This window comes from Pseudomonas sp. NPDC087814, assembly GCF_044742865.1.
GTDB lineage: Bacteria > Pseudomonadota > Gammaproteobacteria > Pseudomonadales > Pseudomonadaceae > Aquipseudomonas.
Genome location: NZ_JBIUVK010000042.1, coordinates 1 through 56,760 on the forward strand (window position 1 = coordinate 1; position 56,760 = coordinate 56,760).

At 63.3% G+C, this 56,760-nt stretch carries 50 protein-coding genes (1 of these 50 only partly in view); 20 read left to right on the forward strand and 30 right to left on the reverse strand.

All coding sequences use genetic code 11. The features are described 5' to 3' along the window. Positions 1-224 precede the first annotated feature (224 nt). A complete protein-coding gene (locus ACIOMR_RS23770; protein ID WP_401196708.1) occupies positions 225-6,506 on the reverse strand; it encodes an amino acid adenylation domain-containing protein in 6,282 nt (2,093 codons plus the stop codon). Between the two features lie 486 nt (positions 6,507-6,992). Here ACIOMR_RS23770 and ACIOMR_RS23775 point away from each other — a divergent pair, with 486 nt between their 5' ends. Continuing rightward, positions 6,993-7,787, forward strand: coding sequence for a helix-turn-helix transcriptional regulator (locus ACIOMR_RS23775; RefSeq protein ID WP_008430236.1), 795 nt, complete (start codon positions 6,993-6,995; stop codon positions 7,785-7,787). After that, a complete protein-coding gene (locus tag ACIOMR_RS23780) occupies positions 7,787-9,175 on the forward strand; it encodes an efflux transporter outer membrane subunit (protein ID WP_401196711.1) in 1,389 nt (462 codons plus the stop codon). Before ACIOMR_RS23775 ends, ACIOMR_RS23780 begins: the two co-directional genes overlap by 1 nt. Positions 9,176-9,461: 286 nt before the next feature. Here ACIOMR_RS23780 and ACIOMR_RS23785 read toward each other — a convergent pair whose 3' ends face one another. From ACIOMR_RS23785 to ACIOMR_RS23810, 6 genes are all read right to left on the reverse strand, one after another. After that, positions 9,462-10,802, reverse strand: coding sequence for a sorbosone dehydrogenase family protein (locus ACIOMR_RS23785; protein ID WP_087692536.1), 1,341 nt, complete (start codon positions 10,800-10,802; stop codon positions 9,462-9,464). A gap of 133 nt (positions 10,803-10,935) precedes the next feature. Further along, on the reverse strand, positions 10,936-11,901 hold the full coding sequence (locus ACIOMR_RS23790) for a pyridoxamine 5'-phosphate oxidase family protein (RefSeq protein ID WP_401196714.1): 966 nt from the start codon (positions 11,899-11,901) through the stop codon (positions 10,936-10,938). 2 nt (positions 11,902-11,903) lie between these two features. Further along, positions 11,904-12,803: a LysR family transcriptional regulator gene (locus tag ACIOMR_RS23795; RefSeq protein ID WP_134326959.1), complete on the reverse strand. Its 900-nt coding sequence runs from the start codon at positions 12,801-12,803 to the stop codon at positions 11,904-11,906. Next, complete coding sequence (locus tag ACIOMR_RS23800) at positions 12,803-13,720, reverse strand: LysR family transcriptional regulator (protein WP_003208270.1); 918 nt, start codon at positions 13,718-13,720, stop codon at positions 12,803-12,805. The genes ACIOMR_RS23795 and ACIOMR_RS23800 overlap by 1 nt, the downstream gene beginning before the upstream one ends. Before the next feature lie 166 nt (positions 13,721-13,886). Next, a complete protein-coding gene (locus ACIOMR_RS23805; RefSeq protein ID WP_401196718.1) occupies positions 13,887-14,507 on the reverse strand; it encodes a glutathione S-transferase family protein in 621 nt (206 codons plus the stop codon). A 125-nt stretch (positions 14,508-14,632) separates the two neighbouring features. Next, the gene (locus ACIOMR_RS23810; protein ID WP_401196721.1) at positions 14,633-15,505 is read right to left on the reverse strand and encodes a LysR family transcriptional regulator; all 873 of its coding nucleotides are present in this window, start codon (positions 15,503-15,505) and stop codon (positions 14,633-14,635) included. 191 nt (positions 15,506-15,696) lie between these two features. Between ACIOMR_RS23810 and ACIOMR_RS23815 the strand changes: the two genes are divergently transcribed. Together ACIOMR_RS23815 and ACIOMR_RS23820 are read left to right on the forward strand one after the other, a co-directional pair. Continuing rightward, positions 15,697-16,470 carry a glucose 1-dehydrogenase gene (locus ACIOMR_RS23815; RefSeq protein WP_401196723.1) on the forward strand — a complete coding sequence of 258 codons (774 nt, stop codon included), beginning with the start codon at positions 15,697-15,699 and terminating at the stop codon, positions 16,468-16,470. Between the two features lie 13 nt (positions 16,471-16,483). Next, positions 16,484-17,530, forward strand: a complete 1,047-nt coding sequence (locus ACIOMR_RS23820) for an L-idonate 5-dehydrogenase (RefSeq protein WP_401196726.1) — start codon at positions 16,484-16,486, stop codon at positions 17,528-17,530. A gap of 61 nt (positions 17,531-17,591) precedes the next feature. Here ACIOMR_RS23820 and ACIOMR_RS23825 read toward each other — a convergent pair whose 3' ends face one another. From ACIOMR_RS23825 to ACIOMR_RS23835, 3 genes are all read right to left on the reverse strand, one after another. Further along, the gene (locus tag ACIOMR_RS23825; RefSeq protein ID WP_134326962.1) at positions 17,592-18,386 is read right to left on the reverse strand and encodes an ABC transporter permease; all 795 of its coding nucleotides are present in this window, start codon (positions 18,384-18,386) and stop codon (positions 17,592-17,594) included. Beyond that, positions 18,383-19,060 (reverse strand): ATP-binding cassette domain-containing protein, encoded by a 678-nt coding sequence (locus ACIOMR_RS23830; protein ID WP_003208280.1) that lies wholly within the window; start codon positions 19,058-19,060, stop codon positions 18,383-18,385. The genes ACIOMR_RS23825 and ACIOMR_RS23830 overlap by 4 nt, the downstream gene beginning before the upstream one ends. 130 nt (positions 19,061-19,190) lie before the next feature. Further along, positions 19,191-19,655: a metallophosphoesterase family protein gene (locus tag ACIOMR_RS23835; protein ID WP_102369478.1), complete on the reverse strand. Its 465-nt coding sequence runs from the start codon at positions 19,653-19,655 to the stop codon at positions 19,191-19,193. Positions 19,656-19,848: 193 nt separating this feature from the next. On the opposite strand from ACIOMR_RS23835, the gene ACIOMR_RS23840 reads away from it, so the two are divergent. The 14 genes from ACIOMR_RS23840 to ACIOMR_RS23905 all read left to right on the forward strand — a co-directional run bounded on the left by ACIOMR_RS23840 (position 19,849) and on the right by ACIOMR_RS23905 (position 37,108). Then, the gene (locus tag ACIOMR_RS23840) at positions 19,849-21,054 is read left to right on the forward strand and encodes a DUF1835 domain-containing protein (protein ID WP_401196729.1); all 1,206 of its coding nucleotides are present in this window, start codon (positions 19,849-19,851) and stop codon (positions 21,052-21,054) included. 59 nt (positions 21,055-21,113) lie between these two features. After that, positions 21,114-22,040 (forward strand): LysR family transcriptional regulator, encoded by a 927-nt coding sequence (locus ACIOMR_RS23845; protein WP_003208286.1) that lies wholly within the window; start codon positions 21,114-21,116, stop codon positions 22,038-22,040. A 111-nt stretch (positions 22,041-22,151) separates the two neighbouring features. Continuing rightward, positions 22,152-23,435, forward strand: coding sequence for an NAD(P)/FAD-dependent oxidoreductase (locus ACIOMR_RS23850; protein ID WP_177070335.1), 1,284 nt, complete (start codon positions 22,152-22,154; stop codon positions 23,433-23,435). Positions 23,436-23,448: 13 nt separating this feature from the next. Beyond that, complete coding sequence (locus ACIOMR_RS23855; RefSeq protein ID WP_003208289.1) at positions 23,449-24,162, forward strand: SDR family NAD(P)-dependent oxidoreductase; 714 nt, start codon at positions 23,449-23,451, stop codon at positions 24,160-24,162. A 91-nt stretch (positions 24,163-24,253) separates the two neighbouring features. Beyond that, complete coding sequence (locus tag ACIOMR_RS23860) at positions 24,254-25,603, forward strand: MFS transporter (protein ID WP_008433139.1); 1,350 nt, start codon at positions 24,254-24,256, stop codon at positions 25,601-25,603. A gap of 8 nt (positions 25,604-25,611) precedes the next feature. Next, on the forward strand, positions 25,612-26,004 hold the full coding sequence (locus ACIOMR_RS23865) for a Rid family hydrolase (RefSeq protein WP_003208292.1): 393 nt from the start codon (positions 25,612-25,614) through the stop codon (positions 26,002-26,004). Between the two features lie 147 nt (positions 26,005-26,151). Then, on the forward strand, positions 26,152-27,072 hold the full coding sequence (locus ACIOMR_RS23870) for an ABC transporter substrate-binding protein (RefSeq protein ID WP_102369481.1): 921 nt from the start codon (positions 26,152-26,154) through the stop codon (positions 27,070-27,072). Beyond that, positions 27,069-28,187, forward strand: coding sequence for a phosphotransferase (locus tag ACIOMR_RS23875; protein WP_134326964.1), 1,119 nt, complete (start codon positions 27,069-27,071; stop codon positions 28,185-28,187). The genes ACIOMR_RS23870 and ACIOMR_RS23875 overlap by 4 nt, the downstream gene beginning before the upstream one ends. Beyond that, positions 28,184-29,056 (forward strand): sulfurtransferase, encoded by an 873-nt coding sequence (locus ACIOMR_RS23880; RefSeq protein WP_177036597.1) that lies wholly within the window; start codon positions 28,184-28,186, stop codon positions 29,054-29,056. The genes ACIOMR_RS23875 and ACIOMR_RS23880 overlap by 4 nt, the downstream gene beginning before the upstream one ends. Before the next feature lie 126 nt (positions 29,057-29,182). After that, a complete protein-coding gene (locus tag ACIOMR_RS23885) occupies positions 29,183-31,330 on the forward strand; it encodes a TonB-dependent siderophore receptor (RefSeq protein ID WP_102369484.1) in 2,148 nt (715 codons plus the stop codon). A gap of 12 nt (positions 31,331-31,342) precedes the next feature. Next, positions 31,343-32,179 (forward strand): 5'-nucleotidase, lipoprotein e(P4) family, encoded by an 837-nt coding sequence (locus tag ACIOMR_RS23890; protein ID WP_401196737.1) that lies wholly within the window; start codon positions 31,343-31,345, stop codon positions 32,177-32,179. Positions 32,180-32,194: 15 nt separating this feature from the next. Beyond that, complete coding sequence (gene pnuC, locus ACIOMR_RS23895) at positions 32,195-32,761, forward strand: nicotinamide riboside transporter PnuC (RefSeq protein ID WP_177028589.1); 567 nt, start codon at positions 32,195-32,197, stop codon at positions 32,759-32,761. A gap of 38 nt (positions 32,762-32,799) precedes the next feature. After that, a complete protein-coding gene (locus ACIOMR_RS23900) occupies positions 32,800-33,531 on the forward strand; it encodes a UTRA domain-containing protein (RefSeq protein ID WP_177042377.1) in 732 nt (243 codons plus the stop codon). Between the two features lie 106 nt (positions 33,532-33,637). Next, on the forward strand, positions 33,638-37,108 hold the full coding sequence (locus ACIOMR_RS23905) for a hypothetical protein (protein WP_134326969.1): 3,471 nt from the start codon (positions 33,638-33,640) through the stop codon (positions 37,106-37,108). 146 nt (positions 37,109-37,254) lie between these two features. On the opposite strand, the gene ACIOMR_RS23910 is transcribed toward ACIOMR_RS23905, so the two are convergent. From ACIOMR_RS23910 to ACIOMR_RS23970, 13 genes are all read right to left on the reverse strand, one after another. After that, positions 37,255-38,301: an EscU/YscU/HrcU family type III secretion system export apparatus switch protein gene (locus ACIOMR_RS23910; protein ID WP_401196741.1), complete on the reverse strand. Its 1,047-nt coding sequence runs from the start codon at positions 38,299-38,301 to the stop codon at positions 37,255-37,257. Positions 38,302-38,304: 3 nt separating this feature from the next. Continuing rightward, the gene (sctT, locus tag ACIOMR_RS23915) at positions 38,305-39,117 is read right to left on the reverse strand and encodes a type III secretion system export apparatus subunit SctT (RefSeq protein ID WP_003208312.1); all 813 of its coding nucleotides are present in this window, start codon (positions 39,115-39,117) and stop codon (positions 38,305-38,307) included. A 6-nt stretch (positions 39,118-39,123) separates the two neighbouring features. After that, positions 39,124-39,393 (reverse strand): type III secretion system export apparatus subunit SctS, encoded by a 270-nt coding sequence (sctS, locus tag ACIOMR_RS23920; protein WP_003208314.1) that lies wholly within the window; start codon positions 39,391-39,393, stop codon positions 39,124-39,126. Between the two features lie 10 nt (positions 39,394-39,403). Then, positions 39,404-40,057, reverse strand: a complete 654-nt coding sequence (gene sctR, locus ACIOMR_RS23925; protein WP_003208316.1) for a type III secretion system export apparatus subunit SctR — start codon at positions 40,055-40,057, stop codon at positions 39,404-39,406. After that, a complete protein-coding gene (gene sctQ / locus ACIOMR_RS23930; RefSeq protein WP_401196746.1) occupies positions 40,054-41,055 on the reverse strand; it encodes a type III secretion system cytoplasmic ring protein SctQ in 1,002 nt (333 codons plus the stop codon). The genes sctR and sctQ overlap by 4 nt, the downstream gene beginning before the upstream one ends. Then, complete coding sequence (locus ACIOMR_RS23935; RefSeq protein ID WP_003208319.1) at positions 41,052-41,501, reverse strand: hypothetical protein; 450 nt, start codon at positions 41,499-41,501, stop codon at positions 41,052-41,054. Before ACIOMR_RS23935 ends, sctQ begins: the two co-directional genes overlap by 4 nt. Before the next feature lie 192 nt (positions 41,502-41,693). Then, the gene (locus tag ACIOMR_RS23940) at positions 41,694-43,016 is read right to left on the reverse strand and encodes a FliI/YscN family ATPase (protein WP_008433161.1); all 1,323 of its coding nucleotides are present in this window, start codon (positions 43,014-43,016) and stop codon (positions 41,694-41,696) included. Beyond that, complete coding sequence (locus tag ACIOMR_RS23945) at positions 43,013-43,591, reverse strand: FliH/SctL family protein (RefSeq protein WP_401196750.1); 579 nt, start codon at positions 43,589-43,591, stop codon at positions 43,013-43,015. The genes ACIOMR_RS23940 and ACIOMR_RS23945 overlap by 4 nt, the downstream gene beginning before the upstream one ends. Next, positions 43,584-44,201, reverse strand: coding sequence for a hypothetical protein (locus ACIOMR_RS23950; protein ID WP_003208324.1), 618 nt, complete (start codon positions 44,199-44,201; stop codon positions 43,584-43,586). The genes ACIOMR_RS23945 and ACIOMR_RS23950 overlap by 8 nt, the downstream gene beginning before the upstream one ends. Further along, the gene (gene sctJ, locus ACIOMR_RS23955) at positions 44,198-44,980 is read right to left on the reverse strand and encodes a type III secretion system inner membrane ring lipoprotein SctJ (RefSeq protein WP_003208326.1); all 783 of its coding nucleotides are present in this window, start codon (positions 44,978-44,980) and stop codon (positions 44,198-44,200) included. Before sctJ ends, ACIOMR_RS23950 begins: the two co-directional genes overlap by 4 nt. A gap of 4 nt (positions 44,981-44,984) precedes the next feature. Further along, positions 44,985-45,422, reverse strand: a complete 438-nt coding sequence (locus ACIOMR_RS23960; RefSeq protein ID WP_003208328.1) for a hypothetical protein — start codon at positions 45,420-45,422, stop codon at positions 44,985-44,987. A gap of 9 nt (positions 45,423-45,431) precedes the next feature. Further along, positions 45,432-45,662 (reverse strand): hypothetical protein, encoded by a 231-nt coding sequence (locus tag ACIOMR_RS23965; RefSeq protein WP_003208330.1) that lies wholly within the window; start codon positions 45,660-45,662, stop codon positions 45,432-45,434. Positions 45,663-45,693: 31 nt separating this feature from the next. Continuing rightward, on the reverse strand, positions 45,694-46,260 hold the full coding sequence (locus ACIOMR_RS23970; protein ID WP_401196755.1) for a type III secretion protein: 567 nt from the start codon (positions 46,258-46,260) through the stop codon (positions 45,694-45,696). Between the two features lie 48 nt (positions 46,261-46,308). On the opposite strand from ACIOMR_RS23970, the gene ACIOMR_RS23975 reads away from it, so the two are divergent. Next, a complete protein-coding gene (locus tag ACIOMR_RS23975; RefSeq protein WP_134326973.1) occupies positions 46,309-47,073 on the forward strand; it encodes a tetratricopeptide repeat protein in 765 nt (254 codons plus the stop codon). 473 nt (positions 47,074-47,546) lie between these two features. Here ACIOMR_RS23975 and ACIOMR_RS23980 read toward each other — a convergent pair whose 3' ends face one another. The 7 genes from ACIOMR_RS23980 to ACIOMR_RS24010 form a co-directional block, all read right to left on the reverse strand. Beyond that, positions 47,547-47,927 carry a hypothetical protein gene (locus ACIOMR_RS23980; RefSeq protein ID WP_401196758.1) on the reverse strand — a complete coding sequence of 127 codons (381 nt, stop codon included), beginning with the start codon at positions 47,925-47,927 and terminating at the stop codon, positions 47,547-47,549. A 14-nt stretch (positions 47,928-47,941) separates the two neighbouring features. Continuing rightward, on the reverse strand, positions 47,942-49,222 hold the full coding sequence (locus ACIOMR_RS23985) for a type II and III secretion system protein family protein (protein ID WP_008433173.1): 1,281 nt from the start codon (positions 49,220-49,222) through the stop codon (positions 47,942-47,944). Then, positions 49,219-51,357: a type III secretion system export apparatus subunit SctV gene (gene sctV, locus ACIOMR_RS23990; RefSeq protein ID WP_401196760.1), complete on the reverse strand. Its 2,139-nt coding sequence runs from the start codon at positions 51,355-51,357 to the stop codon at positions 49,219-49,221. The genes ACIOMR_RS23985 and sctV overlap by 4 nt, the downstream gene beginning before the upstream one ends. Next, entirely contained in the window at positions 51,354-51,689 is a 336-nt protein-coding gene (locus ACIOMR_RS23995; protein ID WP_003207267.1) for a lipopolysaccharide assembly protein LapB, read from the reverse strand. The genes sctV and ACIOMR_RS23995 overlap by 4 nt, the downstream gene beginning before the upstream one ends. Continuing rightward, positions 51,689-52,045, reverse strand: a complete 357-nt coding sequence (locus ACIOMR_RS24000; protein WP_003207269.1) for a hypothetical protein — start codon at positions 52,043-52,045, stop codon at positions 51,689-51,691. Before ACIOMR_RS24000 ends, ACIOMR_RS23995 begins: the two co-directional genes overlap by 1 nt. 28 nt (positions 52,046-52,073) lie before the next feature. After that, positions 52,074-52,967 carry an FHA domain-containing protein gene (locus ACIOMR_RS24005; protein ID WP_102606208.1) on the reverse strand — a complete coding sequence of 298 codons (894 nt, stop codon included), beginning with the start codon at positions 52,965-52,967 and terminating at the stop codon, positions 52,074-52,076. A gap of 115 nt (positions 52,968-53,082) precedes the next feature. Beyond that, positions 53,083-53,244: a hypothetical protein gene (locus tag ACIOMR_RS24010; protein ID WP_003207273.1), complete on the reverse strand. Its 162-nt coding sequence runs from the start codon at positions 53,242-53,244 to the stop codon at positions 53,083-53,085. 563 nt (positions 53,245-53,807) lie between these two features. Between ACIOMR_RS24010 and ACIOMR_RS24015 the strand changes: the two genes are divergently transcribed. Further along, positions 53,808-56,760, forward strand: the 5' portion of a protein-coding gene (locus tag ACIOMR_RS24015) for a type III effector HrpK domain-containing protein (RefSeq protein WP_401196764.1). The gene runs 266 nt beyond the window's last position; only the first 2,953 of its 3,219 coding nucleotides appear in the window; it begins with the start codon at positions 53,808-53,810; its stop codon lies beyond the right edge, outside the window.

Consider the following 56,760-nt stretch of genomic DNA (forward strand, 5'->3'; position numbering starts at 1 on the left):
GTAAACCGGCAGGACGCCGGTTTAGCCGCGCCGGGCCATGGATGGCCCGTCGCGGCGGCCCGCGGAGCAATGCCGGAGTGAGGGAACGCCGAGCCCCAGCGAGGCGCCGACAGGCGGGGCAGAGCCCTTTGCTTACTTTGGGGCTTTTCCAAAGTGAGCCGCTGTAAGAGCGGAACCATAGGTGGCCGTTACCTAAATAACGGATATACACACCACACCACCACTCAAATCCTGCGTCTACGCCCCAACTGCGGAATCCCCAAAGCAGGCACCACCTCCACCCGCTCCACCCGCCTCCCAACCACCCCCGCCAACCCCACCACCGTCGGCTGACTGAACAACGAGCGCGCATCCACCTCCAACCCCGCCTTACGCATCCGCGCCACCACCCCCACGGCCAACAACGAATGCCCTCCCAACTCAAAAAAGTGATCCTGACGCCCCACCCGGTCCAGCTTCAACACCTCAGCCCAAACCCCCGCAATCACCGCCTCCACCTCCCCCCGAGGCGGTTCATAGGCGCGACTCAACACCGCCTCCACCCCAGGCTCCGGCAACCCCTTGCGATCCAGCTTCCCCGCCGGATTAAGCGGCCACACCGCCACCCGCACAAACGCCGAAGGCACCATGTACTCAGGCAACCCCTCCACCATGTAACTGCGCAACGCCTCAAGCCCCGGCACCGCATCACGAACAGTGAAATACGCCACCAACCGCTCATCCCGAATCAACACCGCCACCTCGCGCAATGCAGGATGCGCCGCCAACCGCGCCTCAACCTCCCCCAGCTCCAGCCGCACCCCACGCAGCTTCACCTGAAAGTCATTGCGCCCCAGAAACTCCAGGTTCCCGTCCGGCAAATACCGCACCAGATCCCCCGTGCGATACAACCGATCCCCCGCCACAAACGGGCTATCGATAAACCGCTCCGCCGTCATCTGCTCCAACCCCAGATACCCGCGAGCCACGCCCACCCCGCCGATATGCAACTGCCCACTGCACCCCAGCGGCACCGGCCGATCATGCTCATCCAATACGTAAAGCCGGGTATTACTGATGGCCCGCCCAATCGGCAACTGCAACCCCGGCACCGGCGCACCCGGCTCCAGCGTCCAGGCACTGCTGTCCACCGTCGCCTCGGTCGGTCCGTAGACGTTATGCAAGCGCACCTTGGGCAATCGCGCCTGAACCCCACGGGCCAAGGCCTCTGTCAGCTCCCCACCACCGCATAAAACGTCGGTAAGGCTGGTACAAAGCGCAGACTCCTCCAGCTCCAGAAACTGCTGCAACATCGCCGGCACAAACTTGATCACGCTGACCTGTTGCTCACGAATCACCTGCGCCAGGTACGCCGGTTCACGGTGCCCATCGGGACGCGCCAGGACCAGGCGCATGCCATTGGTCAGCGGCCAGAACAGCTCCCACACCGAACCGTCAAAACTGAACGGCGCCCGCTGCAACAACGCGCCACCCTCGGCATTCGGGCACAGTTGCGAGCCCCAGTGCATCAGGTTGCCCAGGCCCCGATGCTCGATCATCACGCCCTTGGGCGTGCCGGTGGAGCCGGAGGTGTACATCACGTACGCCAGGTTGCGTACGCTCAGCCCCGGCACTCGCGGGTTGCCTTCAGGCGCCTGCTGCCAGGCGCCGTGGTCGAGGTCGATCACCGGTATCGACACCGCCCCCGGCAAATCCCGGGTCGCGCCGTGTACCAGCAAGGCGACCGGCGCGCTGTCTTGCAGCATGTAGGCGAGACGCTCGCGAGGGTAGCCCGGGTCCAACGGTACATAGGCGCCCCCCGCCTTGAGGATGGCCAGCAAGCCCACCACCAGGTCCAACCCGCGCTCGACACACAAGGCGACCCGCGAATCCGGCTGCACGCCGCGCTCGCGCAGGTGATAGGCCAGGCGGTTGGCGCGCTCGTTGAGCTGGCGGTAAGTCAGTTGCTGCTCACCGGCCTGCACCGCCACCGCGTGAGGTGTGTGCCGGGCATGGGCTTCGAACAGGGCGTGGACGGTCTGGTCCACGGGGTAGTCGGTTTCGCTGGCGTTGAAGTCCACCAGTTGCTGTTGCAGTTCGGTCGCGGGCAGCACCTGCACATCGAACAGCGGCGCCTCGGGCGTCTCCACCAATCCCGCCAGCACCGTGCCAAGGTAGTCCAGCAGGCGCTGGGCACCGACCTTGCGGGGCGCCTTGGCCTTGAGCCGGAAACCGCTGGCCAGGTCGTCCACCGTCAGCATCAGTGGGTAGCTGAGGATGTCTTCGCTGCTGAGCAATTCGATGCCGGGCTGCAGCACCTCGAGTGCCTCGACCGAGACATGCCGGTAATTCAGCAGGCTGTTGAACAGCGGTGTGACGCCGCTGCAACGCTGGGCCAACGCCAGGGACGCTTGCTCGTGGGCGAGCAAGGCGCTGAGTTGCTGCTGCGTCTGCCTGATCGCCTCGCGCACCGTCACCCCGGCCAGGCGTACCCGCAGTGGCAAGGTGTTGATGAACATGCCCAGGGCACGGTCCGCGCCCTCACCGGCCTGCAGGCGTCCCAGCAGAACCGTACCGAACACCACATCGTCACGGCCCGAGACGCGACCCAGTACCTGGGCCCACGCCAGATGAAACAGGCTCGCCGCGCTGACACCCAAGGTGCGGGCCTGCTCGCGCAACAACTGGCCGAGTGCGTCGGGAAGCAGCACGTCGGCTTCCTCGGTGTCACGGCGATCCGCCTGGCGTTCCTGTAAACCGAAGGCCAGGGTCGGCTCGTCGACATCCGCCAGCCGCTCGCGAAAGAACGCTTCGTGCCCGGCCTGGCGTTCCGCCGACCGGGCCTGGGCGACCACGTTGCGATAGGGCACCGGCGCCGGCAATTGCTGTTGCTGGCCAAGCAGATGAGCCTGGATTTCCGCCATCAGTACTTGCGTGGAAGTGGCGTCGTTCACCAGATGATGGAAACGCAGCATGCCCACCCAACGGCGGTTCTGCCGGTCTTCGGCGTAATCCAGGGCCATCAGCGGCGCCTTGCGCAAGTCCAGTGGCCGCTGGCGTTCGCGCAGTTGTTCGAGAATTGAGTCCCCCTGGAGGGCCACCGGTTGCACGTCCAGAATCGCCTTGCGCCACACCACTTGCATCGGTTGTTCGAGGGCATCCCACGCCAGGCTGGTGCGCAGGATGTCATGGCGGTCAATCACCTGTTGCAGCGCCTGGGCGAACGCTTCCAGCTGTTCACGGCGGGCAAAGCTGAACATCGCGTGTTGCTGGTACGGATCGCGCTCGTCGGTGATGTGGTGATACAGCAGGCCTTCCTGCAACGGCGCCAGCGGGTAGATCTCCTGCACATTGGCGGCGCCGCCGGGGATCGCGGCGACGATGCGTTCTATCGTCGGCGGGTCCAGTTCGGCCAGCGCCAGCAGGTCCGGAGTAATCAATTGGCAACCTGCCGGAACACGGTTGGCCGGCACCTCAAGCTCGGTGCCCTGGCCGACCGCTGCCGCCAGTGCGGCCAGGGTCGGCTGGCCGAACAGCACCTGCACGTCGGCCTGCAACCCGACCTGGCGCATGTGCTGCACCAACTGGACCGCCAACAGCGAATGGCCGCCCAACTCGAAGAAATGGTCATGCCGCCCCACCCGCTCGACGTGCAGCACATCGGCCCAGATCTGCGCCAGGGCGATTTCCGTAGGCCCTTCGGGGGCTTCGTAAATTCGACTGATAAATGCATCGGCACCGGGTGCCGGCAAGGCCTTGCGGTCGAGTTTGCCGTTGGCCGTCAGGGGCAGCGCGTCCAGCTTTACGTAGGCCTGCGGCACCATGTAATCCGGCAAGCGTGATTTAAGATGGGCGCGAAGCGCTTCAATCGCTACCGGCGCATGCTCGGTGAACCAGGCCAATAGCTGCCCCTCGCGTACCAGCACCACCGCTTCGGTGACCCCTTCATAACCCGCCAGGGCGGACTCGATTTCCCCCGGCTCGATACGCACGCCGCGAATTTTTACCTGGTCGTCGTTGCGGCCCAAATATTCAATATTCCCATCCGGCAGCCAACGCGCCAGGTCGCCGGTTCGGTACATGCGGCCTGGGTTGAATGGGTCATCAAGGAAGCGCTCTGCGGTCATGTCCGGGCGGTTCAAATAGCCCCGCGCCACGCCTTTCCCGCCGACGTACAACTCGCCTGCAGTACCGATGGGCACCGGCCGCTGTTGCTCATCCAGCAGGTAGACCGCGGCATTCGCGATGGGTTTGCCGATGTGCAGCGCCTGCCCGGCCTCAACGAGGCCCGAGGTGGCAACCACGGTGGCTTCAGTGGGACCGTAGTTGTTGATCACCGCGAAACTGCGCGCCTGGTTGAACTGGCGCAGGCGGTCGCCACCAATCAGCAGCGTGCGCAAAGTCGGGTGTTCGATATTCTGGCTGAACGCATACTCGGCCACCGGCGTGGGCAGGAAGCATACGTCCAGTGGTTGCGCGCGCCACCAGGCCAGCAGCGCGTCGATGTCTTCGGCGCCGTCCTGGGCCGGCGGCAAGTGCAAGGTCGCGCCCACGCACAGCGCTGGCCAGACCTCCCAGGCCATGGCGTCAAACCCGAAACCGGCAACGCTGGCGGTATGGCTGCCCGCGTGCAAATCGAAGGCCTGGCAATGCCAGTCCACCAGGTTGGCCACGGTGTGGTGCTCCACCATCACGCCCTTGGGCAGGCCGGTGGAGCCCGACGTGTAGATCACATAAGCGAGGTTGGCGGGTGTCATCGCCACTTGCGGGTTGCGCGCCAACTGCGCCGTGGCGTGATCCAGATTGATGACCGGCACGCTCAATACCGGTAGACGCTCGAGCAAATCCGTCTGCGTCAGCACCGCCACCGGCGCGCTGTCATCGAGCAGGTAGTGCAGGCGCTCGGCAGGATGGGCCGGGTCCACCGGAACGTAACAGGCGCCGGACTTGAGAATCCCCAGCAAGCCCACCAGCGTCTCCAGGCCGCGCCGGGCGACTATCGCCACACGGTCGTCGGGCTTTACTCCGAGCACCAATAGCTGCCGCGCCAGGGCATTGGCCCGTTGATTCAATTGGTCATACGTCAATCGCTGCCCCTGATACACCGCCGCCACCGCATGCGGGGTCACCGCGGCCTGGGCCTCGACGCGCCCATGCAGGGTTTGCGCTGCGGGATAGGCCTGGGCGGTGGCGTTCCAGCGTTGCAACTGCGCGGTTTCCTCGGGCGTTATCAGCGAGAAGTCAGCCAGGGGCAGCGCGGTGTTTTCCAGCCCCTGCTCCAGCACATACACCAGGCGATCGGCCAGGGCCTGCACCTCGTGTGCCTGGAAGTACGCCTCGTTGTAGACGCAGTGCAGGCACGCCGTGTCGTGGTAGCGATTGCTGCGCAAGTGAATCGCCAGCGGCAACGGCTCATGGTGGTTGGACACCTTGATCGCCCGGGCCGATGCCTGGCCGTAGCGAAATTCATGGTCGTCCTGCTCATAGGACACCGACAGGTCGAACAGTTGGCCGCGGTCGGCGCGCAGCAAACCCAGCTCGCGATTCATCTCGCTCAGCGGGAAACGTTGATGCCGGAAATCCTGCTGGAGCTGGTCGCGCACGCCACGCACCAGGGCGCTGAAAGGCAGGTCGTCGCTGAACTGCAAGCGCACGGCACTGACCTGGGTGAACAGCCCCAGGGTCGAACGAAAGCGTGCATTGGAACGGTTGAGTATCGGTAGCCCCACCACCCACTCCTGGCGCTGGCCGGTGCGGCTGAAGTACAGGTACATCGCCGCCAATAACACATGGAACGCCGACGCCTGGTAATGGTTCGCCGCCCGCGCCATGCGATTGAGCAGCGCCGCCGGAAACGGTGCTACCAGGGTGTTGCTCGGCGCATCGCCCTTGGCCTGGTAACGGCGCGTCAGCAGCGGCTCTGGCAGCGCCTGGTATTTGTCCAGCCAGTAGCTGCGGTCCCGGGCGTAACGGGCCGACTCGCGATAGCGTTCATCGTTGTCGATGAAGTCGATATAGGACGGCGCCGACAGGTCCGGTAGTCGGCCCTGCTCCAGGGCGCTGTAGATCCCGGCAAGAGATTGCAGCATCTGGCCAAAGCCCCAGCCATCGAGAATCAGGTGGTGAGCCTGGGTGCCGAGGCGGTAATGCTGGTCATCGAGCTTGACCAGGAAGAAGCGGAACAACGGCTCGTCGACCAGCGCATAGGTTCGCGCCATCTGCGCCTGCAACAAGGCCTCGGCGGCCGCGCGGGGATCCGGCTGGCGCGAGACGTCATGCTGCGGCACCGATACCGCCATGGCCTCGGCAAACGCCTGCCGTGGCAAGCCATCGGCCGCCACTTGCAACACCGTACGCAATGCGTCGTGCTTGGCCACCAGGTGCTCGATGGCTCGCTGGATCAATGCGGGATTCACGGTGCCCGTGAGTTCGATATAACCCCCGATGTTGTACAGCGGCGAGTCACCGAGGCGCAGTTGGTCGAGCCAGATATCCCGCTGGGCGGCGGTCAGGGGGAAATACGTCATAAGATCCTTCTCATGTGAGGTGTCGATAAGGCGCACAACGCCCCATTGAGGCGAAATCAACGGGATTTAAGCATCGCCCCGGAGGGCCGTATGTCACCCGAAACCCGGACAGCCAGGGTACCGCGCCGGGGTTGGCTGATGGTTCAGTGCTGAAACGATTAAATGGATGTAGGAGATTGGCTACATCTGGCCGATGCCATATAGCCGGGCATGTCGAGAAAATTGAGTAAATATGTTTTATATCAACTAGTTAACAAACTCTAAAATCCTTTTACCCTGCAGCTTCAGCCTATATCCCTGTCGGAAATGACGAAATAATGGCGCGCTTTTTATGGCAGGTTGTGTCCCTCGTTTCCGCTACATACGTAGGACAAATCCACGTGGCTAAATGAAGCCTCGAGCACCGACCCAGGTTCAAGGAGAACGGGAGGCCTGCACACGTAAGGGCAACCGTTGACGGTTTTCGACATCAAGGATGAGATGGCTATGAGTCTGACCAGCAGTATTCGGAATATGGAAAATCCGCATTTTTATTTCGAGTTGGGAGAGTTGATTTCAAGCACCGGCACTGAACACTTCGCAGCGAACATGCTGCAACTGGTCAACAAGCTGGTACCGGTTCACTTGGTGGACCTCAGTGAATGGACCCTCGACGAGCACCAGGCCTGCGTGCTCGATATCAAGTTACTTGGCAGCGACGGGTTGAAGCAGGACCTGCCGCCACCGCGCACCCTGCATCACCGCGACGATCATCCGCTGCTGAAAAAAATGCTCGGCATGAACGACCCGCTGTTGATCCAGATGAATGCCAAGGCCGACAGCACCCACACCCGCGGCACCTCCCATCAGTGCAACCTGGTATCGCGCCAGGCCAATCGGCGCTGCGTGATTTCGTTCTACCGGCCCCACACCCAACGCGCCTTTTCCCTGGCGCAGTTGTCGTTTCTCAAGAGCCTTTCGGAAACTTTGCTGCCGTTGATCGAGCGCCACGCGCAGATCAATCGACAGGCCCCGCCGGTAGCGCCCGAGCCCTCTAAAACTCCGTTGGAGCAGTCGCAATTGCAGCGCGAATTCTATAAACGCCTGTCACTCAGTGACATCACCTTATCGGCGCGGGAACAGGAGGTTTGCCTGGGGTTGTTGACCGGCGGAACCGTACCGCAGATGGCCGAGAAACTCAGCGTGAAAAACAGCTCCATCGAAACCTACCTCAAGCGCGCGGCGGCCAAACTGGGCGTGAGTGGCCGGCATGGCCTGGCCAAATGGATGGTTGGCGCGTGATGAAAAAACTGATGCTCGGCGTGGCGTGTGTGCTTGGCGGGTGTTCGTTGATCCCGGACTATCAGCGGCCCGAGGCACCGACCCCGGCGCACTTCCCGGTGTATAACGCGGACCGGGTGGGGCCATCGGCCTCCGGGCCTGACTGGCAACAGTTGTTCCGTGACCCGGTGATGCGGCAGTTGATTGGCCAGGCCCTGGTGAATAACCGTGACCTGCGGGTGGCGGCGCTGAATGTCGAAGCGTTCCAGGCGCAGTACCGCATCCAGCGTGCCGACCTGTTCCCGGCGGTGTCTGCCACGGGTGCCGAAAACCGCCAGAAAGTCCCGCGGCGCGCCACTACCACCGGCAAGTCTGCGATCACCTCTACCTATTCGGCGACATTGGGCGTCAGCGCCTACGAGCTGGATTTTTTCGGCCGTGTACGCAGCCTCAGTGAGCAGGCGATGCTGCAATACCTGGCCACTGAAGAAGCTCGGCGCAGCGCGCAACTGAGCCTGGTGGCCAACGTCGCCAACGCTTACCTGACCTGGCGCGCCGACCAGGAACTGCTGGCCCTGGCCCGGCAGACGCTGGCCTCGGACGAGCACAGCCTGCGTCTGACGTCGCGCAGTAAAACGGCGGGCAAGGCGACGTCGATTGATGTGATCCAGGCCCAGACCAGCGTCGAAAGTACCCGGGCAAGCATTGCGCGCTACCAGCGGCAGGTGGCCCAGGACCTCAACAGCCTGGCGTTGCTGGTGGGTGGGCCGGTGCCGGATTCTTTGCCGGCACAGCCGCTGTCCGACGACCTGGTAGCCCGGGTGCCGGCCGGGTTGCCGTCGGACCTGCTGCAACGGCGGCCGGATATTGTGCAGGCCGAGTATCAGCTTCAGGCGGCCAACGCGAATATTGGCGCGGCGCGGGCGGCGTTTTTTCCTTCGGTTACGCTGACGGCCAACGCTGGCACCTCGAGTAAGGATCTGTCGGGATTGTTCCAGGGGGGCTCGGGGAGTTGGGGGTTCCAGCCGCAGATCAATCTGCCGATCTTCAACGCGGGCAGCCTGCGGGCCAGCCTGGATTACGCGAAGATTCAGAAGAACATTTATGTCGCGCAGTATGAGAAGTCGATTCAGACAGCGTTCCAGGAAGTCTCGGATGGGCTGGCGGCGCGGCAAACGTATAACGAGCAACTGGCGGCGCAGCGGGATTTTGTTCGGGCCAACCAGACGTATTACGACCTGGCTCAGCACCGGTATCGCAGTGGGGTGGACAGTAATCTGGTGTTTCTGGATGCGCAGCGGTCGTTGTTCAGTTCGCAGCAGGCGTTGATTGTTGATCGGTTGGCGCAGTTGGTGGCGGAGGTGAATTTGTATACGGCGTTGGGTGGGGGGTGGGGGGTGGGGGGGTGATTCTGCTGGGGGTGGGGGTGGGGGCATATCCGTTTCTTCGGTCACGGCGGCTTATGGTTCCGCTCTTACAGCGGCTCACTTTGGAAAAGCCCCAAAGTAAGCAAAAGCAAGAGCACGGCGGCCTGAAAGCCGACCTGAGTGTTAAAAGCAAAAGCAAAGCCGCTTTGCTGTAGGAGCTGGCTTGCCGGCGATGCAGACACCTCGGTGCATCAGGTACACCCAGTTGATGCCATCGCCGGCAAGCCAGCTCCTACAGTGGACCGTGAGCCGCTGTAAGAGCAAAACCCTAAGGCCTTACCCGCGCCACCCGCCACACCTTGTTCCCCACATCATCCGCCACCAGCAACGCGCCCTGCCCGTCCAACGCTACACCCACCGGACGCCCCTGAGCCTCTCCATCACCATTTAAAAACCCAGTCAGGAAATCAACAGGCACACCCGACGGCTTTCCGTCCCGGAACGGAATAAACACCACCTTGTACCCCGCCTGCGGATTACGGTTCCAGGATCCATGCTCCCCCACAAACACCCCATCGGCAAACACCGCTGGCATCCCCCGCGCATCGGAAAAAGTCAGGCCCAACGGCGCAACGTGAGTCCCCAGCGCGTAGTCCGGTGCAATCGCCTGGGCGACCTTGTCCGGACGCGGCGGCTGCACCCGGCTGTCAACGTGAGCCCCGTAATAACTCCACGGCCAACCGTAGAAAGCGCCGTCCCGCACCGACGTCAGGTAATCCGGCACCAGATCGCTGCCGATCTCGTCGCGCTCGTTGACCACCGTCCACAACTGCGTAGAGCCGGGTTTCCACGCCAGCCCATTGGGATTGCGCAACCCACTGGCGAACAGACGCTTCTGCCCACTGGCAAGATCCAACTCCCAGATCGCAGCACGCCCTTCCTCGGCGTCAAGCCCGTTCTCACCCACATTGCTGTTGGACCCGACGGTCACATAAAGCTTGGTACCCTCAGGATTGGCCAGGACGTTTTTGGTCCAGTGATGATTGATCCCGGCCGGCAGATCAGTGACCTTCACCGGCACGGCATCGATGTGAGTCTGGCCCCGAACATAAGGCACCTTGACCACCGCATCGGCATTGCCGATATACAACTCATCCCCCACCAACGCCATGCCAAACGGCGACGTCAGCCCACCGAGAAACTCACTCTTCACCTCGGCACGCCCATCACCGTCGGCGTCCCGCAGCAGCGTGATCCGGTCGGCGCTCGGCGTATCGGCACCGACCCGCCCCATCACAAACCCCATCGCGGTACGACGCGCCCAGGCGAGCAAACCCGTGCCGCCGTCCGTGGCACCTTCAGGCATGGGCGGATGGTTACTCTCGGCTACCAGCACGTCGCCATTGGGCAAGGTGTACACCCAGCGCGGATGGTCAAGGTCCGCGGCCAACGCCGTTACCGTGAACCCATCGGGCGCCGTTGGCTGGGCATTACCGGGCCAGCCGACAGCCTTGGAAACCTTGAGTGTCGGGATCAGTGATGCAGTGGGTTCGGGCAGTTGCGGGCTTGGCCCCACACCGGCCTGAAACGGCAGTTTGGAGGAATCGCCACAGGCGCTGAGGGCAGCCGTGGCGGTGATCAGCAGCGCAAGGCGGCTTGGTGCATTCATTGGGAAACCTCGGGACAGCCCTTTATTGGGCAGGCAAAAACCCGACGGAGTATCGCGTCATTCCCCGACACCAAACACCGCCTACCGCGCAATTGAGTTTTAACTCAGTCGCACGAGTGGCTCGGCAGCACTCTCAGGCTTTCCACGGCCCCAACGCCAGGCTGTAGGGAGAAAACCCCTCGAACTGCCAACGCAGCGCCAGCGCCGCATCCCTTCGGACCACGTGTTCCACGGTCACCTTCCACAACCGCTCAGCCCCCTCGAACGTGGCCAGTTCATCTCCTTCAAGAATCACCTCGGCCCGCCCGGCCATCTGCAACACATCACCCGTAGCAAAATCCACAAACAGCAAGCCCGCAACCGGGTTGACCTGCACATTGCCCAAGGTGTTGAAAAACGAGTTGCCGGTAAAATCGGGAATCGTCAGCACCTCTCCCTCCACGCGCACAAACCCACTGTTGCCGCCTCGGTGTGAAACGTCCACCGAACGCTTGGCCGCATCCCCTTCCAGGTCCACATAGCTGGCGACGAAAAACGTATCAGCGCTGCGAATCAACGCCCGGTCAGCGTCATCGAGCGAGTTCGCGCGCCGCACAATACCTCCCGCAGCGCGCTGCCCCCGGGCCCCCGGGTGCACCGCACGCAACTGGATGTACTTCGGGCAATTTCCAAACGTGTGCACCACCGCCACGGTAAATCCGTCGACGCCGGCAGCCCCAATAACCCCATTCATGCGATTACGCCGCCGCGTATTCAGGTCAATGCCCAACAGCCCGACCGACGCGCCTTGTTTCAGCCCGCTCCCGGCGGGGTCACTCTCCGCAGGCAGGCTGTCGATACGCAAGCTGTAGGGGTCCGGCGAATACGCAAACCCCGGCGTGCCCTCCAGCAGCGTGGCCCAGGGCAGCCCCTGCTCATCCACGGCCCCCACGACCAGATAGGGCAACAACTCATAAAAAGCCCGATGCTGCTCCGGCAAGTGATCCCGTATCACCTTCGCGCCGATCACCTCCATGCGCCCGGCCACGCCGGCACTTTGCTGCAACTGCCGCTCGCCGGCATGCCATGGCGAAACGGGGGACGCGTCCTGGTGATTCATGATCAAGCCCTCGGTGAATGAAACGCCGGATGTTCACGCAATGCCGCCACGCTGAAATCGACAAAACTGCGCACCCGCATCGAAGCGTTGCGCCCTTCGCGGTAGACCACATGCACCGGCAGCGGCGGCGGTTCATAGGCCTGCAATACTCGACACAGTTGCCCGCTCGCCAGGTGCTCGTGCACCGGGTAGCTCAAGCACCGGATCAACCCTGCGCCCTGCACCGCCGCATTGATCGCGCCCTGCACCGTGGTGCAACCGAGACGCGCCCGGGCCTTGATGCTGGCGCCCTGGAAATCCCACTGCACCCAATTCGAATACGCCTGGCTGGCGACCAGCCGATGCTCCTTGAGCGCCTCCGGTTGCACCGGTTCGCCATGGCTTTGCAGATAGCCGGGGCTGGCGCAGACGATGTTGCGCACATGGCCCACGGGCCGGGCAATCAGGGATGAACCGGGCAGTTCTCCCACCAGGACTGCCACGTCCAGGCCGTCTTCATTCAGGTTCGGATAATGATCGTGGTAATGGGCAAACAGGCGGACTCCGGGATAGCGCTCCAGGTAGCCGGCCAACAGCGGCGCCATCACATAACGGCTGAACAGCAACGGAAAAAACACCCGCAGGTTTCCCTCGGCCTGCGCGTGCGCACCCTGGGCAGACGCTTCGGCGGCGCTCACGCCGTCAAGGATCCGCGAACAGTCGGCCATGAACGTCGCCCCGGCTTCGGTGAGGCGAATGCCCCGGGTGCTGCGCTGTACCAATGGCACCCGCAAGCGCGTCTCCAGCCGGTCAATCGCGCGGATCACAGTGGGCCCCGAGATGCCCAGGCAACGGGCAGCCGCGGACAGGCTCGGCTGCCGGGACAGCGCCTGGAAGATCTGCATGTCGCGATAACGGTCCATCAGGCCGGCCGCTGCATCGATGGGTTGAGCGCAGCATCCTGCCCCAGCCGGCTGACCAGAAAATCCACGAACGTGTTGACCTTCGCCGGTACCCGGGCGTTGTTCTGGAACACCACATGGATCGGCAAGGCCGGCGGTTCGAAGTCTTGCAGGATGATCTCCAGTGCGCCTGCACGCACATCGCTGGCCACCTGATAAGACAACACCCGTGTGACGCCCCAGCCCAGGCGCGCGAGGTTGATCGCCGCGTTGTTGGCGGTGACCACCAGGCGCGGCTCAACGGCCACGCTCAACGGCTGGCCGCCTTCCCTGAACTGCCATTCGCTGACCAACTGGCTGGAAGACGACGTGACAATCTTCGCCTCACGCAGTTGCCCGGGGTGCAGTGGCCGGTGCCGCTCAAGGTAAGCCGGCGCCGCGCACACTACGCGACGCACCTCGCCGACCTTGATCGCCTGCTGGCCGGGTTCCTGCAAATGCCCGATGCGCACGGCCACATCGACGCCTTCATCGGTCATGTTGACCACACGGTCCACCAGCAAGGCGTTGATGCTGACCTGGGCAAACAGGTCCAGGTACTCCCCCAGGATTGGCGCGACGAACAACTCGCCGAACAACACCGGCGCGGTGACCGTCAGGTGCCCCCACGGGATCGAGAAGCTGCCTGCTGCCGCTTCTTCGGCCTCAGTCAACTCCGCGAGGATACGCCGGCAATCGTCGAGGTAACGCTGGCCGGCCTCGCTCAGGTGCAGGCTGCGGGTGGTGCGCGAAAGCAACTGGGTGCCAATACGCGCCTCCATCGCGGCAATCGCGCGGGTCACGCTGGGGGGCGAGATGTTCAGGCGCCGGGCCGCCGCGGCAAAGCCCTGTTCTTCGGCGACGGCGAGGAAAATCTGCATTTCCTGGAAACGGTCCATGAGTCCCCTTAATCGAATGTGGTCCACCGAACCAGTGGCTTGGGAGCGGTTGTGGCGAGGGAGCTTGCTCCCGCTGGGCAGCGTAGCGGCCCCAAAATCCTGGGAGCGCTGCGCACTGGAGCGCCAGCCCGGTCCAGCGGGAGCAAGCTCCCTCGCCACAAAATCTTCAAACCTTCGCCAGGCCCACAGCGGTGCGTTGCATACCCACAAACCCCTGCAGCGCTTCGATACTGCCCAGCCAGGCGCGAACCTGCGGATAGTCGTCCAGCGCGACATTCCCCTCCGGCGCATGGGCGATGTAGGTGTAGTGCGCGATATCGGCAATCGTCGGCAGGTCACCGGTGAGAAAACGGCTCTGCTCCAACTGGTGCTCTACCACTTTGAGGAATGCGTGGGAGCGGCTGATGGTCGCCTCGGCATCCAGCGCGGCACCGAACACAGTGATCAATCGCGCCGCAGCCGGCCCGGTGTGCAGCGGCCCTGCCGCAGCCGAGAGCCAACGCTGCACACGGGCCTGGGCCAAAGGCTCGGTCGGCAGCCACTGGGCGGTGCCATATTGGCCGGCGAGGTACACCAGGATCGCGTTGGAGTCCGCCAGCACCACGCCGTTATCATCGATCACCGGCACCTGGCCGGAGCTGTTGAGGGTGGCCAGGAACTCAGGGGTTTTGTGCGCGCCTTGCTTCAGATCGACGTGCACCCGCTCAGCGGGCACGCCCAGCAGCGACAGCATCAACTCAACCCGGTGGGAATGGCCAGACAAGGGGTAACGGTACAGTTTGATCATGACGGGCTCCGCGATGTGCCAGGGACTCGACCCGGTGATCGGGTCGATGACGCTTATGTTCCACCGCTACGGCACACAGCAGAATAGCCAGTTTTTACAATCCAGCATTTCACCGGATGAAACAATCAATCGCCAAACAACCCGTCGATCAGGTTGAACAGGGTGGTTTTCACCGGGCTGTCGAGTTCGGTCCACGCCAGGCCGGTCCTGGCCCGGAACGCCCCCAACGCCAGGTGCCTGGACACGCAATTGGCCGGCAGCGCCCGGGCCGCCTGCAGCGGCAACACACCCACACCCAGCCCGGCCGAGACCAGCGCCAGCATGGTGGTGAACTCGCCGAGTTCGGAGGCGATCTCCAGCGGCACGCCCATCGCCTGCACGAATTCATCGTAGAAACCCGGTGCATAACGCCGGGCCAGGATGAACACCGGCACCTTGAGCAAGTCCGTCGGCTGAATGGTTTCCTGGGTCGCCAACGGATGCTCGCCGGGCAAGGCGACCACGAAGCTTTCCTGCAGCACCTCAAGGGTCTGCACGCCGGGATAGGCCGCCGGCAAACGCATCAGGCCGAAATCCAGCTGGCCGTTTTTCAACGCAGCCGCCTGATCCGGGCCGGGCATGTCCTTGAGCTCCAGTTCAATTCGCGGGTAGCGCTGGTGCACCGCACGAATCAACCCGGGCAGCAATTGCGGCAATACCGACGAGACAAACCCCAGGCGCACCCGGCCGATCTCCCCGCGGTTCGAAGCCCGGGCGGCATCGGCGGCGCGGGCAGCCTGGTGCAGGGTGGCGAGGGCTTCCGGCAGAAACACCCGCCCGGCTTCCGTCAGTGTGACCGAGTGCCGGTTGCGGTCGAGCAGGCGCACGCCCAGGCCGCTTTCGAGCAGTTTGATCTGCATGCTCAGCGCCGGTTGAACGATCGACAGCTGCGCGGCCGCCCGGCCGAAATGCAGTTCCTGGGCGAGCACGACAAAGGCACGCAGGTGCTTGAGTTCCATCAGGTTGGCTCCGGTTATCACGGTTATTGATCACCCCATCACAAATGAAAATTGGACGCCGGGCCCGGGCTGCGCTGAAGTAAGGCCCGTGATGCACGATATGACAGGGTTTGACGTATAACAATGAGAGCGGCGCCCCGCACTCGGATTGATAGTGTTGATCACCTGTCTCAGTCTTCGGAGATCGCCCCATGCAGCGTGTTTTAGACAGTTTCCGCCTCGATGGCCACCTGGCCTTGATCACCGGCTCCAGCGCCGGCATCGGCCTGGCCATCGCCCGTGGCCTGGCCCAGGCTGGCGCACGGGTAGTGCTCAACGGGCGCAACCGCAGCACCTTGCGTGACAGTGCCGCGTTGCTGGCGGCGGAAGGCCTGGAGGTGCACACCCAGGCGTTCGATGTCACCGACGGCGCGGCGGTGTTGGCCGCCGTGGCGGAGATCGAAGAGCGCCTGGGCCCGCTGGACATCCTCGTCAACAACGCGGGCATGCAACGTCGCGGGCCGCTGGAGGACTACAGCGAAACCCACTGGCGCGAGTTGATGAGCACCAACCTGGACAGCGCCTTCCTGGTCGGCCAGGCCGTAGCCAGGGCGATGATCCCGCGCAAGCGGGGGCGCATCATCAATATCTGCTCGGTGCAAAGCGAACTGGGGCGCCCGGGCATCGCCCCGTATGCCGCCAGCAAAGGCGCGCTGAAAATGCTCACCAAAGGCATGGCCATCGACTGGGGCCCCCACGGGCTGACGGTGAATGGCATCGGCCCCGGCTATTTCAAGACCGAACTGAACGCCAACCTGGTGGCCAACCCCGAATTCAGCGACTGGCTGGTGCAGCGCACACCGAGCCGGCGCTGGGGTGACGTCGCCGAACTGGCGGGCGCTGCGGTATTCCTTGCCAGCGACGCGGCAAGTTTCGTCAACGGTCATATCCTGTACGTGGACGGTGGCATCACCGCCTCGCTGTAACCTGGAGAATTTCATGCACGCGATTGTCTGCCATGCCTCGAAAGACCTGCGGGTAGAACCGCAAACCGAACCCCAGGCACTGACGCCCGACCAACTGCGGGTGCGCATTTCCCGGGGCGGGATCTGCGGCTCGGACCTGCATTACTACCAGCACGGCGGCTTCGGCACCGTGCGGTTGCGCGAGCCGATGGTGCTGGGCCACGAAGTGTCGGCGGTGATCGAGGCGGTGGGCCGTGAAGACGGGCCGTTCAAGATTGGCCAACGCTTGTCGGTCTCGCCGTCGCGGCCTTGCGGGGGTTGCCGTTATTGCCATCAAGGGCTGCCGAACCATTGCCTGAACATGCGTTTCTACGGCAGCGCGATGCCCTTTCCTCACGTGCAGGGTGCATTTCAACAAAGCCTGGTGATCGAAACGCACCAGGCGCACCCGCTGGCCGATCATGTGAGCCTTGCCGAGGGTGCAATGGCTGAACCGTTGTCTGTGGGTTTGCATGCCATCCAACGTGCCGGGGTGGTGTTCGGCAAACGGGTATTGGTCACCGGGTGCGGGCCCATCGGCAACCTGTTGATCGGTAGCCTGCGGGCAGCGGGCGCGGGGGAAATTGTTGCGGTGGACCTGTCCGCCGGGCCCTTGGCCTGCGCCGAAAAAATGGGCGCCAGCCGTACTCATAACCTGGCGGAAGACGCCGACGCGTTGAAGCGGTATACCGCCGAAAAAGGCTACTTCGACGTGATGTTCGAAGTCTCCGGCAGCGCCCAGGCCCTGCGCAACGGCCTGGAGTGCATGGCCCCGCGCAGCGTGCTGGTGACGGTCGGTCTGGGTGGCGAGGTCTCGCTGCCGTTGAATATGCTGGTGAGCAGGGAGATCGACTTGCGGGGCACCTTCCGCTTCCATTCGGAGTTTGCCCAGGCGGTGGATTTGCTCAATCGCCAGGTGATTGATGTGCGTCCGGTGATCTCCCACACCGTGCCGTTCAGCGAGGCGGTGCAGGCGTTTGAACTGGCGGCGGACAAGAGCCAGGCGATGAAGGTGTTGCTGGATTTTGGTGTGGGTGATTGAACCGGATCTCGACAGCTCCCACAGTGTTGCGGTGCATTTTGGGGATCCGATAGCGCCTGCGCTACACCCGCTCTTCGAGCCTGAACCGCAGGAAACGATGGCTGGCTGAAAACAGTCGACGGTAGGTCAGCAACACCGCACCTACCGTGCCCAACGCCGACGACGCAGCGATCAAAAACATAATCACAATCTGATAACGCACCGCGTCCACCGGACTTTCCCCGGCCAGCACCTGGCCAGTCATCATCCCCGGCAAGCTCACAATCCCCACCACCGTCATCTGGTTCAGCGTCGGAATCATCCCGGCCCGCACAGCCTGGCGAATCGCATCCTGCGCCGCCTCCCAGCGTGAACCACCGAGGGCCAGAATCATCTCGATGGTATTGCGGCCGGAGGTCAGCTCCTGAGTCATACGCTCAATCCCCAGAGACACCCCGGTAAGCGTATTACCCAGAATCATCCCAAGGATCGGAATCGCATACTGCGGCTCGTACCACGGGTGAATCCGGATAATCGCGAACAGGCCAACAGCCGTCACCAACCAGGAACTGCCCCACACCGACACAATGCTGTCGGCCCGCTGCCCCGCATAGGTCCGCTTCCCACGCCCGGCAGCCGAGAGCCCGGCGATCAGAGTCATCAGGCACATCAGCGGCAGCACCACATACCAGTAGGCAAATTCAAAGACCCAGCCCAGCAGGTAACCGATCGCCAACAACTGCACCACCGTGCGCACAGCCGCCCAGAACAGCTGACGCTCCAGCCCCAGCCGCAACAACAGCGACAGCGCACCGTTGATCAGGATCAGCGAGGCGGCGATGGCCATGTCCATTGCCGTGAGGTCGTGATAATTCATGGCTGCACGGCCCCCGTCAGCACGCCGGCGTCCATATGCAAATGGGTGGTGCTCATGCGTTGCGCCTGCTCAAGGTCGTGGGACACCCAGATATAGGCGTGAGCGCTATCCGCTTCGGCCCAGGCACTGATCAACGCCTCGACCTCCCCGGACGATGCCGGGTCGAGAGCGGCGGTAGGTTCGTCCAGCAACAGCACATCGGGATTGAGTTGCAGGGTACGGATCAGTGACACCACCTGGGACTCACCACCGGATAAATCCCCGGCATTTTTTGCCAGAAAGCCCGACTCCTTGCCCGCGTGGGCCAGCAGCGCCTTGACCGCCTGCGGGTCGAAACTCAGGTGATGCAAGGCCTTGAGGCTGTAGGGGAAACGCAAGTTGTCTTCCACCGTGCCTTCGATCAGCGCCGGGCGTTGGGAGAGGTAGCTGATGCGGCTGCGATACTGCGGGACTTGCGCGTTGGCGATGGGCTGCCCGTTCCAGAGGATATCCCCTGAGGTCGGCGCGTCGAGCAAGGCGAGTGCCCGAAGGAATACACTTTTGCCGGAGCCGGATGAACCGGTGATGGATAGGCGGTCGGCGCGGTGCAGCTGGAAGTTCGTGGGCTGCAGCAGTTGCAGCTGGCGGCGCTCGTCCATCCGCGTGAGCGCCCGGGTTTCGACTAATACGCTCATGGCGTTGATGATCCTTGTTCCTGATTCAGACGCAAATGGTAAGACAGGGCACGTCCCCCGTGGCGAGGGAGCTTGCTCCCTCACCACAGCAGCTCCCTCACCACAACAAGCCCCCTCGCCTCAGCGTTCTTCAGCGCTTGGGTTCCAGCGACACCAGGCGCGGCTTGATGGATTTCTCGCGCACCTCAAGCAACGCCAGGGTCACCGGCAACTTGAAACGTCGCCGCCCTGCACTGCCAGGGTTGAGAAACAGCCGCTCGCCGTGCCACTCGATCAATGGTTTGTGAGAGTGGCCAGTGATCACCAGCCGGATGCCCGGATCAAGCTCCTTCGGCACCTCGGCAATGTCATGCACCAGCAACGCCCGCCAGCCGTTCAAGTCAAAATCCAGCCGGTCAGCCAAATGCTCTGCCCACGCGGCGTCGAGGTCGTTATTGCCGCGCACCACATGCAATGGCGCAATCGAGGCCAGCAACTCAAGGATCTCCGGGCTACCGATGTCCCCGGCGTGAACAATCTGCTCGCACCCTTCCAGGGCCGCCAGGGCCTCGGCACGGAGCAAGCCGTGGGTATCGGAAATCACACCAACTTTCATGAACGTCTCCTGTGCAAAACCCCGGCGCTATCCACCGGGCGGCTTGCAATCAATCATTGCACTGCCTATATTTCCCGCCTGGCGCCATCTACGCCACCATCCGCGGAAAGGGCTGCGCCCAAGACCTTGACTGAATATCACATTTCTACGACTCCCAACCTTAATGCGGACAAGGTTTGTACAAGGAGATCGTATGTCGCAATCATTCTCGTCCACTAACGGCCGTATCAACCTTGAGCAGCAACGCAAGCGCGCCAAGGAACTTTTGCAGCGCCTGAAAAGCGCCGATGCCGCCGCAACCCCTACCTTATCCGATGCCCAATGGTCGATCGCCAAGGAACTCGGTTTTCCCAGCTGGCCCAAGCTCAAGGCCCACGTCGATGCGGTGGATTTTGCCGCCCGCCATCCAGGTTTCGACGCCAGCGATGAAGCCCGCACCACCCACTGGCGCTGCGGCAATGATATCGCCCACAGCCTGGGCGTGGCGGGGTTCAAGGGCCGCTTCCGGATGCTGATTGACCCATTGTGCATGGGCCCGGTGCAGGACCTGCCTGCCGAGCAATACCAGGCCGTTCGCAGCCGCTATATCAGCCAGGTGTTTGCCATGGATGAGGCCGAAGTGGCGCGCCGGCATGCGGACGAATATCACCATCTTGAACAACTGGGCAGCGCCGGCCACAGCGTGTTGTGGTGTGAGGCGGATGCGTACGATCAGTTGTTCCTGATTCGCGCGCTGGCTGGGCTTGAGCATCTGCCTGAAAAACTGGAGTTGATCGAAGTCGATCGTATCCCCGGCGTGCAGCGTTTTATCGGCATCGGCCAACTAGCGCCTGAAGTATTGGCGTGGTTGTGGCCGCAGCGCCGACAGGTCGACGAGGACATGCTGCAACTGGCGCGACAGGCCTGGCTGGCGTATTGCGCCAGCTCGCCGATCAAGCTGGCGGAACTGGCCCGGAGTAGCTCCACCTCCCTGCCCTTCCTGGCCCCGGCATTGCGCCGACAGTTGCAGGAGTTACCGGGTGTGCGGGACGGTTTGTCCCTGACCGAGCGCCTGTCCCTGCAATACGTGGATGAAGCCGGGCCGGTGCCGTTTGGCCGGGTGTTCGCCGAGCTCATGGGCAAGCGTGAACCGCTGCCGTACCTGGGAGACATGATGTTTCATGCGCTGATGCGGCCGTTGATCGATGGCGAGAATCCCCTGTTGATCGAGTCCGGGGCCCAGTTGCCATGGCCACAGCGGGTGTTGGCGCTGACTGCGCTGGGTCGCCAGGTTCTGAACGGCGCAGCCTACTGGCCGGATCATGCAACGGAAGAACGCTGGGTAGGTGGCGTCTGCCTGCGACCTCGCCACCCGCACTGGACAATTGACGAACATGGCATGCCCGTGTGGCGTGATTGATTCTTCGCGACAGCTTTGATCTGTGTCATGTTGAGCCAAACAGGTAACGGTTCAGCGCGATGACCTTACAACAGCTCAACTACTTTCTCGCCGCCATCGAGCACGGTACGTTCTCCAAGGCGGCGGAAAGCCTGCATATTTCCCAACCCTCATTGTCCGAGCAGATCCTGCGGCTGGAGGAGCACCTGGGTACCCACGTGTTCATCCGCACCAATCGCCGACTGATGCTCACCGAAGCCGGACGCCGCCTGCAGCCATTTGCACAAGGCATGGTGACGTCAGCACGCCAGGGCTATGAAGCGGTGCAGGCTGTGCGTGAACTGTCCGGTGGCGTGGCCAGTTTTGGCACCTTCGGCACCGCCCACCACTATTTCCTCACGGACCTGATCGAGCAGTTCCGCACCCAGCACCCGGATATGCGGATCAAGATCGTCGGCTACAACTCCTCGGAAATCGCCGAGCTGGTGAGCCAGGGCGAAATTGAAGCGGGGCTGGTGATGCTGCCGATCAAGCAGCAGAACCTGACCGTCAGCGAGCCGGTCTGGTCGGCCCAGGTCGGCTATATCAGTGCCGACCCGGAGCGACTCAAGGGCCCGAAAACCATCAGCGACCTGGCGGTGGCACCGTTGATTCTCACCGAGGCGCGCTGGCGCACCGCCGACCCGATTCGCCGGTTGTTGGGGCAATTGGCGTCCAAGGGCGGCGAGGTGCTGGACCCGATCATCGAAGTGGAGCACCAGATCACCGGCTTCGAGCTGGCTGCGCGCGGACTCGGCGATGTGATTGCCACGCGCCCGATCCTGCATCAGCTGGGCTTCAATGATCGCTTGGGCTGGGTGCCGATCAGCCCGGCGATCTTCGAGGTATTCGGCTTTATCCATCGCCACGACACGCCTATTTCGCCGCCCACCCGGGTGCTGATCAACCTGATGCGCAGCCACTTGAGCCGCATCCAGAACCTGTATGCGCACCTGGAGACGCTCTAGCCATAGGGATCACCTATAGGAAACACATGACTTAGCCCATTCATCCACCTCTTGCCGAGCGGGATACTCCAGCCACCGACGCCACAACAGGCGCTTGAATGGGGAGCCAGCATGTCCAATCACTACTGCATCATTGGTGCCGGGGCCGCAGGGCTGGCGGCGCTGAAGACCATGACCGATGCCGGTTTCGAGGTGGACTGCTTCGAAAAGTCCGCGAACATCGGCGGTCACTGGAACAGCGACTACGATGCCTTGCACCTGATCACCCCCAAGAGCAGTTCCTTCTTTGACGGGTTCCCGATGCCCGCTGACTATCCGGTGTACCCGAGCCGCGATCAGGTCAAGGCGTACATGAACGCCTACACCGACACCTTCGGCCTGCGCGAAAAGATCACCTTCAACACCGAAGTGCGCAGCCTGAAGCCCCTGGACGAGAACGGCGAAGCGGGCTGGCAGGTGACCCTGGCAGACGGCACCCACAAACACTACAGCGGCGTGCTGGTGGCCAACGGTCACCTGTGGGATTGCAAGATCCCGCAAGTAAGCAAGGGGTTCACCGGCGTGTCGATTCACTCCGGCGAATACCGCAACGTGCAGCAGGTGCAAGGCAAGGTGCTGGTGGTGGGGTTTGGCAACTCCGGATGCGACCTCGCAGTGGATGCCGCCCAGGCTCGCCTGGACACCACCATTGCGATCCGACGCGGCCAGCTGTTCCAGCCCAAGACCCTGTTCGGCCTGCCCCGGGGCGAGCTGCCGCTGCTGGGGCAATTGCCGCCAGAACAGCAGAACATGCTCATGAACATGCTGATCATGGCCAGCGTCGGCACCCACAAGAATTACCCCGGGCTACCGGCACCGGATACCTACGACCTGGATGCGCAACCGCCGGTGGTCAACACCTTGCTGCTGTACTGGATCCAGCACGGCCGAATCAAGGTCGCACCGGGTATCGAGAGCATCCAGGACAAGACTGTCACGTTCACCGATGGCAGCCAAGTCGATTACGACACCATCGTCTGGGCTACCGGTTTCAACACGCGCCTGCCGTTCCTCGATGAACGCCTGCTGCAATGGCGCGACGGTGTTCCGCTGCGGACCGCCGCGATGACCTTGCCGACCAACCTGGAAGGCCTGTTCTACATCGGCCTGGGCGCCCCACGTGGCCCGCAATGGCCGGTGTATTGCGAGCAGACCCGGCTAGTGATGCGCTTTCTCACCCTGCGCGAGCGTGGCATGCAAAGCCTGGCGGCGAAGTTTGCCCAGTTGCAGCCGGCCGACTCACGCATCGATATCGTCAAGCGCGAATGGCTGAGCAACTACCAGGACACCCAGCGCCAACTGGATGTGCTGGAACTGGCTCTGCAACCCGGCACCCCTCTTCCTCAATACGCCTGATCGGATAGCCCTTATGAACACTGCACCGCACTCCAGCGTTATCGTTACCGGGACTTCCTCGGGCATGGGCCAGGCCGTCGCACAGCGCTTTCAGGCTGAAGGCTGGCACGTCGTCGCTGTGGACGTAACACCCAGCACACAGCCGGCGAGCCCCTTGTTTTCGCCAGTGGTCGGCGACATCACCCAGGAGGCCACACTGGCCCGTACCCTCGATGCCGCCCTGGACGGCAAGGCACCGCTGCGAGCCGTAGTGAATGCGGCGGGGATCTTTCCCACGTCATCCCTGGATAGCTTCAGCGAAGCGCTGTACCGCAAGATATTCGACATCAACGTGCTGGGCTCACTGAACATCGCACGTATCGGCACCCGTCACCTGAAAGCCGCCGGCGGAGGCGCTATCGTGTTCTTCGCCTCGGTGGATGCGTTCACCGTGTCGAAAAACCAGTTGCTCTACAGCGCCTCCAAGGCTGCTGTGGTGTCGATGACCCGCTCCCTGGCCATCGAACTGGCCGGCGACAATATTGTGGTCAACGCACTGGCCCCGGGCTGGGTGGACACCGAAGGCACCCGTGCCGGCGGGCGCATCGAGGCCGCCATCGAATCGATCCCCTTGAAACGCGCCGCGCGGGTCGAAGAAATCGCCGACTGGGTCTGGCAACTGAGCGCCAAACCCTCCTACATAACAGGCGAATCATTGTGCATCGCCGGGGGCGTGTATATGCGATGACCCCAGCCTCCGCAGGCCCCGCGCATCAGACGTGGGCCTGCCACTCCCTATTGACTGCTGCCTCACTACAATTATTCCAGAGGGCAATATCATGGGCGAAGTTCACGCTTCCTCGATTCATCAAGGGTTTCCCGCCGACCGTGCATCGGCTGAACCCTCACGCAAACGGCTGACCAAAGCGGTCGTCGGCGTGACACTGGGCAATATGGTCGAATGGTTCGACTTTGCGCTCTACTCCTCTCTCGCCGGCATCATCGGCAAGACGTTCTTCCACAACGACAACCCGACCACCCAGTTGATGGCGATCTACGCCACCTTCGCGGCGGGCTTCCTGATTCGGCCACTGGGCAGCCTGGTGTTCGGTCCCATCGGCGACAAGTTTGGCCGGCGCACGGCGCTGTCGCTGAGCATCACGCTGATGGCCGTCGCAACCTTCGCCATTGCCTTGATCCCGAGTTACGCGAGCATCGGCCTGTTTGCGCCCGTCCTGTTGATTCTCATGCGTCTGCTCCAGGGCCTGTCGGCGGGTGGCGAGTACGGCGGCTCCTGCACGTTCATCGCCGAGCATTCGCCGGACGAGCGACGCAGCTTTTTCACCAGTTGGCTGGAATTCGGCAATATCTCCGGGTTCCTGCTGGGCGGTGCAGTGGTCAGCCTGTTTACCCTGGGCCTGGGCGAACAAGCCATGCAGGACTGGGGCTGGCGCGTGCCCTTTGCGATTGGCGGCCTGCTCGGCCTGATCGCCCTCTACTTGCGCCTTGGCCTGGAAGAAACACCAGTGTTCAAGGAAATCCAGGCCAACGAAAAACTGCGAAAGGCGACGGGCGCCGAACCCAGCCTGTTCAGCTTACTGGTCAACGAATGGCCGAAAATCCTGCAATGCATGGGCCTGGTCACCGTGTTCAACGTGACCTACTACATCATCCTCGGGTACATCCCGGGTTATCTGGAAAACGTACTCGGGTACAGCAATACGTTCGCCAGGAACCTGGGGATGGCCGCGACGCTGTTCATGCTGGTGTTGATCCCGGTTTCAGGCTTGCTGGCCGACCGACTGGGCCGGAACCGGATGATCATTACCGGCTGCGTGCTGCTGATCGTCATGGCGTTCCCCTGCTTCATGCTGCTGCATACCCAGAGTGTCGGGTTGCTGCTGGCCGCCCTGCTGATCCTGACCCTCGCCCAGTTGTTTTTTGAAGGAGCGATGCCGGCCACCATGACTTCGCTGTTCAAGGCCCGCGTGCGCTACAGCGCCCTCGCCTTGAGCTACAACGTCGCGGTCTCGCTGTTCGGAGGCACGGCCCCGCTGATCAATACCTGGCTGATATCGATCACCGGCAACCAGATGATTCCCGCCTGGTACCTGATCGGCGGTGCCGTGGTCGGCCTGATTTCGATCCTGTTCGTCAAGGACTCCACCGGTAAACCCCTCCCAACATGAGAACCACCATGACCAGTAAAACCACAGCGCGGCAAACTATTTCCTCGGGCGGTCAGTACGAAAACGTGTTCGGTTATTCCCGCGCCGTTCGCGTGGGCAACCACCTGCACATCTCCGGCACCTGCGCCTCACCCGATTACGAACACAGCAATGCTTACGAACAGGCCCAGGCCATTCTCGTCACCGTCAACAAGGTGTTGGCCGAGGCGGGCATGGGCCCTGAAGACGTAGTGCGCACCGTGGTCTACCTGCGGGATATCAACGATGCCGCCTCCGTCGCCAAGGCACACAGCGAGGTGTTCGACGCCATTCGCCCGGCCAGCAGCCTGATTCAGGTGGATTCGATGCTGCGCCCCTGGCAGAAAGTCGAAATCGAAACGTACGCCATCGTTGCCGATTGACCCAGGCGATGAGTAAAAAACCGCGGCTTGGGCCGCGGTTTTTTTTGGTCCCGGTTATATCCATAGCAATAAACGATATTGGTATATACCAGATTGCTCCCTTATAAATCGCCCCCATCAAAAGACTGCAGGCTGGAGAAGCAAGCGATGGTGTCGGTAAAGGTAATGCTGGAGTACTTTCATCCCTGGCCGAATTCGGCGGGTTTGTACCTGGCGCGGGAACGCGGCTGGTACGCCGAGCTGGGCCTGGATGTGGAGTTGGTGGTGCACGACCCCTACCGTGGCGACACCCTTGAGCACCTGCTGACCGGCGCGGCGGACTTCGGCATTTTCCCCAGCAACCGCCTGCTGGTCCGGCGCGGCCAGGGGCAAGCCCTGCAAGGCATCGCGGCGATCAATCATGCGGGCCTTGAGTCGATTCAAACCCTGACCGACTCCGGTATCCGCCGCCCACGAGACCTGGTGGGCAAGCGCCTGGCGCTCAACCCCACGCCACGGGGTTTGGCGATGGTGCGTCACCTGGTGAGCAACGACGGTGGCGACCCTGATGGCGTGATCCTGGTGGACAGCGGCGTACGTGAGTTGCGGCCCGAACAGTTGGCCGAAGGCATCGCCGATGCCAGTTTCGGCGGCTACTGGGCCTGGGAAGCGTTGATGCACAGCCCCATCGAAGCAGAACGCCGGGTGGTGTTGCCGGTGGATCAGATTGGCGCACCGGCGTATCACAGCTACCTGTTGGGCGCCCACGAACAAACCCTCGCCGAGCAGCCCGGGTTGGTGCGTGATTTCCTCGCGGCCACTGCCCGTGGCTATCTCGCCGTGGCCGAAGAGCCAGCCATCGCGCTGGCGGCCTATGAGCACACTACACCGTATTTCCCGGCGGAACTGCTCAGCGCATCCCTGCACAAAATCGCTCCGACCTGGCTGCATGACGGTCGTTGGGGCGAGCAACGCCAGGCGCTGCTGAAACCTTATGCCGAGTGGCTGCACGAGCACGCGGTGCTCGACAATCCGCAGGTGTGGCAAGGGGCAACCAGCAACGCCTATCTGCCCGGGGCGACGGCATGAATCCACAACGCACCGCCCATGGCCTGGGGCTTGATCCGGTAGCTGCCGACTGGCCAGCGCTGCACGAAGCAGATATCCAACAGTTGCTGCACGAGTACCCGCAACTGGGTCAACTGCGCAGTTTGCATTGGCACAGCCCGCGACCGTTCTCCGCTGCCGGGCTGATCAATACCGGCAGCGCCACCCTGTTCGTCAAACGGCATCACCGACACGTGCGACAAGCCGCATGGCTGGAAGAAGAACACCGCCTGATCGCCCACCTGCATCGCCACGGCGCACCGGTTGCCGCAGTGGTGCCGAACCGCCACGGTGCAACGGCCACGACGCAAGGTGAATGGACCTACGAGATTCACCATGTCGCCGAGGGCCTTGACCTGTACCGCGATGCGCTGTCGTGGTCGCCCTTCCAAAGCACTCAACATGCGCAGGCGGCGGGTGTGGCGCTGGCTCGATTGCACATCGCAGCCGAGCACTACAGCGCACCCCGCCGTCAAACAGAAGTGCTGCTGGCCAATGCCCGGGTGATCGAACAACCCGCGCCACTGGCCGCGATCGCCAATACCCCGGCGCTGACCGAGTACCTTGCCGACAAGGATTGGCACACACGGCTGACCGAGCTGCTGTTGCCCTGGCACGCGCCCCTGCAACCCTTGCTGCACCAACAACCGGCGCTCTGGACCCATAACGACTGGCACGCCTCGAACCTGCTGTGGCATGCAGACGGCAACGTCGCCAGCGTGCTGGACTTCGGCCTCGCCGACCGCACCTTCGCCCTCTACGACCTGGCGACCGCCATCGAACGCAACGCCGTGCCCTGGCTGGACCTGGACAGCGGTGGCCTGGCAGCAGCGGACCTCGACAGCGTCGACGCATTGCTCACCGGCTATCACCGGGGCCGGCCATTGAGCGCCCAGGACCTGCTCACCCTGAGCGCCCTGCTGCCGTTGGTGCATGTGGATTTTGCCCTGTCCGAAATCGCGTACTACCAAGGCGTAGTGGGTTCCACCCACAGTGCCGACGTGGCCTATCACGCCTACCTGCTGGGCCATCTGCAGTGGTTTGCCGGTGCCCAGGGGCAACGATTGCTCAACCACCTGCGGCGAAAATCCGTATGAGTATCCTGGTCGATACCGATTGGCTGCATGCCCACCTCGGGGAGCCCGGGCTGGTGATACTGGACGCCACCGTCGTCCTGCCGTCCCCGCGTTTTGACGGTGATTACCGGGTCGCCAGCGGTCATGCCGGTTGGCTGCACGCACATATCCCCGGCGCACGGCATGCCGACTTGCTGACCGATCTGGCCGACGTTCAAGCGAGCTACAGCTTCGCCCTGCCAACACCACAAGCCCTGATTCAGGCACTGGCGAATCTGGGTGCAGGCGCCGACAGCAACGTGGTGATCTACGATCGCGCCGACGGTTTCTGGGCCGCACGCCTGTGGTGGATGCTGCGCGGGCTGGGCATTCACGCCGGCGTGCTGGACGGTGGTTTCAACGCCTGGCAACGGGCGGGGTTACCGCAGCACAGCGGGCAGCCTGCAAACACACCCGTCGTCGAACCCTGGCCGATCAGCACCTACGCACCACTGTGGATCGACCGCGCAGGCGTTGAGGCGGTGGCCGCAGGACAAGCACCCGGCGTACTCGTCTGCGCGTTGGGCAGCGCCTTGTTCGACGGCACCGCAGCCACCCGCTACGCCCGGCGCGGGCACATTCCCGGCAGCCACAACCTGCCGGCACGCACGCTGTTTGATGCACAGGGTCGCTACCTGCCCAAGGACGCCCTGGCCGTGGCTATCGGACCCACGCTGCTGCACAGCGACGGTCCATTGATTCTGTACTGCGGCGGCGGAATTTCCGCGGCGGCCAACGCCCTGGCCCTGACCCTGCTGGGTCGCCAGGACCTCGCACTCTACGACGGCTCGCTGCAGGAATGGGCCGCCGACGCACGCTTACCAATGACTACCGGAGCAGCTCCGGCCTGACGCCCTTTGCGGCGACCCCGGCTTTTTAATTTCGTACTGGCAACCCGTCCGTTGCGCAGCGCAGGGCCCCTTTGCGCCCAATAAAGCGCGAGGCGCCAGCGGGCAGGCCCTTGGAGCGCTCCTTTTATGGCAACACCGTACCGTCACACCCTGCTCGCCCTGAGCATCACCCTCGCCGCCACGGCCGCCCACGCCCAGGACGCGACCCTGGACACCGTCACCGTAGTCGGTGAACAGGCCACCGACTACCAGGCGAAAAAGGCCGCTGTCGCCGGCTTCGATAACGCCCCGCTGCTGGACACCCCGGCCTCGGTGGCGGTGATCACCGAGGCTCGCCTGAAAGACCAGCAAGCCCGCCTGCTCAGTGAAGTATTGAAGAACGACGCCTCGGTCGGCGACAGCTATGCGCCGGTGGGTTACTACGAGAATTTCGTGGTGCGCGGTTTCTCGTTGAACCCGGCCAGCAGCTACAAGATCAACGGTCGCACCATCACCGGCGAACAGAACGTCGCACTGGAAAACAAGCAGCAAGTGGAAGTGCTCAAGGGCCTGTCCGGGCTGCAAAGCGGCGTGTCCGAACCCGGCGGCTTGATCAACTACGTAAGCAAGCGCCCGGAGAACGTGCGCTCGGTGACTGTCTCCACCAACGAACACGGCGAGCGCTACCTGGCCACCGACGTCGGCGGCTGGCTCGGTGCCGAGCAGCAGGTGGGGGTGCGGGTCAACCTGGCCCACGAAGACATCCGTTCCTACGTCGACCACGCCGACGGCCAGCGGGATTTTGCCTCCCTGGCCCTCGACTGGAACATCAGCCCCAACGCCCTGCTGCAACTGAACGCCGAATACCAGAACCGCGAGCAACGCTCGGTGCCCGGATACCAATTGCTCGGCGGCACCACCGTGCCCCACAACGTGTCGCCACGGGATCTGCTGGGCTACCAGAGCTGGTCGAACCCGGTGGGCATCAAGTCGCTGAACCTCGACGGCCTGTTCGAATACCGCTTCAACGAGGCCTGGAAAGCCAGCTTCAGCGCCTCCCGCAGCCGCGTGGTGATCGACGACTACAGCACCTTCGCCTGGGGTTGCTACGGCGCCGCCAGTTGCGCCAACACCGCAGTGCCCAACCACTTCAGCGCCGAGGGTGACTACGACATCTCGGACTATCGCAGCCCCGACGACACCCGCAGCAACGAAGAAGCCCAGGCCGCCCTCAACGGCCAGTTCGACACCGGTTTTCTCAAGCATGACCTGACCTTCGGCACCACTGCCTTCCGCCGCCTGGTGGACCGGCGTGAATCAGTCAACGAATACATCGGCGAGGGCAATATCTACGAAAAGCCGCCGGTGCTTGACCCCTACGAGGGGCCGCTGGGCCATACCTACCGGCGCCTGGACAGCCGCCAATACGGGCTGTTCGCCAGCGACCGCATCAGCTTCAACGAGCAGTGGCAAACCATTCTCGGCGGGCGCCAGGTGCGCCTCGACGAAGAAACCTACGACCAGGCCGGCGACACCACCCGCCATACCCAGCGCAGCGTATTCCTGCCCCAGGTGGCGCTGATCTACAAGCCGCGCCCGGACACCACCCTGTACGCCAGCTACAGCAAGGGCCTGTCCCTGGGCGGCACCGCGGCATGGTTCAGCAGCAACGCCGATGAGGTATTGCCGCCGACCACCTCGCGCCAGCTGGAAGTGGGGATCAAGCGTGACTTCCAGCGCCTGAGCCTGACCGCCGCGCTGTTCCAGATCACCCAGGACCTGCAATACAACCGGCCCAACGATGACGGCAGCATCACCTTCGTGCAGCAAGGCCAGCAGAAGAACGTCGGCCTGGAGCTTTCGGCCAATGGTCGGGTGACCGATAACCTGCAAGTGTCGGCCAGCGTAGCGGCGATTCGCGCCCGGGTGAGCGGCAGCGGCACCGACGACTACGACGGCCACCAGGCGATCAACGTACCCAAGCTGCGCGCCAGCCTGCACGGCGACTACAGCATTCCCGGGATCAAGGGCCTGGCCCTGCTCGGCGGCGTGCAATACAGCGGCAGCAAGTACGCGAACCGCGAGGCCAGCGTGAAGGTCGACGACTATGCGGTGTTCGATGTCGGCGGACGCTACAGCACCAAAGTCGGTGATTACGATACTGTGCTGCGCCTGACCGTCGACAACCTGTTCGACAAACGCTACTGGCGCGATGTGGGTGAATCGGCGGGCGATGGCTACCTGTTCCTGGGCGCGCCACGCACCGCGCGGTTATCCGCCACCGTCAATTTTTGAGGCTGACTGTTCATGCGTAATCTGATTTTTGCCAGTGTGTGCCTGCTCTCCACAGCCCTCGTCGGCTGCCAGCAGCAACCGCCCGCCAACGACCAGCTGGATGCGGTGCTGTGGACCCAGACCTCCATCGAGCACGAGCTGATCTACCGCCAGGTGTTCGCCAACGCCACTCGCCAACTGGACGTGGCCCTCAAGACCCCGGACTGGGACGCCCTGCCCTTGCCACCGCGCAATCTGGCCGGGCTGCCGCCAGCGGTGATCGTCGACATCGACGAGACCGTGCTCGACAACATCCCGCTGAATGCCCGGGACGTCGTCAACAACCAGGTCTACTCCTACGACCGCTGGAACACCTGGGTCGACCAGGCCAAGTCCCAGGCGCTGCCGGGCGCCGTGACGTTCCTGCAGGCCGCCAAACACAAAGGCATCACGGTGTACTACATCACCAACCGCGAGCAAAGCCAGGTCCAGGCCACCGTCAACAACCTGCGCCTGCGGGGCTTTCCGGTGGACAGCGAGCAGCAGGTACTGGCTGCCGGCACGCCCATTGGCGGCTGCGAACACGCCGGCTACGGCAAGAACTGCCGACGCCAATGGGTCGCCCAACACGCCCGCGTGCTGATCCTGGCGGGTGATTCCCTGGGGGATTTCGTGCAGGCCGAACACAACACCCTGGACGCCCAGCGCAAGGCCGCCGAACCCTACCTGGGCTGGCTCGGCCAGCGCTGGTTCGTGCTGCCCAACCCGACTTACGGCAACTGGTACAGCGCGCCGTATGGCGACCAGGAAAAACTGCCCTTTGAACGCAAGCGCCAGCTCAAGCAACAGGCGCTGCACCTGCAAAACTGACCCTGAGGGGACCGTATGACGCCGCTGGAAATAGTCGCTGTGATCTTCAATATTGCCGGGGTGTGGCTCACCGCCCGACGGGTGCGCTGGTGCTGGCCGGTCAGCGTGGTCGCGGTGTTGCTGTACGGCTGGATCTTCTTCGACGTGAAGCTGTATTCCGACATGCTCCTGCAACTGGTCTTCGCTGTGTTGCAGGGCTACGGCTGGTGGCGCTGGAGCACCGGGCGCATCGACGCGGGCAAGGTGCGGGTGGAACGGCTGCCGGTCCAGGAAGCATGGCGGCACCTGCTCGCCGGGGTGATCGGTGCGCTGCTGCTGGGCGCCGCCATGCACCACTTCACCGATGCCGCACTGCCGTGGCTGGATTCGCTGCTCACCGCTTTCAGCCTGGTGGCCAGCCTGTGGGCGGCGCGCAAGTATGTGGTGAGCTGGTGGCTGTGGATCGTGCTGGATACGGTCTACGTGGGGCTGTTTGTGTACAAGGACCTGCAACTGACCGCTGCGCTGTATGCCGGGTTTGTGCTGTTGGCGGCGTATGGGTTGGTGTCGTGGCAGCGTGACCTGCGCCAACAGGAACGGTAGAGTCACGCCCACGCCCGGCCTGCACACGGAACCCCAGGATGCCTTTCGACCCGATTTCACCCCACTACCAGCGCATTCGTGAACAGATCGCCAACGATATTGCGGCGGGTGTGCCCCAGGCCGATGAGAAATTCCCCTCCGAACGGGAAATGATCGAGCGCTTCGGCTGCACCCGGGTCACCTTGCGCCAGGCCTTGCAGCAACTGGAAGCCGAGGGCCTGGTGTACCGGGAAAACCGTCGCGGCTGGTTTGTCAGCCCCCGGCGCATCCGCTATGACCCAACACGCATCAGCGGCTTCATGGATTACGTAAGTGCCCAAGGCCGTACGCCGCGCACCGAATGCCTGCACGCAGAGCTGCGCCCCGCGGGCGACTGGCTGGCCAGGCGGATGGGCCTCGCGTCGGCGGATGAGCCGATGTTTTTCCTGCAACGGCGGCGCTGGATCGACCGACGGCCGGTGTTGCTGGAGTTCAACGCGCTGCTGGCCAGCTGGTGCCCTGGGCTGCTGGAGGCTGACCTGAATACCTCGCTGACCCAACTGCTGCGGGAGCGGTTTTCCCGGGTGCTGTCGCGGTGTGAGCTGGAGATGCACATTGGCACGGTGAATGAAGAACAGGCCGAGTTGCTGCAATTGTCCACCGGTTCCACCAGCGTGTATCTGGAACGCTTGAACTTCGGCGAGGATGACCAGCCGGTGGAGTTCGACCAGGAATTCTGGCGTCCGGATGCATTGTCCGTCGTGATGGAGACGCGCTACCCCGGGACGTGAATTTCACACCTGTGAAAGCTTGTGACTTGTTGCCAACGAACCCGTTTTCACTCGCTTGCAGCCCCTACTATCGAGTCCTCGTGCGCCCCTCACATGGACTGAACCGATGATCACCCGCCCCGAAAAATCCGCGTCGCCCCGCGTCGATCAACCCAACGCTCCCGAGCGGGTTTTCGACGCCGTCCTGAACAAAGCCAAAATCCTTGCCAGCACCGGGCCGGGCGACAAAACCGTCAAGCCCGAGGACTACAAGGAAGTCACCGCCCTCCCGGCCAAACTCGACATCGACAAGCTCAAGGTCATTTCCGAAGACAAGGACGCCGGGGTGATCTACTTCGAACAGGACGGCGCCAAATACAAGATCAGCGCCGAGGGTGCGGCCAACGCCCAGGACGGCTTCGACGTATTGAAGAACCTGCGCTTCGGCCATGCCGTAGCCCCGGTCAACCAGGGCGGGCCCGACGAAGGTACCCCGCTGTACACCTTCCTCCAGACCCTGGCCGAAACCCAGGGCACCCCGGCCGGCAAGGCCATCGTCGAAAGCCTGAAGAACCCCGACCAGCAACTGCTGCGCGAAGACGGCGACGGCGTGCGCCTGGCCAACATCAAATCCGTGGGCAAGGCTGAAGACGGCATCCTCAAGGTCAGCCTTGAAAACGGCAAGACTCTGGTCATTTCCGAATTGCTCACGCCCCAGGCGTTCAGCACCTACACCCAGGCCGGGGTGACCAAGGAAGCCCTCAATGACGGCAAATCCAAAGGTTATGAAGAAGTCACCAGCCTGCCGGGCGACCTCGATTTCAGCCAGTTGAAAGTGGTGTCCGAAGACAGCAGCGCCGGAGTGATCCTGTTCGAACACCAGGGCCACAAGTACGCGATCAGCAAGTCCGAAGCCGACCTGCCGCAGCCCGGCGCCGACCTCAGCAACCCCAACCCCAACGCGGGCGGCACCTTCTACAACTTCCTCCACGCCGTGCACGCCAGCGAAGGCTCGCAGGCCTTCGACTACATCAAGAACGCCCAGTCCCTGCCCGGCCAGGAACTGCTGCGCAAGGACGAGGCCAGCCTGAAGCTGGGCGACATCAGCAAGGTCGACGCGCCCATGGACGGCATCCTGGTGGTCAACCAGGCCGACGGCAAACTGCTGGTGGTGTCCAAGGACATCACCCCCGAAGCCTTCGCCGCCTACACCAGCAAGGGCCAAACCCTGGCCGGCATCGAAAAGGCCAAGGGCGACGGCTACACCCTCGCCGCCCCGGACGCTTACCTGGCCTCCACCGAAGACATCATGAGCGTCGGCGGCGCCGGTGATTATGGCCCGGGCCTGATCGCCTTCACCCAGCACAAGCCGGGGGGCAGCGAAGAGAAAATCGTGGTGTCGGAAGACAGCAATCCACAGATGTTCGAGCAGATTTCCAGCTACCGCAGCGACATCGCCGCGCAAACCACCGACGTCGACAAGCTGCGCACCGACAACGGCCTGCCGCCCCTCAAGGACGTCTCCGTCGACAACCTGACCACCACCGAGAAAGATGACAGCGGCAACCCGCTGTCGGTGCAGGACCTGTCGATGAAAACCCTGGTGGACAGCTACCGCGCCGGGGTCAAGGACGGCAGCATCGGCAAGGACGACCCGCGCGCCAAGTTCCTGCGGGCGGTGGAAGCCAGGAGCATGGCCGACAACGGCATGTCGATCATTCCCGAGCACGGCTTCGGCAACCAGGGCATCGCCACCACGCCCATCGACGTGACCTCGCGGGACGTACGCGACAACATCTTCGACACCAAGGCCATCGACCAGACCATCAACGACCTGCTCGGCGACTCGACCATCCAGCACGACATCAAGGCCAACCACGACGCAGCCCTGGGCAAGGTCGACGGCGGCCAGGCGAAGGTCGATGAGACCAGGCAGCGCCTGATCGACAGCACCTCCTCGGAGAACTTCACCCAGTACATCAAGTCCCTGCAGGACAGCGGCAAGACCGAACTGGCCACCCAGGAAATCCAGACCGCCTACACCGCCCTGGCCGATATCGACCCGGCCAAGGCCGACAACTTCCTGCAAAACCTGCAGATCGACGGCTACACCGATGCCGTTGAAAAGCTGATGGACGATCCCACCAAGATCTCCGACGACAACACCGCCCTGGCCACCACCGACAACACCATGGCAATCCTGTCGATGCTCAAGGGCAGTGCCGACGGCCTGCCGCGCCAGGCGCTGGGGGTGTATTCGAAGTTCGTCGACCAACTGCTCAAGGACAAAAACGCCGCCGCCGATTTCGGCAAGGCGATGATTTCCCTCGGCGACACCTGGCAGAAAAACGGCGTGATCAGCTTCAGCGACATCGACAAGGCCGTGAGCAAGGAGATCATGCCGGGCCTCAGCGAAGAGAACCGCAGTTCGTTCGTGAAGAACCTCAACTTCCTCAAGGACAACGGCGTACTCGGCTCAGTGGGCGGCGCGATCGGCATGGGCCGTATCGTCTACCAACTCGCCGGACAAGGCGGCAAGCTGGCGGATACGCCGATGAAACGCCTGGGCATCGCCAACGACTTCCTTGGCTTCCTTGGCACCGGCTCGCACTTCGCCACGCTGGGCTTGAAGGTCTACGACAAGTTGCGCGGCACCAACGCCTACAAGCTGATGGGCTTCGACCGTTCCCTGCCCGACCTGTGGGCCAAGCCTGGCGAGGGGTACCACGCGCTGCCCAAGGACGCCGAGGCGGTGCAGAAAAAGTACTTCGAGATCGTCGACCAGGCCATGGACGACGGCAAGGACGTGGGCAAGGCCCTCAACAGCGGCGGCTGGAGCGACGAAGGTGCGGCGAAGATCCAGGAAGGCATTGAAAAAGGCATTGCCAGCCGCGGCGGCGTGGCCGGGGCCGGTTTTGGCGCGAAGTTCGCCAGCAGCGCGATCAAGGTGATCGGCATGGCCACCGACGTGGCAGGCGGCGTGATCAGTGTGGTGCAGGCGGCGTTTACCTTGCGTGATGGTGTGCGCGAGAAAGACCCGGTGAAAATCGCCTCGGGCTCACTGTCGATGGCCGGTGGTGTCAGCAGCCTGGTGGGCGCGGCCGGCGGCGTGCTGGGCACGCTGGGGGTGACCGGGCGGATCATTCCGTTCCTGGGACCGGTGGGTTTCTTGATCTCCGGCGCGTTGTCGTTTGTCGGGGCGATCTTGAGCACGGTGCAGTCCCACAAGCTGCACAAGATCTCGATGCAGAACTGGGACCAGATCCAGGACTTCAAGCAGGACGGGCTGCTCAAGCCCAACGGGGATGAAGCATACGTGTGGTTGCAGACCTACCTCTCCGACTGGGGCCAGCGGGATGCGCCGCAGGACCAGAGCATTTTTGATTTCCGCAAGGAAGAGTGGGATGCGCGGTCGAGTATCCGCGGGGGCGACCATCGGCGGGACCACCCGGACTTTATCGGGGACGGGAATAACCGTAACTCAGAGGACTACAAGTACTCGCTGAAACCGTCGGAATGGACCAATGAGAACCACGACATTATCTGGCGGGTGGGGGATGGGTATGGGGGTGAGTACCATGATGTGGACAAGCCATAACTGAACTTCCTGACACCCGGCAGAACCCATGTGGGAGCGGGCTTGCTCGCGAAGGCGGTGTGTCAGTCAACATTTTCAGTGACTGACACACCGCCTTCGCGAGCAAGCCCGCTCCCACATTTTGATCGGTGTTCGGCTCAAGATCGTCAGATCAACCGCGCCGCCACCAACCAGTCCGCCACCGCCTGGAACGAAGCATCCGGCACCGGATCCCCCGGCACCGTCTTGCGCGCAATCGCTTCCGCCAAGCCCTTGTCCGGCGCTTGCGGTATCCCTAAATCAAACGCCTCCTGCAACATACCCAACGCTTCCTCCGGCGAAGCGCGGCACACCACCACCGGCACCGGCGTTTCACCACGCACATAACGCACGCCTATCACCCAGCCATCGGTGGTGCCGATCATCATCGACGCCCGGCCCAACCCCAGCTTGGTGGCCAGCGCCTGCATCTCCTGGCGCTGGCGTCGCCGTTCGCTCTTGATCAACGGGTCGCCGTCAATGTCCTTGCGCTCGCGCTTGGTCTCGCTGCGGGTCATTTTCATGTCGCGGCCGAACAGCCAGCGTTGCATCAACACATCCACCCCACCCACCAGGATGAAGGCCGCGAGTACGGTAAACACCAGCGGCTTGAGCACCAGGAAAAACGTCGACTCGATACACCCCGCGCCACACCGCGACGACTCCATCAACGCCTGCAACGCATGCCGCCCCACCACGTAGAACGCCACGGCCAGCACATGCACCTTGATCAGGCCCTTGATGAATTCCACAAAGTTGCGCAGGGCAAACAGCTTCTTGAAGCCTTCCGCCGGGTTGATACGCTTGAACTCCGGCTTGATCGGCTCCACGGAAAACACAAAGCCACGCATGGTGATGATATTGGTCAGGATCACCACCCCGGTGGTCACCGCCATCACCAGCAGGGTAATGCCGATCACCAGTTGCTCGGCATGGTCCAGCACCCGTGGCCAAACCGTGGCGAAGGGTTCGATGTAGATCTGCGCAGTCAGGTCGATCAGCGCCGTGACCTGGGCCTGGGCCCGGGGCGCGAGGATGGAAATGCACAGGGTGCAGAACAGGATGACCATGCCCGAGACCAGGTCCTGGCTCTTGGCGACCTGGCCTTTCTTTCGCGCGTCCTTGAGTTTTTTATCCGTGGCCGGCTGGGACTTCTCTTCGCTGGTATCGCCCATGCGCTACTCCATGCCCGCGAGGGTTTTCAGCAGCTCCACCGTGCCGCGAAATTCCGCCAACTGGTCCAGCATCAACGGAATCAGGAAGCCAATGTAGATCACCATCAGGATCGAGAAAAACAGGTTTTTCACCGGCAACGACAGGTCGAAAATATGCAGGTTCGGCGCCATCCGCGACAGGTACGCCAGCATCAAATCAGTGACCAGCAGCGAGATGATCAGCGGCGACACCATCAGCACCCCGACGCGCATGATCTGGTCGAGAATCGACAGCACCGCCAGCAACGCCGAGCTGGCAAACACCGGGGTAAACGCGGTCACCGGCCACAGCTGGTAGCTGTGGTAATAACCGTCGACCATCAGGATAAAACCGCCGGACATGAAGAACAGCGTGATCAACATCACCGTCAGCAAGGTCGACATCACACTCGACTCCCCGGTGGACAACGGGTCCACCAGTTGCGCCATGGTCGAACCGCGCTGCAGGTCGATCAACTCCCCCGCCACTTCCGCCGCCCAGAACGGAATGCCGAACAACAGGCCGATCAAGATGCCGATCAGGAATTCCTTGATCAGCAACCCGGCGATAAACAGGCTGCCGTGGTTGGGCATCGAGGTCATGGCGTCGAACACCGGCATGAACATCGGGATCGAAATCGCCACGGCCACGCAGCCGCGAATCATCCCGGTGAGCCCGAGGCGGTTGAACGCCGGGGTGATCACCACCACGCCCATGGCCCGGCAGGCCGCCAGCGAGGCCGAGCTGATCACCGGGTAGGCGACTTCGAGAAACTGTGCGGTAAGGCTGGCATCCATGGGCGGTCAGCGCGTCCACAAGGGGAAGTTGTCCAGCACCTGGCTGCCGAGTTCCGCCACTTGCCCGGCGAGCACCGGGCCGAGGAACACGATAGTCAACAACACCGCCACCAGCTTCACCACCTGGGGCAGGGTCTGGTCCTGGATCTGGGTCAGCGCCTGGAACAGGCCCACGCTCAAACCCACGATGATCGCCACCCCCAGCGCAGGCGCGGAGAGCATCAGCACGGTCATCAGTGCCTGTTTCATCAATGACAGGAAAACGTCCTGGCCCATGGGTCTTGCCTCAGCCGTAACTCAGAATCAAACCGTGCATCAGGCGCGACCAGCCGCTCAATGACACGAACAGGAAGATTTTCAGTGGGATCGAGATCAGGTTCGGCGAGACCATCGACATGCCCATCGCCATCAGCACGTTGGACACCAGCAAATCCACCACCAGGAACGGGATGTACAGCAGGAACCCGATCTCGAAGGCCCGGGTCAGCTCCGAACTGACAAACGCCGGGATCAGCACCACGAGGTCGTCATCCCGCAGGTCGGCACGGGCTTCCGGCGACCAGATGGTCTCGGTGGCCTGCACAAAAAAGCCGCGCTCGGACTCGTTGGCAAACCGTGCCAGGTGCGCCTGTAGCGGCGGGCGCAGGGCGTCGCCGAGGTCCTTGAGTTGCTCGACGTGCTCGATATTCAGGTCGCGGCCCTCTACCTGGCGGTACATGTCGCCAATCAACGGCGTGGTGACGTACACCGAGAGAATCAGCGCGATGCCGTACAGCACCAGGTTCGGCGGCGTCTGCTGCACGCCCAGGGCGTTGCGGATCAGGAACAGCACCACCGAGATTTTCATGAAGCCGGTGAGGGTCACCACCGCCAACGGGATCAACCCGATGGTGGCAACCACCAGGATGATCTCGATCAGGTTCGGCTGATAACCGGTCATGGGGTGGCGAAACTCAGCAGGCGCACGCCCAGGCCGTCACCGATTTTCACCAGTTGGCCCTGGCCGACGCGACGGCCGTTGACCATCAGGTCGACGCCATCCACGGTCGGCGTATTCAGTTGCAGCAGGCTGCCCGCCCCCAGTTCCCGCAGTTGCGCCAGGGTCAGTTCCAGGCTGCCGACCTGGCACACCAGCTTGAGGGGCAAATCGTCCAGGGCCGCGGCGGCATCGACGTCAGTCATTGTGTTCTCCATGTCCAAAAGGGGCGTGTTCAGAGGTTCCTGCACCTGCAGCGACGAGCCGTCGCGCTGGCAGCGGGCTTGCAGGCGGCCCTCAAGGTCCAGCAGCCAGCCGCTGCCGGATTCGAGCATCAGCACATCGCCGGGCTGCAGGCTGCGCAGCTCGCCGAGGCTCAACCATTGCCGCCCGGCCACTACTGACAGCGTGTGGCGCAACGCCGGCAACGGGTCGGCGTCGATCTGGCCGTGCTGCTCCAGCAACTGGCCCACCAGCACTGCAGCGCTTTCACTCAAGTCCAGTTGGGCGGCCATTGGCGGGTTGTTGCCGAAGGTCAATGTCAGTGCCAGATGCACTGCATAAGGCCGCAGGTCGTCACTGGTTTCGAGCAGTTGCACGGGGTGGCCGAGCAACGGTTCGAGGCGCTCGATCAGGTCCAGCACGGCCAGTTCCAGCAGCAGCGAACGCGGTAATGCCGGCAGCACTTGCGCGTCGAACTGCAACGACAGCGGCACCAGTACTTGTTCCAGGGCGGCAGCCGAGAGTCGCAAGCGCACCGGTGACTGGCCGAGCAACAGCAACACATCCCGGGGTGTTTTCAGCGGCTGGGGATCGGCGGCCCAGGCGACGCTCAGATCCTGCCCGGCGCAGCGGCCCTGCCACGCATGCCGCCGGCGGTGCAATTGGTTATGCAGCGTGAGCAGCGCCGGGTCGTAGTGCTCAAGCCAGGGCGCCAACGGGTCGGCAAGGGCCACGATCATGTGCCGAGTCCTTGTTCTTCACGCAGCTCGCCGGCCACCCGTTCGCTGCTTTCACGCCCGTCCAGCAGGCTTTGCCAGGCATCGGACTGGCGCTGGCGGCTCAGGCGCTCCTGGCGAAACAGCTCACGCTCGCGCTCCTGGGTTTGCAGGGTACTGGACACGTGGCTGACGTCGCCTTCAAGCACCTGCTCATCGTCGGCCAAGCCCCGCAGGCGATCCTGGGCGGCCTGCCAACTGGCCACCGACAGGCCTTCGGTCAGCGAGGCGTAAATCTCGCCGGCTTCATGGGCAACGGCCTCACGGTGCAGGCGCAGTTGTTCCTTGGCGTCGGTCAAGGCGCCGTGGGTTTGCGCGCAGCGTTGCTGTTGCGCCGCCAACTGGCTCGCCGCCCGCTGTTCGCGCAGCACCCGCAGGGTTTGCAGGGTGCGCAGTTGTTCAGTCTTCATCGGTTCTTTTCTCCATCGTCATACCAACAGCGCACTCACTGAGTGCATGAAGATCGAATGTGGGAGCTGTCGAGCCCCGGCGAGGCTGCGATAGCGGTGGGTCAGGCAACATTGATGTTGGCTGTGCTGACGCCATCGCAGCCTCGCTGAAGCTCGACAGCTCCCACACTGGAGCTTGCTGCGCTTTCGGGCTCATGCCAGCACCTGGCGCATGCGGATCAAGGTCTGTTCGGGGCTGCTGGGTTCGTCGGCGTTCTGGCGCAGGAAGGCTTCGATTGCCCCATGGCGGGTGATCGCTTCGTCGGCCAGGGGGTCGCTGCCGGCGGAGTACTCGCCGACGCGGATCAGCATTTCGATCTCGCCGTAGCGCGCCATCAATTCACGGATGCGCATCGCCAGGCGCTTGTGTTCGTCACCGGCGACCTGCTCCATCAAGCGGCTGCGGCTGCGCAGCACGTCCACCGCCGGGAAATAGTTGCGCTGCGCCAGTTCGGCGCTGAGGGCGATATGCCCGTCGAGGATCGAACGCGCTTCCTCCGCCACCGGATCGCTGGCGGCGTCGCCTTCGGTGAGCACGGTGTACAGCGCGGTGATGCTGCCGGCAGGGCCCGGGCCGGCGCGCTCGAGCAACTTGGGCAAGGTGGCAAAAAACGACGGCGGATAACCGCGGCGGGTCGGCGGTTCACCCACGGCCAGGCCGATTTCGCGCTGGGCGCGGGCGAACCGCGTGAGGCTGTCCATCAACAGCAGTACATTGCGGCCCTGGTCGCGGTGGTACTCGGCCAGGGTGGTGGCGACAAATGCCGCGCGCACCCGCTCGGCGGCCGGGCGGTCGGAGGTGGCGACGACAGCAACGGTGCGTGCGCGGGCCGTGGCGTCCAGTTGCACGTCCAGCAGTTCGCGCACTTCCCTGCCCCGCTCGCCGATCAAACCGATGACAATCACATCGGCCTCGCTGTTGCGGATGATGCTCGCCAACAAGGAGGATTTGCCCACACCGGGCTCGCCGAAGATGCCCATGCGCTGGCCCTGGGCAAGGGTCAGCAAGCCGTCGATGGAGCGGATGCCCAACGCCATGGAGCGCACGATCAATTGCCGGGAGAACGGGGCCGGTGGCTCGGCATGCAAGGGGTAGGTCTGCAGGTTCAGGGTTGGCGGTACACCGTCACCGTCGAGAAACTCGCCCATGGGGCTGATCACTCGCCCCAATTGCGCATCGCCCACGGCCACACCCAGGCTTTCGCCGGTGGCAGTGATTTGCGTGCGGGTCGACAGGCCTTCCATGGAACCGATGGGCGACAGGATCGCTTCGTCGCCATCAAAACCGATCACTTCGGCGCTGAGGCTGCGACCACTGACCGGGTCGCGCAGGTGGCATAGCTCACCGATGCTCGCGCCCGCCACGCTGGCCCGCAGCAACACCCCGCGAATGCTCAGCACCGTGCCCTGCATCGGACGCAAGCGGGCCTGGGACAGCCGCTCGGTCAGGCGCGGCAGCAGTTGATCGAGGTTCATGCAACGCCCTCTTCGGCAAAGGGCAACAGGCTGCGGCGCAGGCTTTGCAGTTGCGCCTCCAGCCCCAGCTCAACCGAACCCGCCGGGCTGCTCAGGCGGGCCTGGCCGGCGCCCAGTTGCGCATCGGCCTCCACGGCGATGCCGTCCTTGAGCAACTGTGGGCGCAGGGCATTCACTTCGGCGGGCGGCACCCACAACGTCAAGGCCTGGCCCTGGCGAAACGCGCTCAGGGCCTGGCGTGTACAACGCACCACGCGGTCGGTGTCATCCAGTTCGCCGAGTACTTCACGCACGATGCCCAGGGCCAGGTCCGCCAGCGACGCCTCAAGCCCGGCCAGGTAATGCTGGACCTGGGCCTGGGTTGCCAGCAGCAACTGTGCAACCTGTTCGGCACCTTCGCGGCGCGCACTTTCAAAACCCTCGGCGCGGGCGGTGTGCAGCCATTGGTCGCTGTCGGCCTTGATCTGCTCGGCGTGCGCCCTGGCGGCTCGCACAAAGGCAAAGCCATCGGTCCATAACGCCGCTTCATCGGCGCGCAAAATCCGCGCGGCCGGACGGCTGGGTAATTCACTCATGGGCAAGCTCCTCGGCGAGTAACCGGGCGGCGACGGTCTGGACGATCTCCAGGTCGCGGGGCAAGCGCCCGCTGTAGCCCTTGGGTGCGACAAACCGCAGGGGCAGCCAGCCTTGCAACTCGGCAGGCTGGGCTTGCAGCCAGGCGGCGACACAGGTGAGGCCATCGCGGTCGATGGCGTCGATCAACTCGGCGGGCTCGCGCAGCAGGTCGGCCGCGCCGCCCAACTGCCGGTGCGCGAGGGCCAGGGCAAAGGCTTCCTGGCCAAGGCCCTCGCGCAATTCATTGACCACTTCGCGGCGGATCTCCCGGCTCAGGGTCGAGCCATGCCAGATCGCACCACACAGCCTGGGCAGACGCGCAAATTGCGCCGGGCTCAGCAGCAGCACCGGCAAATCAGCGGCGGGCGGCGTGACCAGATGCGCCAGCGGCGCCAGCTGATAATGGCTGGCCAGCAGTTGCTCCAGCCGCGAGCGAAAACGCGGCTGCCCATGCAGGGCTTGCAGCACCTCGACCGGCAGGCCTTCGCCAAAACACTCGCCAAGGCTTTGCTCGCGCACAAACTGCAACGGCTGGGCGATCAGCCCCTGCCAACGCTCAACCAGGCTCATTCACCCTCCTTGAGCACATACAACGCCTGGGCCTGGCGCCGCGCCCATTGCTGGCGGGCCAACACACCACCCGCGCCGAGGGCGAGCAGCAGCAAGCCACCGAACAGCAACCGCGCCTGGTTGAGGTTGTCTTCCAACAGCCACAGGCCCATGAAACGCGCGAGTCGCGGTTGCGCCGGGTTCTGGCTGATGGACACCGCGGCCTTGATCGCGGTCACCGACACACCGTCATAGCTCAGGCCGGAAATGCCGTTGGCCACCAGGGTCTTGATCTGCGGAATCAGCGTGTTGATGTCGGTGCCCGGGTCGTAGCGCACCAGCACCGAGGCCGACGACGGCGAAATCACCCGCTTGAGCAGGTCATTGTCCGGCAGCACCACGTGCACCCGCGCCGAGACGATGCCGTCGATCTGCGACACCGAGTGGGACAGTTCTTCGCTCAAGGCATAGATCATCTGCGCCCGCTCCTGCACCGGCGACGACACCAGGCCATTGCCCTTGAACACCTCGCCCATGTTGGAAAAGCTCTGCTGCGGCAGGCCGGCGTTGTCCAGCAGCGTCATGGCCTCGGCGAAGCGCTGTTCGTCGACCACCACTTTCAACTGGCCGTTGTCCTGCACCTTGCGCGTCGCCGGGATGCCGTCGCGCAGCAGCACCGCGACCATGGCGTTGGCGTCGCGCTCGCTGAGGTTGGTGTAGAGGTCCATGTCGCAGGCCTGCAAGAGGCTGGCGAGCACGCCGATCAGCAGCAGGCGCAGGGCACGATTCGGGCTTGGCATGGCGTTATTGACCCTTGAGCAGCGTGTTGGCGGAACCGGAAATCTGCGTCGCACCGCGCACCACCATCTGGGTTTCGATGGAGTAGTCGAACATCTTGCCCAGTGAATGGACGATCTGGTCGACCTGCTGCTCGGCAACTTTCTTGCCCGGTTCTGCGGTGGGCGAGGCACCCGAGGTGCGGATATCCGCAGCGGCCACTTGCGGCGGCGCCGAGGGGTTATTGGTGAGCAAATCGGCGCGCTCGGAAAAGGTCCGGGAGCGGTCGATAAAACTGTTCAAGCGCTCCATCAGCCCCGAGCCGATCTGATGGGGGCTGGCGCCCTCGGGCATGCCCTTGGCCGTATTGGCCATGTGCTCGAACAGATTCTGCGAGGCCCCGGCGGGCCCCGCGCCGGCGGACGGCGGCAAGGCCGTGGCGCTGGCAGCGAGACTGATGGTCATGGGTGCGCCCTACTCTTCGTCGTCATCGGACATGGCGTCATTCAGCATTTCCTGGGCCTTGGGCATGATGATGAATTGGCCGCCGATGGTGACTGCCTGAGTGATCAGGGCATCGGTGAATTCGGCGTCGGTCATCTCCGGTTTATCGGCGCTCTTGGCGTTGTCCACCGCGGCGTTGAACTTGGCTTCAGGGCTGGCGCCACCGGGGGCGAGGTTGCTGTCTACGGCGGTTACGGACATGGTCATGCTCCTTTACTGGGGTTGGGGTGAATCAAGGGGTTTCAGTGCTCACCTGGGCGCCGCGAAACACCCGCACGCCGTGCTCGCGCGCCACAATAGGCGCGGCGGCCTTGGGCTGCAGGTGATCCACATGCTGCTGGACCAGCGCCAGGTACGGCGGCGGCCCGGAGACGAAGACTTCATCGCCCTCGGGGCCGTTACGCATCGACAACTGCTGGCCGAACACATCGAGGTTGTTCAGATAGGCCTGCAACTGATCCAGGTTCAGGGAGTTGGCCTTGAACAGCCTGGTGGTGATTTCATCGCTGGCATTGAGGTACAGCAGGTTGCCGTCGAAATACCAGGTCAGGCCATTGGTGCTGCACAGCGTCTGCAAAAACTCCCCGGCGGTGGCTGCACGCACGGTGCTGCGGGCCTTGCCGCGGACCTTGTCGGAGAGCACCAGCGGGATATCGAGGTTGTGGCCGAACTCTTCGAGGGCGGCGCGCACGTCCTGGTCCACCAGCACATAGGCGTAGGGTTTGGCGAACCATTCGGGCTCTTCGTCGGCGTGGGCGATCGAGGCACCCAACAGCACCGACAGACATAGGAGCGCCATGGAAAATATGCTTACATGACGTCCGCCTTCGCCCAACGAGTTGTGACGATGACCAAACACTTTTTGCTTGCCGGCAGCCTGTTGCTGGCTGCCTGTTCCAATACTGCGCCGAGCGATTCCGACCGCTCGCTGAAGCTGGCCGACGACCTGAACAAACGCGGCGACTACGCCAGCGCGGCGGCGCTGTACGAACGTGCGGCCCAGCAACCGGGCGCAAGCATCGACTTGTGGCTCAAACTCGGCCAGGCACGGCTCGACGGCAACGACGCGGTCGGTGCCGAGCGCGCCTTCCAACAGGCCCTCGGCCTTCAAGCCCACAACGCCGACGCCCTGCTGGGACTGGGCACCGCGCAACTGCGCCTTGGCAAAAGCCAACGCGCCGTGACCGCCCTGGGCCAGGCCGCCGAGGCCAGCCAGTCGCCGGTCGCCTACACCCGACTGGGCATTGCCCAGGTGTTGAACGGCCAGGCCGTCGCGGCACAAACCGCGTTCGCCAAAAGCCTGAGCCTGCAACCCGACGACCTCGACAGCCGCTGCAACCTGGCCCTGGCCTACGCCCTTGGCGGCCAGGCGCAGCAGGCCTTGGACACCATCGCCCCCGTCACCCAATCGCCCCGCGCGTTGCCACGGCATCAGCGTAATGAGTTGTTGGTGCTGGTGTTGGCGGGTTACGAACAACGGGTGGCCAGCTTGCCGCTGGACGATATTCCGGCGGCTGAGCGCGCACGCCTGATCACGGAAGCCAACCGCATCAAAGCCATCAGCGATCCGATTGCGCAAGCGCGTGAGTTGGGGTTGGTGGACACGCACTAAATCCAACTGCTTTTGATCTTGCTGTTGCCCTGCTTTTGACGTTGCTTTTGATCTATCAGGCCCCGTTAAACCACGCTGGCCGAACGCAGGCTTTGGAGCGTGGGTAACCCGGCAGGACGCCGGGTTAGCCGCGCTGGGCCAGGGATGGCCCATCGCGGCGGCCCACGCTCCAAAGCCGGAGTGAGGGCACACCGAGCCTGAGCGAGGTGCCGAGTGGTGGGGCAAAGACCTTTTGGTTACTTTTGGGGCGTTTGCCAAAAGTGACCCGCTGTAAGAGCGGAACCCTAAGTGGCCGTTACCGCAGGAATGGATATGTACGCGGTAAGCTTCAAGATCCCGGTCGCCTACCAGTCCGCTTTCGCGAGCAAGCCCGCTCCCACATTTGGATGGTGGTGTTACAGATGGATCTGCTGGGTCTGGAATACCGCTATCGCAGGCAAGCCAGCTCCCACAGAGGACATGTGAACGCAGGTTCATTGCTCCGCTCCCGGAGCGCCCGCCTTGGCCTCTTGCTGAGCCTGACGCCGCTGCAACTGCTCCCGATCAAACCCCTCGATATACACCTGCGCCGCCCGCCCAACCGGCGCCGCCATCGCTGGCCCGGTGGCCCGCCCCTGATTCAAATCCTGGCGCTGCTCCACCATCTGCATCAAATTCAAATTGTTGGCACAGCCCAGCGGCAAGGTCGCCTTGAAATCCTCGTCCAGTCCAATCTCGTCCTTGGCCGGCGGCTGCTGGCACTGGCTTGGTACCCCGTCCGCCTGATACTGCGGCGAGTAATACACCGGCGGCAGATGCGTCTTGCAGCCCACCACCAACAGGGGCAAACACATCAACAAACGCGAAACTTTCATGCCATGCCCCCTCATCAATTCATGTAGAAACCAAACGCCCCACCACTGCGCGGCCCCGCCGCTGCGGCGGTCGCAGGCTGTGCATCCAGCGGCGTGGCCAGGGTGCGACTGCGCACCGGCTCCACCAGGTACGGCGTAATCAAAATCACCAATTCGGTTTCATTGCGCTGAAAACGCTTGGAGCGAAACAGGTTGCCCAGGATCGGCAAGTCCCCCAGCAACGGCAGCTTCTCGATGTCCTGGCTGCTCTCACGCTGGAACAAACCGGCAATCGCAAACGTCTGCCCGCTGCCCACTTCCACCCGCGTATCGGCGCGGCGCACGCTGAACGACGGCACATGGAAATTGCCAAAATCCACCGTGCCGCCACTCACCACACTGCTGACCTCCGGGCGCACTTGCAGGGCGATCCGGCCGTTGGGCAACAGCGTCGGGTTGAACAGCAGCGACACGCCGAACGACTTGTATTCGATCCCCACCAGGTCCCGATTCACCGGCACCGGGATCGCCACTTCGCCGCCCGCCAGGAAGCTCGCGGTTTGCCCGGTCATGGCGGTGATGTTCGGCTCGGCCAGGATTTGCAGGATCCCGTTGGCCTGCAACGCGTCGAGCATGCCGTCGATATTGGTATTGCCCGAGCCGCTGCCCGCCGCCGCCAGGCCACCGGCGGTGGCGGCTGCCAGCGGTCCGCCGGTGATCAGGCCAAAGGAGAACGTGCCGTTGCTGAACATGGCGTTCCAGTTAACCCCGTAATGCAGCAGTTCCGAGCGGGACACTTCAGCAAAGCGCACACGCAAGTTGACCTGGGCTGCACCGGCGTACTCAGTGGTGTTGACCGCGCTCTGGAAGCCCTGGCCCTGTGGGTTGAGCAAGGCATTCAAATCCGTCGCTTCTCCAACCGAACGCACCGTGCCCTTGGCGATCAATCGGTTACCGGCACCGCTGATCTGCGCGCCATTGCCGGGATGCAATTCCTGCATCGGCGCGGTCACTGCCTGGGTCGCGCTGCTGACCGCCAGGCTCAGGCTGGCAAGCTGTTTGCCGTCGCTGCCAAGGGCAATCAGGCTGGTATTGCCCGGCGCCTTGCCGAAGATATAGATCACCCCGGGCGACACCACTTGCAGGTCGGCAATCCCCGGCTCGGCCACCAGTACCGACTCCACCGGGGCCACAAAATGCAGGATCCGGCCTTCACCGGAGGCCAGGTTGATAGACCCCTGGGCACCGTTGGCGATGTCCTGGGCACTGCAGAAAAACGAGGTCAACGTCAGCAACAGCAGACAAAAACGGATCATGAGGCAGACGCCAGGGAAGTGACGGAAGCCGCGGCAGGTGCACGGCGGTTGGAGATATCGGTAAGGCTGATGGTCACCAGCGCTTGCAGGTTGTATTCGGTGGCCAGTTCGCGAAACGACAACACCGCCAGCTCCAGTTCACCGCGCAGCACCAGGCGCCGCAGGCTGCGGCGCAGTTCCGGGTGCACCAGCAATACCGCACTGTTGGCTTCAGTGGTTTTGTCGCAGGCCTGGCGCAGTTGGGCGAGCAACGCGCGGTTGACTTCCTCGGGGATCACTTCACGGCTGGGCTCCTGGCGACGCAGGGATGCACGCAACTGGTCTTCCAATCCCGGCGCCAGCACCAGGGCGCCAATCACCCGATTGCGGTCGGCGTACTGATGGCTGATCTGCCGCGCCAACCCTGCACGCAGGTGTTCGGCCAGGCGGCCGGCATCGGTTTCCCGGGCGCCCCACTCCACCATGGCTTCGAGCAAGGCCCGCTGATTGCGGATCGACACGCCCTCTCCCACCAGCAGGCGCAGGGTCTCGGCCACCCGCTGCAACGGCACCAGGCGCAGGGCTTCCTTGACCAGTTCGCCGTAGGTGGCTTCGGTGCGTTCGAGCAGCAGGCGGGTTTCCTGGATGCCGAGGAAGTCCGCGGCATAGCGGCGCAGGCTGCGTTCCAGCACGCCACGCAAGACTTCGTCCGGCAGCAGGAAACCGATGCCGGCGCTGCGCAGTGCGTCTTCGTGCTGACGCTCGATCCAGTGCGCGGCACGACCGTTGAGGGGCGAATCGGCTTGCAGGGTGGCGATGTCCAGCAACTGCACATGCACCGGATCGTCCTGCAACAGCAGGCAGTTGATCGGCATCTCGCCTTCGCTGACGGGTACGCCTTCCAGTGACACGCGGTAGCTGCCCGGCGTGGCCTTGGCGTCCATGTGAATGCCCGGCACCGGCATATCGACGCCGAGGTCGCTGCGAATGTCGTGACACAGCGCTTCGATGCGTTGGCTCAGTAGCTGGCGCGGGGCGCTGAGGGCCAACACACTGCCGAGGGTCAGCAATACCCGAGTGTCGGGGGCCACGCCATAATCCTGCTCGGCCTGCACTTCAACCACCGGTTCCAGGGTCTCGACCAGCGCTTCAGGCTCTACCTGGTTTTCACGGGTATGACGACGGTACATCACGAAGGCCGCACCACCGAACACCAGCGACAACCCGAGGAACACCCAGGTCGGAAAGCCCGGTATCACGCTGACGCCGACCATGATCAGTGCGGTCAAACCGAGGGCGCGGTAGCTGGCACCCAACTGCTTGAGAATCTCGCTGCCGAGGTCACCCGCTTCGCCGTCGCTGTTGACCCGCGTGACCACGGTGCCCGCCGCTACCGAGATAAGCAGCGCCGGGATCTGTGCGATCAAACCGTCGCCCACGGTCAGCAGCGAATAGGTGTGCACCGCCGCGCCGAAGGCCATGTCGCGCTCGATCATGCCGATCAGCATGCCACCCAGCAGGTTGACCGCGAGGATCACCAACCCGGCAATCGCATCGCCCTTGACGAACTTCATCGCCCCGTCCATCGCGCCGAACATCTGGCTCTCGCGCTCCAGGCGTGAGCGCCGGCGGCGGGCTTCGGCCTGGTCGATATCGCCGTTGCGCAGGTCGTTGTCGATGCTCATCTGTTTGCCGGGCATCGCATCCAGGGTGAAGCGCGCCGCCACTTCCGCGACCCGCTCGGCGCCCTTGGTGATCACCACGAACTGCGCCACGGTGATGATCAGGAACACCACCATGCCCACCACCACCTGGCCGGCAATCACGAAGTCACCGAAGGCCTTGACGATATGGCCGGCGTCGCCGTGCAGCAGAATCAAGCGGGTGGTGGTGATCGAAAGCGACAGGCGAAACAAGGTGCTGAGCAGGATCAGCGGCGGCAGCGCGGAGAATTCCACCGAGTGGCCGATGTAGAACGCCACGATCAGGATCAGGATGCTCAGGGCGATGTTCAAGCCGATCAGCATGTCCACCAGGTAGGTAGGCAGCGGGATGATCATCATCACGATCGCCATCAGCATGAACGCGACGATGATCACGTCGGTACGCTGGGCGGCCATGCGCGCGATGCCGTTCAGGCGATTGAGCAGGTTCATGGCGCGGCTCTCCGTGCAGCGAGGTAGCGTTTGAAGCACTGGCGCGCTTCGTCCTTGCGTTCGCCGTACCACAGCGCCCGGGCACGCAGCAGCAACAGGCTGGCAGACTCACCCTCCAGCGCGACCAGCCGATCCAGGGCCGCGAGTGCGCGGGTGAAGTCGCCGCTGTCGGTGAACGCCAGCACCAGCGAGCGCAGCAGCAGGCCATCGTCGGGCGCGACACTCACGGCAATCAGCAACATCACCAGCGCGCGCTGGGACTGGCCGTTGCGCCGGTACAGCTCGCCAATGCCCTTGAGCAATTGCACCGCGTCGTCGTTGTCCCGGGGCATCAGGCCTGGACCTCCGAGCGTTGTTGTTCGAGGGTGCGGCGCATCTCGATTTCCTCGCTGATCAGGTCATGGGCCAGCGCCTTGATCTGCGGCTCGGCGTCGAGGTTCGGCAACAGGTGCTGCATCACGTGTTCCAGCAGTTCCAGGGAACGTGCGCTGCCGAACAGCAGCGAGTCGACGCCAGCGGCGCTGGTGAGTTCTTCCAGGTCACTGCGCAGGGAGCGGCGGGACTGGACCTTGCGGGTTTTCAGCAACGCTTCGAAAGCCGTGGCCTGGCGCGAGTTGACCGGGCGGATCGCCTCGACCGGCGCGCTGCGCACGTCACTGGGAATCAACGGACGGGGTTCGACTTTCATCCCGGGGCCTTAGCTGAAAAAAGCAGCGTCATAGGGTGAAGGTGAAGCGTTCTTCGCCACGGGCGAGGATCACCTGGTTGTTCTCGATGCGCTCCAGTACCCAGTTGTCCGCCAGGGCCGCGCCGGGGTACAGGCGCTTGCCGCTGTCATTGATCACGTAGGGGTTGGCGCCGAACCACACGGCTTGAAAGCGCACCCGTGGCCGGGCCGCATCTGCACGCACGGCGACCCGCGGGTTGAGCACGATCTGCTGGCCGTAACGCTGGTCGAAGGCTTGTTGCAGGGCGACCCATTGAGGCTTTTGCGCGCGCTCAAAGGAGCCGACGGCGTTGAGTTGGCCATCGATGTCGTTGACCTTCACGGCGTCCAGGTGGGCGGCCTGCAATTGCCCTTCGAACCAGGCCTTGGCCTCGGCACGGGAAGGCTTGGCTGCGGTTGTTTCGGCAACCGGCATTACGGTTTGCGCTTGCGGTGGATCATTGCGAAATGCCAGGGCGCCAGCGCACACAAAGAGCAACGCGGTGGCGATGATCCAAGGCGTTAACGTGCGTGTCGTCGCAGGGATTTTTTCAGGGCTGCCCGGCAGCGCCAGGCTCACACCCGCCGTGCCGATACGCAGTTGCAGCGGCAGCCGCGCGCGATGGCCGCTGCCTTGGGGAATACGGATATCGCCGGCAGTGCCGGTGATCAGTACATCGCCGCCGAGGGCCTCGACCGCCACCTGGGCCCCTTCAAAACGCAGGCGCAGGTGCAACTCGGCAATCCCGGGATCGCTGAGCTGGAGGTCGGCCGCCAGGGCGGCGCCAAGGGTGTAGACCGGCTGGTCGAGCATCAGGGAACTGCCCTGGTGCAAACCGTGGGTCACAAGCAGGGTCGGCGCGCCGTTCGCGGCGGGCAGGCCCAGGGAAATCAAGGCTGTCATGGTTGGGTTTGCCCCCTTGAGAATCACAGGCCGCAACGACGCCTGTGCCGATCAACAACGGTGCAACGGGGTAAGGCAGGTATACGGGCAGCGCCGGCGCTGCCCGCATGGCGAATCAGTTCTGCGGACGCTGTTTGGTGGCGTCGAGCTCTGCTTTTTTCGCGGTGCTGATCTCGGTGATCTTGGCCGACTTCTCGATGGCCATGTTGAAAGTTGCTTCCATCTTCGCGATAGCGTCGTCGGCGCCGCCTGCACTTACTGGTGGAGTAGTAGCCATGTTCAATCTCCTTGCATCGATAGGGAAGTTAAGCCGCATGCAAACCGAAACAAACTCCCAGCGTCAGACAGTGAGTTGGCCATGCAGCCGTCGGTTTGCATGGGAACCATACTACTCACGAACAAAACGCCTTCGCTGTGAAAGCTTGTGAAACGTTCATGGCAGGTGCTGTGAAAAATCCGGCTCAACGTGCCGTTGAGAAAATCTCATCGCCGCGCGGGCGTGGAACTTTTGTTAAAAAACCAATACACGACGAGACCCAATGTTTACGGGGGCACAACCTGAAAAACGAACCCACTCGAACAATTTACGAGCCCGTTACCCCTGGGTAAAAACGTTGATCACTCAACAATTCCAGAAAATAAATCCGACAACTTCACACTTTTAACTAATAGCCATTTGCCCAACTTTGCAGATATTTCCATTTGTAACAAAACCGACTTGATCATCGCGTTTGATAGCTCGGCGCGGGTTAACCCAATAACACTTCGCAACTTTCGCCCGCCCCAGTTAGTGCACTTGCACTAAATATCGACTGATATAAAACAACTTCCAGGTGATCTATGACTGCGATCCCGAATGGCCTTGACCCTGCCGACAACAAAGGCCCGGATGGCTCCCGGAGCACGTTCGAAAAAGCCCTGTTCACCGCCGTCGACAAGCCGGTATTCGACCCCTCGAAAATCCGCGGGCCGTCCATTCCGCTGCCGTACCAGAACGTGCAGGCACCGGTGAACAACAGCATCACCTACACCCCGCTGGGCAGCGACAAACCGGTGACCCTCAAGCAGATCGACAACCCCAGGCTGTTTGAGCAATTGGTCAACCAGTACAACGCACAGCAAAGCGACGCGACCCTTGAGAAGAATCTGGCCGACAGCAAAGGCGCCGGCTACAAGGAGGCAGACGCCAGCACCGTGGCGCCTGGCCTGGGCAACTACAAGGCGATCGGCAGTACCACCGAATTGGGCCCGGGACTGATCCGCTACGAGACCAGTGCCGGCGACAAAATCGTGGTCAGCCAGAAGGAAACACCCGCGCTGTTCGCCCAGGTCAGCGGCGACTCGGCCAAGCTCTTTGCGATCAATGCCAGCCAGGCCGAGGGCTACCGCCTGGCCGGCCCCATGGAAACCATGGACCCGGCAGCGAATATCGGCCCGCCCGAAGAAGTCGGCCCGGGCCTGATTCGCTATACCACGGCGTCGGGCGACAAGGTGATCGTGTCCCAGGACATCACCCCCGCGCTGTACGACCAGGTGGCCAAACTGTATGCCGGCAGCACCGGCGCGGCGGGCGCCTCGGACACGTCCTGGATCGACACCTCATCGTTTGGCGTGTCGGGTGCCAAGGACTGGGACACCATCACCGGCAACACCAGCGGCACGCCGACCAAGGAAGAACTCGACCTGAACCGGCCCAAGGCGGCCGCGCAATTGCTCTCGCAAAACTGGGACGCCTGGGGCCTGCATGGCGCGCCGATCGACTTCGCCAACCCACCCACGACACTCCCCCCCGAGGCTCAGGCCGTACTCAAGTACGTGGCCAGCAGCCCGAGCCTGATGGCCGCGCTGGATACCGGCGGGCGTGGCAAGGCCGACAATGTGATCACCCATTCCGATGTCGACCATTTCATCGACAACGCCGGCAAGGACCTCGGCGCCGCGTCGAAATCCTATGGCAGTTTCCTCGGCAGCAAACCCGGTGACCTGGCCAAGGCGAATGCCAAGTCGGCGGCAATCCTGATGGCCAACGAGAGCCTGGCCGCTGGCGCAGGTCCGGCGATGCGCCCCGGTGACGCCAACCAGCGCAGCAACGACGGCATGCTGCGCAGCGACAACCTGCAAGCCTTGGGCAGCGATTCGGCCCTGAGCACCGAGCTGACCGGCGCAGCGGCCATGTGGTCCAGACCCGGGATGTTCCACGCACTGGAAACCGGCGGCGACAACCCCGCCACCGGCAAGTCGGACGGCATCGGCACCCGCGACAACATCGGCGCCTGGCTCGAAAAACAGGCACCGAAAACCGACAGCGACACCCTGACCTTCCTCGACGGTGCCGCCACTCGTGATGCCGTCGCCGGCGTCGACACCTCGGGCCTGACCGCCGACATCCTGGCCAACCCGCAGAACTACAGCGGCGAACAGAAAGCCGCGGTGCTGGTGCAGTTGACCGATGCACAAACCCGCCTGCTGGTCAGCGACTACGTGCCCCACGCCGGGTTGATGGACAAGTACACCTCGCCCCACTACGGCCTGAACCCCAACGAAGACAAAATCAAGGCACAGCTGCAAAGCGGCATCGAAACCCTCTCGGCCGACCCGGACGTGCAAGGCTTCCTGCAAAACAATCGCGGCCCGGCACTGGCCGACATCGTCGACAGCAACCCGGCGATTAAAGTCGCGATGCAGAACTACTACACCGACGACATCGAGACCGGCAAAAACCTCACCGACAATCTCAACGCCAAGGACCAGAACGGCAAGCAGATCGACATGGGCATGGGCCTGCAAAACGCGGCCAACGATACGACCATCGCCAACCTGGCACTGGGGGGCAACGGCCATGTGGACCTGACCGGCATCGCCGACAAGGCCGGGCAAAGCGACAACATCCAGCAGTACTACAAAAACCAACTGGTGACCGGCAAGGCCTTTACCGACGCGGTGGCCGGCGGCATGGACCCCACCGTGGCGGCCAGCAGCTTCGCCGCCAGCACCGCCTCGGCCCAGGCCTTCCTCGGCGACAAGGCCTCGGCGGATGACGCCGCCACCTTGCAGGTGAATTTCAACGAAGCCCTTGGCGACGCCCTGCTCGGCGGCGCCACCACCGACACCCTGAACATCACCCTGGGGGACGGCAAGGGCAACTTCGACGAAGCCAAGGTCACTGCCGCGATCAACGACGCCCAGCAAAAAGATCCAGAGATGTTCGTCACCTCGGATGGCGGCAAGATCGACCCGGCGCAAGTGGTGTCGATGCTGCGTTCGGTATGGGACATCGGACGCCAGGGCAACAAGATCGCCGACGCACTGCCCAAGGCCATCGAAGGCATGAAGTTCGGCGACGTCAGCCCGGCATTCAAGCAAGGCCTGTTGCACATCGGCAGCGCAGTACTGATGAGCGGCGTGCTGATGGCCCGTTCGGCCAGCGGCAGCAACACGCCGGTGGCGGACGCGAACCGGGTATCCGCCGGGCTGCAATTTGCCGGGCTGTTGATGGAAGGCGGCACCAAATACGCCAAGGAAGCGGGTTACGGCATCACCTGGGTCAACCGCCCGGATGGCGGCACCATTGGTGACTTCCCCGGCAAGGTACCGGTGGGCAAAGGCCCGTTGAGCCCGCAGCAAATCGCCAACCTCGGCGCGGCCGGCAAGATCATCGGTTCGGCGGGCGGGATTATCGGCGGTGTGATCGGGGTGATTGGCGGTGTCGACTCGTTGAAAAAAGGCGACTACCTGAGCGGCAGTTTCTCGGTTGCCACCGGCGTGCTGGGTACGGGTGCGGCGGTGGCCGGGT

Bases quoted from the DNA above. Each gene is read 5' to 3' on its own strand.
- ACIOMR_RS23860 (WP_008433139.1), top strand. From the start codon at position 24,254: ATGGGCGAAGTTCACGCTTCCTCGATTCATCAAGGGTTTCCCGCCGAC.
- ACIOMR_RS23775 (WP_008430236.1), top strand. From the start codon at position 6,993: ATGAGTCTGACCAGCAGTATTCGGAATATGGAAAATCCGCATTTTTAT.
- sctR (WP_003208316.1), bottom strand. From the start codon at position 40,057: ATGACCGGTTATCAGCCGAACCTGATCGAGATCATCCTGGTGGTTGCC.
- sctQ (WP_401196746.1), bottom strand. From the start codon at position 41,055: ATGATCGTGGCCCTTGCCGACCCGTTGGCGCCCTGGCTTGAGCACTAC.
- ACIOMR_RS23965 (WP_003208330.1), bottom strand. From the start codon at position 45,662: ATGTCCGTAACCGCCGTAGACAGCAACCTCGCCCCCGGTGGCGCCAGC.
- ACIOMR_RS23890 (WP_401196737.1), top strand. From the start codon at position 31,343: ATGCGTAATCTGATTTTTGCCAGTGTGTGCCTGCTCTCCACAGCCCTC.
- ACIOMR_RS23960 (WP_003208328.1), bottom strand. From the start codon at position 45,422: ATGACCATCAGTCTCGCTGCCAGCGCCACGGCCTTGCCGCCGTCCGCC.
- ACIOMR_RS23865 (WP_003208292.1), top strand. From the start codon at position 25,612: ATGACCAGTAAAACCACAGCGCGGCAAACTATTTCCTCGGGCGGTCAG.
- ACIOMR_RS23830 (WP_003208280.1), bottom strand. From the start codon at position 19,060: ATGAGCGTATTAGTCGAAACCCGGGCGCTCACGCGGATGGACGAGCGC.
- ACIOMR_RS23805 (WP_401196718.1), bottom strand. From the start codon at position 14,507: ATGATCAAACTGTACCGTTACCCCTTGTCTGGCCATTCCCACCGGGTT.
- ACIOMR_RS23845 (WP_003208286.1), top strand. From the start codon at position 21,114: ATGACCTTACAACAGCTCAACTACTTTCTCGCCGCCATCGAGCACGGT.
- ACIOMR_RS23985 (WP_008433173.1), bottom strand. From the start codon at position 49,222: ATGATCCGTTTTTGTCTGCTGTTGCTGACGTTGACCTCGTTTTTCTGC.
- ACIOMR_RS23880 (WP_177036597.1), top strand. From the start codon at position 28,184: ATGAGTATCCTGGTCGATACCGATTGGCTGCATGCCCACCTCGGGGAG.
- ACIOMR_RS24000 (WP_003207269.1), bottom strand. From the start codon at position 52,045: ATGAAAGTCGAACCCCGTCCGTTGATTCCCAGTGACGTGCGCAGCGCG.
- ACIOMR_RS23770 (WP_401196708.1), bottom strand. From the start codon at position 6,506: ATGACGTATTTCCCCCTGACCGCCGCCCAGCGGGATATCTGGCTCGAC.
- ACIOMR_RS23835 (WP_102369478.1), bottom strand. From the start codon at position 19,655: ATGAAAGTTGGTGTGATTTCCGATACCCACGGCTTGCTCCGTGCCGAG.
- sctS (WP_003208314.1), bottom strand. From the start codon at position 39,393: ATGGGCCAGGACGTTTTCCTGTCATTGATGAAACAGGCACTGATGACC.
- ACIOMR_RS23820 (WP_401196726.1), top strand. From the start codon at position 16,484: ATGCACGCGATTGTCTGCCATGCCTCGAAAGACCTGCGGGTAGAACCG.
- ACIOMR_RS23815 (WP_401196723.1), top strand. From the start codon at position 15,697: ATGCAGCGTGTTTTAGACAGTTTCCGCCTCGATGGCCACCTGGCCTTG.
- ACIOMR_RS23800 (WP_003208270.1), bottom strand. From the start codon at position 13,720: ATGGACCGTTTCCAGGAAATGCAGATTTTCCTCGCCGTCGCCGAAGAA.
- ACIOMR_RS23870 (WP_102369481.1), top strand. From the start codon at position 26,152: ATGGTGTCGGTAAAGGTAATGCTGGAGTACTTTCATCCCTGGCCGAAT.
- ACIOMR_RS23975 (WP_134326973.1), top strand. From the start codon at position 46,309: ATGACCAAACACTTTTTGCTTGCCGGCAGCCTGTTGCTGGCTGCCTGT.
- sctV (WP_401196760.1), bottom strand. From the start codon at position 51,357: ATGAACCTGCTCAATCGCCTGAACGGCATCGCGCGCATGGCCGCCCAG.
- ACIOMR_RS23950 (WP_003208324.1), bottom strand. From the start codon at position 44,201: ATGAGCCTGGTTGAGCGTTGGCAGGGGCTGATCGCCCAGCCGTTGCAG.
- ACIOMR_RS23900 (WP_177042377.1), top strand. From the start codon at position 32,800: ATGCCTTTCGACCCGATTTCACCCCACTACCAGCGCATTCGTGAACAG.
- ACIOMR_RS23855 (WP_003208289.1), top strand. From the start codon at position 23,449: ATGAACACTGCACCGCACTCCAGCGTTATCGTTACCGGGACTTCCTCG.
- sctJ (WP_003208326.1), bottom strand. From the start codon at position 44,980: ATGCCAAGCCCGAATCGTGCCCTGCGCCTGCTGCTGATCGGCGTGCTC.
- ACIOMR_RS23945 (WP_401196750.1), bottom strand. From the start codon at position 43,591: ATGAGTGAATTACCCAGCCGTCCGGCCGCGCGGATTTTGCGCGCCGAT.
- ACIOMR_RS23935 (WP_003208319.1), bottom strand. From the start codon at position 41,501: ATGAAGACTGAACAACTGCGCACCCTGCAAACCCTGCGGGTGCTGCGC.
- ACIOMR_RS23785 (WP_087692536.1), bottom strand. From the start codon at position 10,802: ATGAATGCACCAAGCCGCCTTGCGCTGCTGATCACCGCCACGGCTGCC.
- ACIOMR_RS23995 (WP_003207267.1), bottom strand. From the start codon at position 51,689: ATGCCCCGGGACAACGACGACGCGGTGCAATTGCTCAAGGGCATTGGC.
- ACIOMR_RS23970 (WP_401196755.1), bottom strand. From the start codon at position 46,260: ATGGCGCTCCTATGTCTGTCGGTGCTGTTGGGTGCCTCGATCGCCCAC.
- ACIOMR_RS23795 (WP_134326959.1), bottom strand. From the start codon at position 12,803: ATGGACCGTTATCGCGACATGCAGATCTTCCAGGCGCTGTCCCGGCAG.
- ACIOMR_RS23885 (WP_102369484.1), top strand. From the start codon at position 29,183: ATGGCAACACCGTACCGTCACACCCTGCTCGCCCTGAGCATCACCCTC.
- sctT (WP_003208312.1), bottom strand. From the start codon at position 39,117: ATGGATGCCAGCCTTACCGCACAGTTTCTCGAAGTCGCCTACCCGGTG.
- ACIOMR_RS23910 (WP_401196741.1), bottom strand. From the start codon at position 38,301: ATGGGCGATACCAGCGAAGAGAAGTCCCAGCCGGCCACGGATAAAAAA.
- ACIOMR_RS23780 (WP_401196711.1), top strand. From the start codon at position 7,787: ATGAAAAAACTGATGCTCGGCGTGGCGTGTGTGCTTGGCGGGTGTTCG.
- ACIOMR_RS23940 (WP_008433161.1), bottom strand. From the start codon at position 43,016: ATGAACCTCGATCAACTGCTGCCGCGCCTGACCGAGCGGCTGTCCCAG.
- ACIOMR_RS23810 (WP_401196721.1), bottom strand. From the start codon at position 15,505: ATGGAACTCAAGCACCTGCGTGCCTTTGTCGTGCTCGCCCAGGAACTG.
- ACIOMR_RS24010 (WP_003207273.1), bottom strand. From the start codon at position 53,244: ATGGCTACTACTCCACCAGTAAGTGCAGGCGGCGCCGACGACGCTATC.
- ACIOMR_RS23825 (WP_134326962.1), bottom strand. From the start codon at position 18,386: ATGAATTATCACGACCTCACGGCAATGGACATGGCCATCGCCGCCTCG.
- ACIOMR_RS23875 (WP_134326964.1), top strand. From the start codon at position 27,069: ATGAATCCACAACGCACCGCCCATGGCCTGGGGCTTGATCCGGTAGCT.
- ACIOMR_RS23850 (WP_177070335.1), top strand. From the start codon at position 22,152: ATGTCCAATCACTACTGCATCATTGGTGCCGGGGCCGCAGGGCTGGCG.
- ACIOMR_RS23980 (WP_401196758.1), bottom strand. From the start codon at position 47,927: ATGAAAGTTTCGCGTTTGTTGATGTGTTTGCCCCTGTTGGTGGTGGGC.
- ACIOMR_RS23905 (WP_134326969.1), top strand. From the start codon at position 33,638: ATGATCACCCGCCCCGAAAAATCCGCGTCGCCCCGCGTCGATCAACCC.
- pnuC (WP_177028589.1), top strand. From the start codon at position 32,195: ATGACGCCGCTGGAAATAGTCGCTGTGATCTTCAATATTGCCGGGGTG.
- ACIOMR_RS23840 (WP_401196729.1), top strand. From the start codon at position 19,849: ATGTCGCAATCATTCTCGTCCACTAACGGCCGTATCAACCTTGAGCAG.
- ACIOMR_RS24005 (WP_102606208.1), bottom strand. From the start codon at position 52,967: ATGACAGCCTTGATTTCCCTGGGCCTGCCCGCCGCGAACGGCGCGCCG.
- ACIOMR_RS23790 (WP_401196714.1), bottom strand. From the start codon at position 11,901: ATGAATCACCAGGACGCGTCCCCCGTTTCGCCATGGCATGCCGGCGAG.